Source organism: Bradyrhizobium monzae (genome assembly GCF_021458635.1).
GTDB lineage: Bacteria > Pseudomonadota > Alphaproteobacteria > Rhizobiales > Xanthobacteraceae > Bradyrhizobium.
On the sequence record NZ_JAIRDQ010000001.1, the window covers coordinates 220,361 to 276,016 of the forward strand.

Genomic DNA, 55,656 nt, shown 5'->3' on the forward strand with positions numbered 1-55,656 from the left:
ACCGGATTTGGCCCCCGGCCGCGGCCCGGCTGTCTTCGTGCTGCGCGCCTTGAACGGGCGCGCCTCCTTGCGCTCATCGCGCTCGCGGGGTTTTGGATTCATTCTCTTGATACGGCGGCTCATGCGGTTTTTCCAAGCTTTCGTGTCGACTGCGCGTTGGCGCGACGGGGCAGCGACGCAACCTCCGCGCCTACCTCCTTCTCCGCCAGCCGCAGCTCATATTGCTGTTGCAGGTTCATCCAGAATTGCGGGCTGGTGCCAAACCAGTGACCCAGGCGCAGCGCAGTGTCGGCGGTGATGCCGCGCTGCCCGTTAATGATGCCGGTGATGCGATTGACCGGCACCTCAATCTGGCGCGACAACTCAGCGGCCGTGATGCCGATTTCGCGCAGCTCTTCGGCGAGCTGTTCGCCGGGATGTATGGGTGTATGGGGCATAGGAATTCCTAGGCGGATTAGCAAGATTTACGCGTTACGTAAACCGTAAATACACGTCCTGGGGGCAGGCTTCGATGCCTTATTTCTCGCCCCGCTCCTTGCGCAGCTTGGCCCAGTAGTCCAGCCGTTTGCGGATCTCCCGCTCGAAACCGCGCTCGGGCGGGTCGTAGAAGGTCTGGCGACCCAGGGCTTCCGGGAAGTAGTCCTGGCCGGAGAAGGCGTCGGGAGTATCGTGGTCGTATTCGTAGGCTGCGCCGTAGCCCTCCGACTTCATCAGCTTGGTCGGCGAGTTCAGGATGTGCTTTGGCGGCAGCAGCGAGCCGGCCTGTTTTGCGACCTGCATCGCAGCCTTGAAGGCAGTGTAGACCGCGTTCGATTTCGGCGCGGTGGCGAGATAGACCACGGCCTGCGCGATCGCGAGTTCGCCCTCGGGATGGCCGAGGAAGTCGAAGGCGTCCTTCGCCGCATTGGCGATGACGAGCGCCTGCGGATCGGCAAGGCCGATGTCCTCGACCGCCATGCGCACGACACGGCGGGCGAGGAACAGCGGATCCTCGCCGGCGTCCAACATGCGCGCGAGATAATACAACGCGGCATCGGGATCGGAGCCGCGCACCGATTTATGCAGGGCCGAGATCAGATTGTAATGGCCGTCGGCGGATTTGTCGTAGATCGGCGCGCGGCGTTGCAGGATGTCCTGCAACTGCGCGGCATTGAAAATCTCGTCCGCTCGCGCCGAACGCCAGACCTCTTCAGCGAGCGTCAGCGAGGCGCGGCCGTCACCATCGGCCATCCGCACCAGCACGGCGCGTGCCTCTTCATCGAGCGGCAGCTTGCGGCCCTCGACCTGCTCGGCATGCGCGAATAGCCTTTCGATCGCGGCGGCATCGAGCGAGCGAAACACCAGGACGCGCGCGCGGGACAGAAGCGCCGCGTTGAGCTCGAAGGACGGGTTTTCGGTGGTGGCGCCGACCATCACGACGGTGCCGTCCTCCATCACCGGCAGAAACGAATCCTGCTGGGCGCGGTTGAAGCGATGCACCTCGTCGACGAACAGCAGCGTGCCCTTGCCCATCTCGCGGCGGGCACGCGCGGCGTCGAACGCTTTCTTCAGGTCTGCGACGCCGGAGAACACCGCGGAGATCTGCTCGAAATGCAGATCGGTCGCATCCGCCAACAGCCGCGCCACCGTGGTCTTGCCGGTGCCGGGGGGGCCCCAAAACACCAGCGAGCCGAGCGTGCGCGTCTCCAGCATGCGCGTCAGCGCACCGTCTGGGCCGAGGATGTGATCCTGGCCGACGACCTCCGACAGCGCACGCGGCCGTAAGCGATCCGGCAGCGGATGCGGGGCCTCGTGATCGAGCCCCGCCGCGGCAAAGAGAGTTGGCGTCTCCTGTGGTCGTTTCGGACTCATCCGCCCAGCGTGACGTTGATCTGCTGACCGCCGCGCACCAGCGTGATGCGCCAGAGCCGCTGGCTCACGGCTGCCACCTTCTCGAGGTCGCCGGTCTTGCCGATCTTCTGGTTGTTAACGGCCAGAATGATGTCGCCTTTCTGGAAGCCGACCTGAGCGGCCGGCGAGTCGTCACCGAGCTCGGTGATGACGACACCCTCGGTATCGGCATCGAGATGCAGCTCGTCGGCCACCGCAGGCGTGATGCTCGAGACCTTCGCGCCCTGGAACGGCGAGCGCGCGGTGACAACGAGCTCGTTGCGTCCCGTATCCGGCGCGGTCTCCAGCGCCACGGCCAGCTTCACCGGCTTACCGGCCCGCTGCACGTCGATCTGCGCCGTGCCGCCGAGCGGGCGGGTGGCGAAGCGATAGTCGAACGCGTTCGGATCGTCCACGGCCTGGCCGTCGATGCCGGTGATGAGGTCGGAGGATTTCAACCCCGCCTTCGCGGCGGGCCCGTTGGGGACGACGCTCGCGACCAGCGCGCCAGACGGAGAACGCAGGCCGAGGCTCTCGGCGATCTCGGGTGTCACCGCCTGCAGCTTTGCACCGAGCCATGGCCGCTTCACCGCCTTGCCGCCGCCCTTGGCGGACGCGACGACGACGCGCACCATGTTGGCGGGGATCGCAAAACCGATGCCTTGGGAGCCACCGGAGCGCGAGTAGATCGCGGTGTTGATGCCGGCAAGCCGGCCGTTCATGTCGACCAGCGCGCCGCCGGAATTGCCGGGATTGATCGCCGCGTCAGTCTGGATGAAGAATTGGTAGTCGGTGATGCCGACCTGCGTGCGCGCGAGTGCCGAGATGATGCCGTGGGTCACGGTCTGGCCGACGCCGAAGGGGTTGCCGATCGCCATCACGACGTCGCCGACCATCAGCTCATCCGAATTGGTGAATTCGAGCGCCGGGAATTTCTCCTTGGTGTCCTTCAGGCGCAGCACCGCGAGATCGCTGCGGGAGTCCTTCAGCACGATCTCGGCCTCGAACTCGCGCTTGTCCGACAGCGACACCTTCACCTGGTCGGCGCCCTCGATGACGTGGACGTTGGTGACGACGAGCCCGGAGGAATCGACGATGACACCCGAGCCGAGCGACCTCTGCACCTGCTCCTGCTGCTGGCCACCGCCGAAGAAACGGCGGAAGATCGGGTCGTCCAGCAGAGGATTGCGGTTCTGCACCACCTTGGCCGCATAGACGTTGACGACCGCCGGCTGCACCCGCTGCACGATCGGCGCATAGGACAGCCGCAGTTCGGCCGGCGACGACGGGACACGACGGTCCTGCGCCGCAGCCGGACTGAAGTGGGCCGAAAAGGCTATGCACAATGCCGTGACGACGGCGGTCCAGTTCGCTCGAAACATTCCTACCTCATGGAAAAGACGCCGGAATATAGGCGCGTTCGCGCCCCAATAGAAGGGCGCGAGGGGGCAATATTCGGCCCTCTCCCGGTGTCACCGGCGTGCAAGCCGTGCGTGCAAAATGACGATTTGCGGTCGCCGCACATTGGCATGACAGACATCATCTTGCATGCTGGGCGTTGGCGGATTCGGCTGCGGCGAAATTACATCAGCGGGAACCATCGCAGCCGTGACGCGCCGTCGCGGGACAGTCATCGATCATTCTTAGGCTCTCCTGTTGCGACTTGGGGAAGTTGGTCAAACCAATGGAGTGGTGACGTGAGCAGGACAAGAAATGCAGCCGTGGCGATTGGTCTCGCCGGCGCGCTGGCGGCCTCGCAGGCTCAGGCACAATCGGCAAGCAACAGCGATCAGGAGATCGCGCTTCTGAAGCAACAGTTGAAGATGCTCGAGCAAAAGCTCGACAAGCTCCAGAACCAGACCGCCGCGAACACGGCGGCCGCGGCAAAAACCAGAGCCGAGGCAAAGGCTGAAGCGAAGGCGGAGGCACGCTCGGAGGCGAAGGCCGTCGTCGCCAACGCCAATGCGGCATATCCGGTCAAAGGCGCGCCGGCGTTATCCGGTGTTATCGTGACGATGCCGAACAACCGGCCGACCATCTGCACCGCCGACGGCGCAAACTGCGTCGCGATCACCGGCCGCGTGCATTGGGACGTTGGCGGTTACGACTATCGTCCCAACACGGCCGCCACCGTGCCGCAGAGGCTCGACAGCGGCGAGAACGTCCGCCGCGCGCGCATCGGCCTCGCCGGAAAATTCTTCAACGATTGGAATTTCGCGCTGGTCTACGATTTCGGCGGCTCGTCGGACGGGTTTGGCGGCGCGGCTCCGGGATCGGTGCCCGGCGGCGGCGTATCCGGCGTGGAAAACGCGTATCTGAGCTATACGGGGTTGAAGCCATTCGGCGGAAAGATGGCGGTCGAGGCGGGCATCATGGACGTGCCCTACACCTTGGACGAGGCCACCAGCTCCAACGACATCATGTTCATGGAGCGTGCATCGGCCGACATCATCGCGACCAACATCGCCGCCGGCGATTTCCGCTCGGCAGCCGGCACGCGCTGGTTCAACGATCAGCTCTGGATCGGCGCCTATGTCACCGGACCCGCGACGGGCGCAATCCACTCCGCTTCAGCCGCGGCACCGGCGGGCACAAGCGAGCAATATGGCGCCGTGGCGCGTGTTGCCGGCAATCCCATCAGCGGCAAGGACTACTCGGTGCATATCGGTGCCGACGCGCAATGGCTGATCCAGCCGCCGCGTAACCTCATCGCCAACACGCAGACGGTCACGCTCAGCGATCGTCCGGAATTGCGGCTCGACCCGACCACGCTGGTGTCGACGGGCGCGATCGCCAATGTCTCGGGCGCGCAGGTCTACAGCGTCGAAGCGGCTGCGACCTACGGTTCGTTCATCGTCCAGGGTGAGTACTTCTGGTACAATGTCGACCGCACCGCCAATACCGGCGTGCCGCTGGTCAGCGCGCCGAGCCTGAAATTCCAGGGCGGCTATGCGCAAGCCGGTTATGTGCTGACCGGCGAGGGCCGGACCTACAACGCAGCCAACGCAGCCTATAACGGCGTCAAGCCGGCGCATCCGTTCTCGCTCGATGGCGGCGGCTGGGGAGCGTGGGAAATCGCAGCACGCTTCTCGACGATCGACCTCAATGATCAGCTTGCGAGCGCCAACGGCGTCGCGGGCGGGCGCCAGAACATCTACACGCTTGCGCTCAACTGGTACGTCAATGGTAACGTCCGCTTCATGCTCGATTACCTGCATGGCAACGTCTCCAAACAGACGCTGCCGCCGACTGCATTCGCCAATACGGGTTCGAACTTCGATGCCGTGGCAATGCGCACGCAGTTCGCATTCTGACGCGAACAAATCCGGGGGCGGCATGGCCGCTCCCGGAGGTTAAGCCGCGCGCTGCGGCTTCTTGACGGGCTCGACCTTGGGCGCCGGCGCGCAGGACAGCCGCTGCTGGTGGCTCTCTCCCCAGGTTTTCAGAATGTCGATCACCGGCCGCAGGCTCTCGCCGAGTTCGGACAGCGTATACTCCACCCGCGGCGGCACTTCGGCATAGACCTTGCGGATGACGAGCTTGTCCTCCTCCAGCGCGCGAAGCTGCTTGGTCAGCATACGCTGGGTGATGCCCGGCATCACGCGGCGCAATTCGCCGAAGCGCTGGGTGCCGCCCTGGAGGTGATAGAGGATCACGCCCTTCCATTTGCCGTCGATCAGGTCCAGCGTCGCCTCGACCGAGCAGCCGGGACGACGGGCAAAATTGCGACGTTTCATACGTGCTTTCCCAATAGTATCCAAACAGGGACTATATCCCCGAATTTACAGTACTTGCCAAATGGGAGCTAGGGCGACAGTTAGAGCGGCAGGCGAATACGCCATCTGATGGAGACAAGCCATGAAGGCCGTCGGCTACAAGAAGTCGCTTCCGATCGAGGATCAGGACGCGCTGATCGATTTCGAGACCGCCAAACCCGAGCCCAAGGGACGCGACATCCGCGTCGCGGTGAAGGCGATCTCGGCCAACCCGGTCGATTACAAGGTGCGCAAGCGTGCCGCCCCGCCCGAGGGCGAGACCAAGATTTTGGGCTATGACGCGGCCGGCGTGGTCGATGCCGTCGGCCCCGAGGTCACGCTGTTCAAGCCGGGCGACGAGGTGTTTTACGCGGGCTCGATCCTGCGCCAGGGCACCAATTCCGAATTCCACCTGGTCGACGAACGCATCGTCGGCAACAAGCCGAAGTCGCTGTCGTTCGCGCAAGCAGCCGCCCTCCCCCTCACCTCCATCACCGCCTGGGAATTGTTGTTCGATCGTCTCGGCGCAGTCCCCGGCAAGAGCGTCGATCCGCGGACGCTTCTCATCACCGGCGGCGCCGGAGGTGTCGGCTCGATCCTGATCCAGCTCGCGCGGCGACTCACCGGTCTCACCGTGGTTGCGACGGCGGCGCGGCCGGAATCGCAAAAATGGTGCCTCGACCTCGGCGCGCACGCCGTGATCGATCACGGCAAGCCGATGAAGGAGCAGATCGAGAAACTGAAGCTGCCGCCGGTCGCACTGGTGGCAAGCCTCACCTTCACCGACCAGCACTACAAGAACATCGTCGAATTCATGGCGCCGCAGGGAAGGTTCGGCCTGATCGACGATCCGCCCGAGTTCACCATGAGCACGTTCAAGGGCAAGGCGATATCGGTGCACTGGGAATCGATGTTCACGCGCTCCTCATTCCAGACGCCTGACATGATCGCGCAGAATCACCTGCTCAATGACGTCGCCGACCTCATCGACAAGGGCGTGCTGCGCACCACGCTCGACCAGACCTTTGGCACGATCAACGCAGCCAACCTCAAGCGCGCGCACGCGCTGCTCGAGAGCGGCAAGTCGCGCGGCAAGATCGTGCTGGAGGGGTGGTAGGCGCAGGCCTCGTAGCGACTTCGGTGGGCAAAGGCGCGTTCGCGCCGTGCCCACCAACTTCTCAACCCGCGGGATCAAATTCGTGGGCACGCTACGCTTTGCCCACCCTATGACCGCTGAGCTGGCCGTCGCTATTTCAATATAACGGACAACGCCGACAACAGCCGGTCGATCTGCTCATCGGTGCCCACGGTGACGCGCAGATAGTCCGAGATGCGCGGAGCCGTAAAGTGGCGGACGATCACCGCCTGCTCCCGCAGCGCCGCCGCAAGCACGGCGCCTTCATGCGCGGGATGGCGCGCGAACACGAAGTTGGCCAGGGACGGCAGCACCTCGAAACCAGCAGCCTTCAGTCCGCGGGTCAGCCGCTCCCTGCCCTCGATCACGCGAACGCGGCTCTGCTGGAAGTAGGATTCGTCCTCCAGCGAGGCGATCGCGCCGGCCTGAGCAGGCCGGCCGAGCGGATATGAATTGAAGCTGTCCTTCACGCGCGTCAGCCCATCGATCAGATCGGCATCGCCGATCGCATATCCGACCCGAAGCCCTGCCAGCGCGCGCGACTTGGACATGGTCTGCACGACCAGGAGATTCCGATGCGACGCCACCAGCGGAATCGCGGTCTCGGCGCCGAAATCGACATAGGCCTCGTCAATGACCACGGGCACGTCCGGGTGCTCTTCCAGCAGCGCCGCGATCTCGCCGCGGGACAGTGCGATCCCGGTCGGCGCGTTCGGATTGGGGACGATGATCGCGCCGGCCGGCCGGCGATAGTCGGCGATGCGGATCTGCATGGCCTGATCGAGCGGCACGGCTTCGTAGGCGATGCCGAACAGACCGCAATAGACGGGATAGAAACTGTAGGTGATATCGGGAAACAGCAGCGGCGCATCATGCTTCAGCAGCGCGACGAAGGCATGCGCCAGCACCTCGTCCGAGCCGTTGCCGACGAACACCTGCTCGGGTCTCACGCCGTGATAGGCGGCCAGGGCGGCCCGCAGCGCGGTCGCCTGCGGGTCCGGATAAAGACGCAGCGTATCGGCTGCCGCGCCGCGGATCGCCTCCAGCGCGCGCGGAGACGGACCGAGCGGGTTCTCATTGGTGTTCAGCTTGACCAAATCCGCCATGCGAGGCTGTTCACCCGGCACGTAGGGCTTCAAATCATGCGTCAAGCTGCTCCAGAAACGGCTCATCTTCCTTCCCCCTCACGCGGGCGTCGCGCGCTCGACGAAGCCTTTTGCAAGCGCGTGATAGATACCCTCCTCGCAGATCATCCGCGAGACGAAATGCGCGATCAGCGCTGCTGCCATCAACGGCACGACCATGCCGTGATTGTCGGTCATCTCGGTCACGATCACGAAGGCGGTGATCGGCGCCTGCACGACGCCGGCGAAATACGAGACCATGCCCAGCAGCATGATCGCACCGAGCGGCGCGTCGTGGAACAACGCGGCGATATTGCTGCCGATCCCGGCGCCGACGGCGAGCGACGGCGAAAAGATGCCGCCCGGTATACCGCTGATCGCGGCAAAGGTGGTGGCCAGAAGCTTGAGAACGCCGAAATCTTGCGGCAGCGGCGTGCCGTGATCCAGCGCCTCCTTCACCTGCACATAACCCGTGCCATAGATCGTGTCGCCCGAAACCAGGCCGCAAATCGCAACCGCGAGGCCGCAGGCAAATGCGAACCGGAGCGGATGGGCTTTGATCGCGCGTCCGAGCGGGTTCTTGAAGCCGCGCGCCATGGCGATGACGACGCGGCTGAACAGGCCGCCCGCGAGACCACCGACCACGCCGCAAAGCGGAACGGCCAGCCAATCGGCACCACGCGCCAGCGACATCGCGGTGCTGCCGAAATAGGCGTAATTGCCGGCCAGCGCGAGCGATGTCAGGCCGGCCGCGATGACGGCTGCAATGATGAGGCTGGATGTGCGGGTCTCGAAAGCGCGGCTCATCTCCTCGATGCCGAAGACGATTCCCGCAAGCGGCGTGTTGAAGGCCGCGGCGACGCCGGCTGCGGCGCCTGCCAAAATCAGCCCGGGCTGGCGGCGTGGCGAGACGCGGCCGAGGGCGAACATGATGGAGGCGCCGACCTGAACGGTCGGCCCTTCCCGACCCACGGAGCCGCCGCACAGCAGCCCGAACAGGGTGAGGATCATCTTGCCGATCGCGATCCGCATCGAGACCAGGCTCTCGCGCGCCGCCTGATCGGTCAGATGCCGCGCGGCGATCGCCTGCGGAATGCCGCTGCCCTGCGCGTTCGGGAACAGACGGATGGTCAGATAGGCCGACAGCATGAAGCCGAGTGGCGTCACCGCCAGCACCGCATACCGCGACTTGGCCAACAGGAGCGTAAAGGCGTGCTGCGCGAGATCGGCCAACTGTGCCAGCGCCACCGCTGCGGCGCCGACGGCGATTCCGCCGAGCAGAAAGATCGCCCGGCGCTGCCATCGCGCGGATGTCAGCCTGAACAGGCGCTTGTGACGGGTCGACAGGGGCCAGAGCATGGAACCCCCGTTTTAGCCGGTCGCGCCGCCAATTGAAGTAGCAAGTGGGTAGACCAGCTAGGCTGGAACTATGCCCTCGACGAACACCAGCCGCCGCTCCAGCGCGCCGGCGCGGATCTTCAACGCCTCGGCATGATCTTGTCGGAAAACCGCTTCACACTTTGCGCTAAGGCGGCCCTTCGGGTCCGGATCATGCTCTACGCGATGGTGTTGACGATGCCGCCTTCCGCGCGCAGCGCCGCGCCGTTGGTCGCGGACGCTTCCTTCGAGGCGACGTAGACCACCATATTCGCGATCTCGTCGACGCTGGCAAAGCGCTGGATCAGCGAGCTCGGGCGATGCTGCTTGACGAAATTGGCAGCGGCTTCGTCGACCGACTGACCGTTCTGCTTGGCGAGATCCTTCACAAAGGTCTCGACGCCTTCGGACATGGTCGGGCCGGGGAGCACCGAGTTCACCGTGACCGCGGTGCCCTGGGTGAGCTGCGCGAGGCCACGCGCGACCGCGAGCTGCGCCGTCTTGCTCATGCCGTAGTGGATCATCTCGGCGGGAATGTTCAGCCCTGATTCCGAGGAGATGAAGACGATGCGGCCCCAGTTGCGCTTCAGCATGCCCTTCATATACGCGCGCGACAGCCGCACGCCGCTCATCACGTTGACCTCGAAGAAGCGGCTCCAGTCCTCGTCCGGAATCTCGAAAAAGTCCTTCGGCTCGAAGATGCCGGCATTGTTGATGAGGATGTCGACCTCCGGGAGTGCCGCTACGAGCGCCTTGCAGCCCGAAGCGGTCGAGACGTCGGCGGCAATGCCGCGGACCCTGGCACCCGTTCCTTCCAGCTTGCGTACGGCCGCATCGACCTTGTCCTGGCCACGCCCGTTGATCACCACGCTCGCGCCCGAGCCAGCGAGGCCTTTTGCGATGGCGTGGCCGATGCCGGCGGTCGAGCCGGTCACGAGGGCGGTCTTTCCGGACAAGTCGATCTTCATGAATCATCTCCATTGAGCTGAAGCGGATATCGTGTGCTGCAAGGGCGCGTGCAATCGCCGCTCACCGACGCGTGAGGATCAACCGCGTGAGTTTGGGAATGGCGGGCATGGCGCGCGATGAGCGCGCCGTTGCCTACCCTACGATTTCGGCGGCAGCGTCCGGACGAACGCGACAATGGCATCGAGATCCTGCGGCGACATGGTGGCGTAGCCAGCATAAGCCATCGGCGGCTTGAGCTTGTGACCGTCGCGCGCAATGCCTTGCGTAATCGCACGCTTGATTTCGTCGTCGCTCCACTGCCCGAGGCCAGCCACCGGATCCGCGGTGATGTTGGGCGAAACAGATACGCCCCACGGTCCCCTGAAGGTCCGGCCGCCCTTGCCGCTCGCACCCGTGAAATCGTGCACAACGGATGGGCCTTCCGGCGTGTGGCATTCCAGGCAATGGGCGATGGTCAGGAGATAGCGGCCGCGAGCGAGCTTGTCGGAGAGCTCCACCTCATTCGCTTGCTTGCCGGCATAGGTCGGCATCTCCGGCTGCAGCGCGACCTTGTATTCGGGTGCTGGCGTCTCGTGATGCACAGGCGGCACGGAGCGCAAGTAGGCCGCGAGCGCATCGAGATCGCGCCCCGTAAGCACCGTGTAGAAGACGGTCGGCATGATCGGCGCAACAGCCGATCCATTCGGCCTGATGCCCCTGACGAGGAAGTGCTTCAGCTCGGCATCGCTCCAGCTGCCGATGCCGGTGTCCTTGTCCGGCGTGATGTTGGATGCGGTGACCTTGAAGGCGGGTTCGTCAAAGGTCTGCCCGCCCGAGAGCATACGCGTCATATCCAGGCCTTGTGGCCCGCGCGGCGTATGGCAGTTGTTGCAGACCATCACGCTGTTGACGAGATAAGCGCCGCGCTCGACCAGCGTCTCGGCGGCAGCTGGCGACAACAGCAGCGCCAGCGAAATTCCAAACACAATCCTCATGAGAGCCCCCCGGCCGGAATCGCGTTTCACCACAACGATGCGCGGCATGAGATATCGCCGCCGCATACAAAAAAGCGGCGCCCAGGGGCGCCGCTTTCGAAGATCTCGGTACCGGCCGGCTTACGCCGCCTCGGCTTCCTTCGCCTGCACCGGACCGGAATCCTGGCCCTTGGCATCGACGTCGCGGTCGACGAACTCGATCACGGCCATCGCCGCGTTGTCACCGTAGCGGAACCCCGCCTTGATGATGCGGGTGTAGCCGCCCTGGCGATCCTTGTAACGGGGCGCCAGCACGTCGAACAGCTTCTTGACCTGGTCCTTGTCGCGCATCTCGGAGATCGCCTGGCGGCGCAGCGACAGCCCGCCCTTCTTGCCGAGGGTCACGAGCTTCTCGACGATCGGACGAAGCTCCTTGGCCTTGGGCAGCGTGGTGACGATCTGCTCGTGCTTGATCAGCGCGGCGCACATGTTGGCGAACATCGCGCGGCGATGCTCGGCCGTGCGGTTGAGCTTCCGATGAACCTTGCCGTGACGCATGTGTTTATTCCTTACGTATGAACTGCCGCGACGGTCCGTCGGATCAGTTGCTCAGGTGGGCTTCCTGCGTTCGCCCATAAAAATCGCGGCCGAATTTCTCCGGCCGCGAAGGTGAAATACGGATCAGTAGTGATCCTCGAAGCGCTTGGCGAGCTCGTCGATGTTCTCCGGCGGCCAGCCCGGCACTTCCATGCCGAGGTGCAGACCCATCTGGGCCAGCACTTCCTTGATCTCGTTCAGCGACTTGCGGCCGAAGTTCGGGGTACGGAGCATTTCCGCTTCCGACTTCTGCACGAGGTCGCCGATGTAGACGATGTTGTCGTTCTTCAAGCAATTGGCCGAACGCACCGACAGCTCGAGCTCGTCCACCTTCTTGAGGAAAGCCGGGTTGAAGGCGAGGTCCGGGATGATCTCCTGGGCGACTTCCTTGCGCGGCTCTTCGAAGTTGACGAACACGTTGAGCTGATCCTGCAGGATGCGGGCGGCATAGGCCACCGAGTCATCCGGCGTCAGCGCGCCGTTGGTCTCGATCGTCATGGTCAGCTTGTCGTAGTCGAGGATCTGGCCCTCGCGGGTATTCTCGACCTTGTAGGAGACCTTGCGGACCGGCGAGTACAGGCTGTCGACCGGAATCAGGCCGATCGGCGCGTCCTCGGGACGGTTGCGCTCGGCGGGCACGTAGCCCTTGCCGGTCGAGACCGTGAACTCCATGCGGATCTCGGCACCCTCGTCGAGGGTGCAGATCTGGAGGTCCGGGTTGAGCACGACGACGTCGCCGACGGTCTGGATGTCGCCGGCGGTGACAGTGCCCGGGCCCTGCTTCTTCACGACCATGCGCTTGGGGCCTTCGCCCTGCATCTTGATCGCGATGTCCTTGATGTTCAGCACGATGTCGGTGACGTCCTCACGGACGCCAGCGATCGAGGAGAACTCGTGCAGCACGCCGTCGATGTGCACCGACTGCACCGCCGCGCCCTGGAGCGAGGAGAGCAGGATGCGACGCAGCGCGTTGCCGAGCGTCTGGCCGAAACCACGCTCGAGCGGCTCGGCGACGATGGTCGCAAAGCGGGTCGAATCGCTGCCGGGCTGAATCTGGAGCTTGTTCGGCCGAATCAGTTCTTGCCAATTTTTCTGGATCGTCACTGTTTCACCCATACAGGCCAGTCGATTTGAAAATTCAAACACTGGCGTTGGAGAAAGGCCGCAGATCAAACCCGCGGCTTCTTAAAAAAAGCATCGCGGGCGACGATGCGCCCGCAACTTCGTATCAGACGCGCCGACGCTTGCGCGGACGGCAACCGTTGTGCGGGATCGTGGTCACGTCGCGGATCGAGGTGACGGTGAAGCCCGCAGCCTGCAGCGCGCGGAGCGCCGACTCACGGCCCGAACCGGGACCGGCGACCTCGACTTCCAGCGTGCGCATGCCGTGTTCCTGCGCCTTCTTGGACACGTCTTCGGCGGCGACCTGCGCGGCATACGGGGTCGACTTGCGCGAGCCCTTGAAGCCCATCGTGCCGGCGGAGGACCAGGCAATCGTGTTGCCCTGCGCGTCGGTGATGGTGATGGTCGTGTTGTTGAACGACGAGTTCACGTGCGCGACGCCGGAGGCGATGTTCTTGCGCTCACGACGACGAACGCGGGTGGCTTCCTTGCCCATAGACTACCTTTCCTGGAGATCTCAAACGCCGCCGTAATGCCAGCGGCTACACCTGATGGAACGAAAGGCGTGTGGCGAGCGGGTTGCCCCGTATCGCCACACGCCGCGATTGGATTAGAAAACTTACTTCTTCTTGCCGGCGATGGCCTTGGCCGGGCCCTTGCGCGTACGCGCATTGGTGTGGGTCCGCTGACCACGCACCGGCAGACCGCGACGATGACGCAGGCCGCGATAGCAGCCGAGGTCCATCAGACGCTTGATGTTGATGCCGACTTCGCGACGCAGATCGCCCTCGACGAGATAGTCGCGGTCGATCACTTCGCGGATCTGGAGCACCTCAGCGTCGCTGAGCTGATTGACGCGACGATCCTCGGTGATCTTCACCTTTTCGAGGATCTCACCAGCGATCTTCTGGCCGATGCCATGGATGTACTGGAGCGCGATCAGCACGCGCTTGTTGGTCGGAATGTTCACGCCGGCAATACGGGCCACGGCCTTCTCCTGTTGCCGATCCCTCGTCAGGAATCGGTCTTTAAGTGCTTGTGTTTCTCGGGCAGGTGTTCACAAACGCGAACACGACGCCCACCCCTGGTCTTCCTGGGGCCCGGCATCGTTTGAAACTATCCGACTTGGATGCGGGGCTTATTAAGGGATTCAGGGGGCTTTCGTCAACCGCCGCTAGCGCTTGGCTCGCTTTTTCGTGACCTTTTTTGGACTCTTCTTCGAAGCTTTTTTGACGGCCTTTTTGGCGGTCTTTTTGACCGCTTTCTTGGCCGTCTTCCTGGTCGCCTTTTTGGCGCCCTTCACGGCCTTTTTAGCGGATTTAGCCGGTTTGGCAGCCTTTTTGGCGGCTTTCGCCGGTTTTTTGCTCGTTTTCTTCGGTGCCTTGGCCTTTTTGGCCGGCCCCGCCTTGGCCGCGCTGCGGGCATGGCTCTTGGGCTCGACCGCGCCCAGCGCCAGCAACTGGCGGTGGATGGCACGGGTGACCTCGTCGATGGCCATCATGCCGTCGATGGTCGAGAGCTTCCGCCGCTCGGAATAGTAGTGAATCAGCGGTTCGGTCTGGCTGCGGTAGCTGGCGAGTCGCTTGGTCAGGACCTCCGGGGTGTCGTCGACCCGGACCTCCTCCCCGCGCTCCCGCATCTGGGCGACGCGGGTCTCGACGCGGTCCAGCAGCGCACTCTCGTTGACGCGGAGCTCGATCACGGCATCAAGCTTAAGATGCTTGTGCCGGAGCAGATCATCCAGTGCCTCGGCCTGCGGCACGGTGCGCGGGAAACCATCGAGGATGAAACCGTTCTTCGCGTCCGGCTGGTCGATGCGATCGGAGATGATCCCCACCACGACCTCATCGGGCACGAGCCCGCCGCTGGCCATGATCTCCTTGGCCTTCAGTCCGACCGGCGTTCCCGCCGCGACGGCTGCACGCAACATCTCGCCGGTCGAGAGCTGGACGATGCCATAGCGCTGCACCAGCAGTTGCGCCTGGGTCCCCTTGCCAGATCCCGGCGGCCCCAGAAGAATAATTCTCATCGGCGTACGCCCCCCGATTGGTGAGCGATACGTCGCACACCTGTGTTTGAAGTTTGACAACAGTGCAAACCATAATCGGCGCCGCACCGCTACCCATATCATAGGGGAGCAAATGCCCGGACGCCAAGAAGGCCTTTGAAATCAGTGATTGCGCTGCAGTGTGGGCAGCTCTGCCGATGCGACCGAATGACCGGCTGATCGCTTCGGCGGGCGCCGCGCGTTGCTCGCGCGGCGAATCGGCGGCGCGAGCCGCGCCCCCTCGAGAGGACGCCGCGTCTTAGCGGCGGCGGCCCCGGAGCTTCGACTTGCGGATCAGGCCTTCATACTGATGAGCCAGCAGATAGCCCTGCACCTGCGCCACCGTGTCCATGGTGACGCTGACCACGATCAGCAGCGAGGTGCCGCCGAAGTAGAACGGCACCGAGGCGTAGGAGATCAGGATTTCCGGGATCAAGCAGACGATCGCCAGATAGATCGCGCCGAGCACCGTGATGCGAGACAGCACGTAGTCGATATACTCCGCCGTGCGCTCACCCGGACGGATGCCCGGAATGAAGCCGCCATGCTTCTTCAGATTGTCCGCGGTCTCGGTCGGGTTGAACACGATCGCGGTGTAGAAGAAGGCGAAGAACACGATCAGCGCGAGATAGAGGATCAGGAACAGCGGACGGCCGTGGCCGAGCTGGGTCGTGATCCACTGGAACCATTCAGGCCCCGAGCCCGCGTTGAAATTCGCAACCGTCGTCGGCAAGAGCAGCAGCGAGGACGCGAAGATCGGAGGAATCACACCGGAGGTGTTGAGCTTGAGCGGCAGATGCGAGGACTGGCCCTCGAACATCTTGTTGCCGACCTGGCGCTTCGGATACTGGATCAGCAGCCGGCGCTGGGCGCGCTCCACGAACACGATGAAGGCGATCACGGCGACCGCCATCACGATCACGACCAGGATCAGACCGGTCGACATCGCGCCCTGACGGCCGAGCTCGAGCATGTTGGCGAGTGCCGCCGGCAGCTCGGCGACGATGCCGGAGAGAATGATCAGCGAGATGCCGTTGCCGATGCCGCGCGAGGTGATCTGCTCGCCCAGCCACATCAGGAACATGGTGCCGCCGGTCAGCGTGATCGCGGTGGAGAGACGGAAGAACATGCCGGGGTCGCTGACGACATTGCCGGCGCCTTCGAGGCCGACCGCGATGCCGTAGGACTGGAACGCGGCCAGGATCACCGTGAGGTAGCGGGTGTACTGGTTCAGCGTCTTGCGGCCCGCCTCACCTTCCTTCTTCAGCGCCTCGAGCTGCGGCGAGACGGTGGTCAGGAGCTGGATGATGATCGAGGCCGAGATGTACGGCATGATGTTCAGCGCGAAGATCGCCATGCGGTGGATGCCACCGCCGGCGAACATGTTGAACATGCCGAGAATGCCGCCGGCTTGCGACTTGAACACCTGCTCCCAGATGTTGGGATCGATGCCGGGCAGCGGGATGTAGGTCCCGAGCCGATAAACGAGCAGCGCACCCAGGGTGAACCAGATGCGCTTCTTCAGTTCGTCGGCCTTGGCAAACGCGCCGAAATTGAGGTTGGCTGCCAGTTGTTCCGCTGCTGAGGCCATATTGGACTTTCTCCCGCCGCCTTTTGCGCCGTCATACCCGCGGCCGGGCTAATTTAGCGGACGCCGGACATTATCTGGGGCTTCGGCTTCGATAAGTCCATCGTCCCGCATGCGTAAAGGCCCGCGAGGCGCGGGCCAATGACGCAGTTGTTACGCCGCCTCGCCTTCTTCCTTGGCAGGGGCGAGGATCTTCACCGAACCGCCGGCCTTCTCGACCGCTTCGATCGCGGTCTTCGTGGCGCCGTGCACCTCGATGGTCAGCTTGGCCTTGAGCTCGCCGCGGCCGAGCAGCCGCAGACCGGCCTTGGCGCGGCGCAGCACGCCGGCCTTCACCAGAGCCTCGACGTTCACGACGCTACCGGCCTCGAGCTTCTTGGCATCGACCGCGTCCTGGAGCCGGTCGAGATTGATCTCGGCGTACTCGACGCGGAAGATGTTGTTGAAGCCGCGCTTGGGCAGACGGCGATGCATCGGCATCTGGCCGCCTTCGAAACCCTTGATGCGCACGCCCGAACGCGCGGTCTGGCCCTTGCCGCCGCGGCCGGACTGCTTGCCCTTGCCCGAACCAATGCCACGGCCGACGCGCATACGCTTCTTGCGCGAGCCGGCGTTGTCGGCGATATCGCTGAGCTTCATCGCCCTGCTCCTTGTGTTTTGCGCATGATCTGGTCCGAAAACCGGAATCCACTTTTCGGGATCATGCGCGCAATTTTACTTCTCGTCGACAATGCGAACGAGATGGTGAACCTTTTCGATCATGCCGCGGACGGCCGGGGTGTCCGGCAGTTCGCTGGTGCGGCCGATCTTGTTGAGCTTGAGCCCGATCAGCGTCGAACGCTGCGAGTGATGGCGGCGGATCGCGCTGCCGGTCTGCTCAAGCTTGATCGTCTTTGCGGCCTTGGCCATCGTGGTCTACTCCGAAAAGCGTTCGTTAGTCCGCAGCCGCCTCGGCATCGCCGCCGACGCGACGACCCTGAAGGGTGGACACCTTGATGTTGCGGCGCGCCGCGACCGAACGCGGGCTGTCCTGGTGCTTCAGCGCATCGAAGGTCGCGCGAACCATGTTGTACGGGTTCGACGAGCCGATCGACTTCGCCACCACGTCCTGGACGCCGAGCGTCTCGAACACGGCACGCATCGGACCGCCGGCGATGATGCCGGTACCGGCCGGAGCAGCACGCAGGTAAACACGGCCCGCGCCGTGACGGCCCGCGATGTCGTGATGCAGCGTACGGCCCTCGCGCAGCGAGACGCGGGTCAGATTGCGCTTGGCGGACTCGGTGGCCTTGCGGATCGCCTCCGGCACTTCGCGCGCCTTGCCGTGACCGAAGCCGGCGCGACCCTTCTGATCGCCGATCACGACCAGCGCAGCGAAACCGAAGCGCTTACCGCCCTTGACGACCTTGGCCACGCGATTGATGTGGACGAGCTTGTCGACGAACTCGCTGTCGCGCTCCTCGCGCTCCTTGCGGTCACGCCCGCCGCCGCGTTGATCGCGTCCACCACGTTGTTCGCGTTCTGCCATTTTTCCAATCCTTCAGAGGCTTGCGCCTCAATCCTCAAATTCTGTTAGAAGCTCAGCCCGCTCTCACGCGCAGCGTCGGCCAGTGCCTTGACGCGCCCGTGGTAGAGGTAGCTGCCGCGATCGAACACGACTTCCTTGACACCCTTTTCGGCGGCGCGCTCGGCCAGCAGCTTGCCGACCGCCTTCGCAGCATCGATGTCGGCACCGGTCTTGCCGCCGTCGCGCATCGACTTCTCGAGCGACGAGGCAGAGGCCAGCGTCTCGCCCTTCAGGTCGTCGATGACCTGGGCGTAGATGTGCTTGGACGACCGGAACACCGACAGACGCGGACGACCGCCACCGGAGCGGCGCAGCTTCAGCCGCACACTCCGCTTGCGCCGGGCATTGGTAACCTTGGCTTTGGACATGACCGGCTCCGTTACTTCTTCTTGCCTTCCTTGCGGAAGATGAATTCGCCAACATACTTCACGCCCTTGCCCTTGTAGGGCTCCGGCGGACGATAGGAGCGAATCTCGGCGGCGACCTGGCCGACACGCTGGATGTCGCTGCCCGTCACCGTGATCTCGGTCGGCTTCGGCACGGTGATCGTGATCCCTTCCGGGATCGTGTAGACCACGTCGTGGCTGTAACCGAGCGCGAGCTGCAGGTTCTTGCCCTGCATCGCGGCGCGGTAACCGACGCCGGTGATTTCGAGCTTCTTCTCGAAGCCCTTGGTGACGCCTTCGACCAGATTCGCGACCTGGGCGCGAGCGGTGCCGTACAAGGCACGCGCGCGATTGGTCTCGACCCGCGGGTTCACCTTGACCTGGCCGTTCTCGAGCTTCACCTCGACGTCGTCATGGACGACGAACTGAAGCTGGCCCTTCGGCCCCTTCATCTTGACGGTCTGCCCGTCGACGGTCGCGGTCACACCCGACGGCACCGCAACAGGCCTTTTGCCAACACGTGACATGGATCAAAAATCCTTCTCAGAACACCGTGAAGAGGACTTCACCGCCCACGTTCGCTTCACGCGCACTGTGGTCGGCCATGATCCCCTTCGGCGTCGACAACACCGAAATACCGAGTCCGTTATTGACCCGCGGCAGAGCTTTCACCGAGGCGTAGACACGACGCCCGGGCTTGGAGACTCGTTCGATCTCGCGGATGACGGGCTCGCCGTCGAAATACTTCAGCTCGATCTCGATCTCGCTGCGTCCCGAGGCGTGCTCGACCGTGGCGAAGCCGCGGATGTAGCCCTCGCTCTTCAGCACTTCGAGCACGTTCTCGCGCATCTTCGAACCAGGCGTGGAGACCTTGCTCTTGGAGCGCATCTGCGCGTTGCGGATGCGGGTGATCAGATCGCTGATTGGATCGTGCGTAGACATTTAACGACCCTCCTTACCAGCTCGACTTCACGAGGCCCGGGACCATGCCCTTGGAGCCAAGGTCGCGCAGCGCGATACGGGACAGCTTGTTCTTGCGATAGTTCGAGCGCGGGCGGCCCGACAGCTCGCAACGCAGACGGATGCGGGTGGCCGACGAATTGCGCGGCATTTCCGCCAGCTTCAGGGTCGCGGCGAACCGCTCTTCCATCGGCAGCGTCTTGTCGGCGATGATCGCCTTCAACCGCTCGCGCTTCGGGGCGGCGTTCTTCACCATCCGCTTGCGCCGGTTGTTCTTCTCGACTGAACTCTTCTTTGCCATGCTTGGCTCCTGGGTATCCGCGTTTGAGAGGCTTTAGGTCAGCGTCTCACTGCCGGAACGGGAAATTGAAAGCGGTCAACAAGGCCCTCGCCTCTTCGTCGGTCTTGGCCGTGGTGCAGACGGTGATGTCCATACCGCGGGCTTCCGTGACCTTGTCGAAGTCGATCTCGGGGAAAATGATGTGCTCCTTGATGCCGAGCGAGTAATTGCCGCGACCGTCAAAGCTCTTCGGGTTCAGGCCGCGGAAGTCACGGACGCGCGGCAGCGCGACCGTCACCAGGCGATCGATGAACTCGTACATGCGGGCCTTGCGCAGCGTGACCTTGCAGCCGATCGGCTGATTTTCACGCAGCTTGAAGGTCGCGATCGCGATACGCGAATAGGTCACGATCGCCTTCTGGCCGGCGATCTGGGTCAGTTCGGCAGCGGCGGTCTCGGCCTTCTTGCGGTCATTGACGGAATCGCCAACGCCCATGTTCAGCACGATCTTGTCCAGGCGCGGAACCTGCATCACGTTCTCATAACCGAACTTCTCGGTCATGGCCGTGCGGATCTTCGCGTCGTATTCCGCGCGCAGGCGCGGGGTGTAAGCGGCCTCAGCCATCGATCTCAGCTCCCGAGCGCTTGGCGATGCGGACCTTCTTGCCGTCCGCCAGAATCTTGAATCCGACGCGGGTCGGCTTTCCATCCTTGCCGACATACGCGATGTTGGACAGTTGGACCGGCGCCTCTTTCGAGATGATGCCGCCCTCCTGGGCCTGCGTCTGCTTCTGGTGACGCTTGACCATGTTGATGCCACGCACCAGCGCGGTACCGGCGTCGGGACGCACTTCGAACACTTCGCCGGTGCGACCCTTGTCGCGGCCGGTCAGCATGACGACCTTGTCGCCCTTGCGGATCTTCGCAGCCATCACAGCACCTCCGGCGCGAGCGAGATGATCTTCATGTGGTTCTTGCCACGCAGCTCGCGCGGCACGGGCCCGAAGATGCGGGTGCCGATCGGCTCGGACTGGTTGTTGATCAGAACGGCTGCGTTGCGGTCGAAGCGGATGACCGAACCGTCGGCGCGGCGGATGTCCTTGCGGACCCGCACCACGACGGCCTTCATCACGTCGCCCTTCTTCACCTTGCCACGCGGAATCGCTTCCTTGATCGAGACGACGATGATGTCGCCGATCGTGGCGTAGCGGCGCTTGGAGCCCCCGAGCACCTTGATACACATGACACGGCGTGCGCCAGAATTATCGGCCACGTCGAGGTTGGTCTGCATCTGAATCATTGATGCACCTCGTCCTCTTCTCTTTGCGCCAGCCTAGCCGGCGCTCAACATTTCCCTGAAGTCAGTCGGCCAAGGCCAACAGATCAGGCGCTTTTCTTGTGTTCGCCCCGGATCACGATCCAGGACTTCAACTTCGAGATCGGCTTCGATTCCTCGATCCAAACCATGTCGCCCGGCTTGAACTCGTTGTTCTCGTCGTGCGCGTGGTAGTTCTTGGAACGGCGGATCGTCTTCTTGTAGATCGGGTGCGTGAAGCGGCGATCGACGCGCACCACGACGGTCTTCGCAGTCTTGTCGCTGACGACCACGCCTTGCAAAGTACGTTTCGGCATATCCGTTAGCCCCTTACTTCTTCTTCGCGCGCGCTTGCGCGGCGACGGTCTTGATCCGGGCGATGTCACGACGGGCCTCGCGCAGGCGCGAGGTGTTCTCGAGCTGCCCGGTGGCACGCTGGAAGCGCAGGTTGAAGCGCTCCTTTTTCAGGTTCAGGACGGCGTCGTCCTGCTGGTCGGGGCTCATCGCGCGGATGTCTTCGATCTTCATCTGGGCCATGGCCATTACTCCGCAATGCGCTCGACGAAGCGCGTCTTGATCGGCAGCTTGGCGGCCGCCAGCGTCAGCGCCTCACGCGCCGTCTGGGTGTTGACGCCGTCGATCTCGAACAGCACCCGGCCCGGCTTGACGCGGGCGACCCACAGTTCCGGCGAACCCTTGCCGGAGCCCATGCGGACTTCGGCCGGCTTCTTCGACACCGGAACGTCGGGGAACACGCGGATCCAGACGCGGCCGGCGCGCTTCATGTGGCGGGTCAGCGCGCGACGGGCGGCTTCGATCTGGCGCGCGGTGACGCGCTCCGGCTCGGTCGCCTTCAGGCCGAACTGGCCGAATGCCAACGTCGCGCCCGAAGTCGCAACGCCGTGAATCCGGCCCTTATGCGCCTTCCGGAACTTCGTCTTCTTAGGTTGCATCATGGCTTTAAGCCCTCAAATTCTCAGGTCGATCAGGCTGCAGCATTATCGCGGCGCCCACGGCCACCACGATCACCGCTGCCACCCGTCTCGCCTTCGGCCATTCTCTTGTCCTGGGCCATCGGATCGTGCTCGAGGATCTCGCCCTTGAAGATCCAGACCTTGACGCCGCAGGTGCCGAAGGTCGTGAACGCGGTCGCAACGCCGTAGTCGATGTCGGCGCGCAGCGTGTGCAGCGGCACGCGACCTTCGCGGTACCACTCCATGCGCGCGATTTCCGCACCGCCCAGACGACCCGAGCAGTTGATACGGATGCCCTCCGCGCCGAGACGCATCGCCGACTGAACGGCGCGCTTCATGGCGCGGCGGAACGCAACGCGGCGCTCCAGCTGCTGCGCGATCGATTCGGCCACCAGCGTCGCATCGAGCTCCGGCTTGCGGATTTCGACGATGTTGATGACGACGTCGGACGAGGTGATGTCCGCGACCTTCTTGCGAAGCTTGTCGATGTCGGCGCCCTTCTTGCCGATCACCACGCCCGGACGAGCCGAGTGGATCGTGACGCGGCACTTCTTGTGCGGACGCTCGATCACGATGCGGGCGACGGCCGCCTGCTTGAGCTCCTTGTGCAGGATCTCGCGGATCTTGACGTCCTCGTGCAGCAGCTTGCCGTATTCCTGCTTGCCGGCGAACCAGCGGGAATCCCAGGTCCGGTTGATGCCGAGACGCAGACCGATCGGATTGATCTTTTGACCCATCGTTTTCTCCTGCGACCCTTAAGCCGCTGCTGCTTCGGCTTCGACCTGACGAACAATGATCGTCAGCTGCGAAAATGGTTTGTAGACACGGCCCGAGCGGCCACGGCCGCGAGCGGCGAAGCGCTTCATCACGAGGCCGTTGCCGACGAAGGCCTGCGCCACGACGAGATCGTCGACGTCGAGGTCGTGGTTGTTCTCGGCATTGGCGATAGCCGATTCCAGGCACTTCTTCACGTCAACCGCGATCCGCTTGCGCGAAAACTGCAGGTCGGCGAGCGCAGCGGAAGCCTTCCGGCCGCGAATGAGCTGGGCGACCAGGTTGAGCTTCTGCGGGCTCACCCGCAGCATCCGGGCGACCGCCTTGGCCTCGTTTTCGGCGAGGCTCCGTTCGCGCTTAGGTTTGCTCATCGTTTAATCCTCAAGCCTTCTTGGCTTTCTTGTCGCCCGAGTGACCATGGAAGGTCCGGGTCGGCGAAAACTCACCAAACTTGTGACCGACCATTTCCTCGTTGACGGCCACCGGCACGTGCTTCTGACCGTTGTAGACGCCGAAGGTCAGGCCGACGAACTGTGGCAGGATCGTCGAGCGACGGCTCCAGATCTTGATGACGTCGTGACGGCCGGACGCGCGCGCGGCATCTGCCTTCTTGAGCAGAGAACCCTCGACGAACGGGCCTTTCCAGACTGAACGAACCATGTCCGGCGTTCCTTACTTCTTCCGCTTGTGGCGGCTTAGGAGAATGAATTTATTGGTCGACTTGTTGCTGCGGGTCTTCTTGCCCTTGGTCGGCTTGCCCCACGGGGTGACCGGGTGACGGCCGCCCGAGGTACGACCTTCACCACCGCCGTGCGGATGGTCGATCGGGTTCATCGAAACGCCGCGGTTATGCGGCTTGCGGCCCAGCCAACGGTTACGGCCGGCCTTGCCGATCGAGGTGTTCATGTGGTCCGGGTTCGACACCGCACCGATCGTGCCGCGGCAACGGCCGTGCACCAGGCGCTGCTCACCCGAGTTCAGGCGGATGATCACGTAGTCCTGGTCGCGGCCGACCAACTGCGCGTAGGTGCCGGCGGAACGGGCGAGCTGGCCGCCCTTCCCGATCTTGACCTCGATGTTGTGGATGATCGTGCCGACCGGCATGTTGCCGAGCGGCATGACGTTGCCGGGCTTCACGTCGACATAGTTGCCGGCCACTACGGAATCGCCGACCGCCAGGCGCTGCGGCGCCAGGATATAGGCCTGGGTGCCGTCTTCGTACTTGACCAGCGCGATGAACGCGGTGCGGTTCGGATCGTATTCCAGCCGCTCGACGATCGCGGGCGCATCGACCTTGTCGCGCTTGAAGTCGACGATGCGCAGGGTCTGCTTGTGACCGCCGCCGCGGAAGCGCACGGTGATGCGACCAGTGTTGTTGCGACCGCCCGAGGAGTGCTTGCCTTCGGTGAGCGCCTTGACCGGCTTGCCCTTGTAGAGGGCTGAACGATCGACCATGACCAGCTGGCGCTGGCCCGGTGTCGTGGGATTGAATTTCTTCAGTGCCATCGTCGTGCGACCTTACAGACCGGTGGTCACGTCGATCCGATGACCCTCTTCGAGGGTCACGATCGCGCGCTTGGTGTTCGACTGCGAGCCGAGATTGCCGCGGAAGACCTTGGTCTTGCCCTTGCGGACCAGCGTGTTGACGCTCTTGACCTTGACGTCAAACAGCTTCTCGATCGCTTCCTTGATCTGCGGCTTGGTCGCCTTCGCGGCCACCTTGAACAGAACCTTGTTGTGCTCGGACGCCAGCGTCGCCTTTTCGGTGACGACCGGGGCGACGATCACGTCGTAATGGCGAGCCTCGATGTTCTTCGTCATTTGAAGCGCGCCTCCAGCGCATCGATGGCGGCCTTGGTCAGAACGAGCTTCTGACGGCGCAGGATGTCATAGACGTTGATGCCCTGGATCGGCAGCACGTCCATGTTCGGGATGTTGCGGGCCGCAGCGGCAAAGCCGTTGTTGAGCTCGGCACCGTCGATGATCAGCGCGTTGGTCAGGCCGAGACCCGAGAAGTGACCGAGCAGCGCCTTGGTCTTGGCGGCTTCCAGCGCCGCCTTGTCGATCACGAGCAGATCGCCGTCCTTGGCCTTGGCCGAGAGCGCATGCTTGAGAGCGAGCGCACGGACCTTCTTCGGCAGGTCGGTGGCGTGCGAACGCACGACCGGACCGAAGGCACGACCGCCGCCGCGGAACTGCGGCACGCGCGCCGAGCCGTGACGAGCACCGCCGGTGCCCTTTTGCTTGTACATCTTCTTGCCGGTGCGCCAGATCTCGGCGCGGCCCTTGGCCTTGTGAGTGCCGGCCTGACGTTTGTTGAGCTGCCACTGCACGCAGCGCGCAATGATGTCCTGGCGCGGCTCAAGGCCGAAAATGGCGTCGGAGAGCTGGACCGAACCCGCTTCCTTGCCCTCGAGGGTGGTGACCTTCAATTCCATCTCACGCACCCTCTTGCTGGGCCGCAGCCTCGGCTTCGCCGCCCGCAACCTTGAACTTGCCGGGCTTCGGAGCTTCCTTCGGCAGCGGCTTCTTGACGGCGTCGCGCACGCGGATCCAGCCGCCCTTGGAGCCGGGAACGGCGCCTTCGACGAGGATCAGGCCACGCTCGACGTCGAGCTGAACGACGCGGAGGTTGAGCGTGGTGATGCGATCGACACCCATATGGCCGGGCATCTTCTTGTTCTTCCAGGTCTTGCCGGGGTCCTGACGACCACCGGTCGAACCGATCGAACGATGCGACACCGACACACCGTGCGTGGCACGCAGACCGCCGAAGTTCCAGCGCTTCATGCCGCCGGCAAAACCCTTACCGACCGAGGTGCCGGTGACGTCGACGAACTGGCCGACGACGAAATGGTCGGCGAGGATCTCGGCGCCCACGGGGATCATGGCATCCGCGGAAACGCGGAATTCCTCGACCTGCCGCTTCGGCTCGACCTTGGCGACCGCGAACTGGCCGCGCTCTGCCTTGGGCAGGTACACGGTCTTGCGGCTGCCAGAACCAAGCTGGAGCGCGACATAACCGTTCTTCTCTTCAGTGCGGTGGCCTACGACCTGGCAATTGCCGAGCTTCAGCACGGTCACGGGGATATGTTCGCCGGCCTCTGTAAAGACCCGCGTCATCCCGACCTTTTGTGCGATCACTCCGGAGCGCATCGGCGTGCTTCCTGTTCTTTCTGTCCGCTAGTGGCGAACGTGATCCAAAAATCTTAGAGCTTGATCTCGACGTCGACACCGGCGGCCAGGTCGAGCTTCATCAAAGCATCGACGGTCTGCGGGGTCGGATCGACGATGTCGAGCAGGCGCTTGTGAGTGCGCATCTCGAACTGTTCGCGGCTCTTCTTGTCGACGTGGGGCGAACGGTTGACGGTGAACTTCTCGATGCGGGTGGGCAGCGGAATGGGTCCGCGGACCTGCGCACCGGTGCGCTTCGCCGTGTTCACGATCTCGCGGGTCGACGTATCGAGGATACGATGGTCGAACGCCTTGAGACGGATGCGAATATTTTGGCCGTTCATTGCCGTGGTCTCTCTTCGTTGGGTGGCGAATAGCGAATAGCGAATGTCCCCATTCGCTACTCGCCGATCCCTATTCTCGTAATTACTCGATGATCGAAGCGACGACGCCGGCGCCGACGGTGCGGCCACCTTCGCGGATCGCGAAGCGGAGCTTCTCTTCCATCGCGATCGGCACGATCAGGTGCACTTCCATCGCGATGTTGTCGCCCGGCATCACCATCTCGGTGCCTTCCGGCAGATGCACGACACCGGTCACGTCGGTGGTGCGGAAGTAGAACTGCGGACGGTAGTTGGTGAAGAACGGGGTGTGGCGACCGCCCTCTTCCTTGGTGAGGATGTAAGCCTCAGCCTTGAACTTGGTGTGCGGCTTGACCGAACCCGGCTTGCACAGCACCTGGCCGCGCTCGACGTCTTCGCGCTTGGTGCCGCGGAGCAGCGCACCGATGTTGTCGCCGGCCTGGCCCTGATCGAGCAGCTTGCGGAACATTTCGACGCCGGTGACCGTGGTCTTCTGGGTCGCACGGAGACCAACGATCTCGATTTCCTCGCCGACCTTGACGATGCCGCGCTCGACACGGCCGGTCACGACGGTGCCGCGGCCCGAGATCGAGAACACGTCTTCAACCGGCATCAGGAACGGCTGGTCGATCGGACGCTCCGGCTGCGGAATGTACTCGTCGACGTTCTTCATCAGCTCGAGGATGGCGTCGTGGCCGAGCTTCTTGTCGGAATCTTCGAGAGCGGCGAGTGCCGAGCCCTTGATGATCGGGATCTTGTCGCCCGGGAAGTCGTACTTCGAGAGCAGCTCGCGGACTTCGAGCTCGACCAGCTCGAGCAGCTCCGGATCATCGACCATGTCGCACTTGTTGAGGAACACGACGAGCGCGGGAACGCCGACCTGGCGGGCGAGCAGGATGTGCTCGCGGGTCTGCGGCATCGGGCCGTCAGCGGCCGACACGACCAGGATCGCACCGTCCATCTGGGCGGCGCCGGTGATCATGTTCTTCACGTAGTCGGCGTGGCCGGGGCAGTCGACATGCGCGTAGTGGCGGTTCGGCGTCTCGTACTCGACGTGCGCGGTCGAGATGGTGATGCCGCGCGCCTTCTCTTCCGGCGCCTTGTCGATCTGGTCGTACGCGGTGAACGTCGCACCGCCTGCTTCGGCGAGAACCTTGGTGATCGCCGCGGTCAGCGACGTCTTGCCATGGTCGACGTGACCGATGGTGCCGATGTTGCAGTGCGGCTTGTTACGTTCAAACTTTGCTTTGGCCATTTGACTCTCCGTTCAATCGTCAGCTCTGGACCGACGACAATCAGGCAAACTTCTTCTGGACTTCTGCCGACACATTGGCCGGCGCTTCTGCGTAGTGGTCGAACTGCATGGTGAAGGTCGCGCGACCCTGGCTCATCGAGCGCAGGTTATTCACGTAACCGAACATGTTCATGAGCGGCACCATCGCATTGATGACGTTGGCGTTGCCGCGCATGTCCTGCCCCTGGATCTGACCGCGCCGGGAATTCAGGTCGCCGATGACCGAGCCGGTGTAGTCTTCCGGGGTCACAACTTCGACCTTCATGATCGGCTCGAGCAGGACGGACTTGCCCTTCTGCAGCGCTTCGCGGAAGGCCGCGCGCGACGCGATTTCGAAGGCGAGCGCCGACGAGTCGACGTCGTGGTACTTGCCGTCGACGAGCTGAACCTTGACGTCGACCACGGGGAAGCCCGCGACCACGCCAGAGCTCATCACGCTGTTGAGGCCCTTTTCGACGCCGGGGATGTATTCCTTCGGAACCGCACCGCCGACGATCTTGGACTCGAACTCGTAGCCCTTGCCGGGCTCGTTCGGCTCGACCACGATCGACACTTCAGCGAACTGACCGGTACCGCCGGTCTGCTTCTTGTGGGTGTACTTGACCTCGGCCTTCTTGGTGACGCGCTCACGGAACGCAACCTGCGGCGCGCCGATGTTGGCATCGACCTTGTAGGTGCGGCGGAGGATGTCGACCTTGATGTCGAGATGGAGTTCGCCCATGCCCTTGAGGATGGTCTGGCCGGACTCCTGGTCGGTCGACACGCGGAAGGACGGATCCTCCGCAGCGAGCTTCGCCAGCGCCACGCCCAGCTTTTCCTGGTCGGCCTTGGACTTCGGCTCGATCGCGATCTCGATGACCGGCTCGGGAAATTCCATCTTTTCCAGGATCACCTGCTTGTCGGGATCGCACAGCGTGTCACCGGTGCGCGCTTCCTTCAGGCCTGCCAGCGCGACGATGTCGCCGGCATAGGCTTCCTTGATGTCTTCGCGGTTGTTCGCATGCATCAGCAGCATGCGCCCGATGCGCTCCTTCTTCTCGCGCGTCGAGTTCACGACGCCGGTGCCGCTCTGCAGAACGCCGGAATAGATGCGGCAGAAGGTGATGGTGCCGACGAACGGGTCGTCCATGATCTTGAACGCGAGCAGCGCGAGCGGCTCCTTGTCGTCGGCCTTGCGCACGACCTCGTTGCCGCGATCGTCGGTGCCCTTGATCGCGGGCACGTCGATCGGCGACGGCAGATAGTCGACGACGGCGTCGAGCAGCGGCTGCACGCCCTTGTTCTTGAAGGCCGAGCCGCACAGCACGGGGTAGAACGCGCCGGTCAGCACCGCCTTGCGGATCAGCCGCTTCAGGGTCGCCTCGTCCGGCTCCTTGCCATCGAGGAAAGCTGCAAGCGCGTCGTCGTCGAGCTCGACGGCGGCTTCCACCATCTTCTCGCGGTATTCCTTGGCCTGCTCGACCAGATCTTCGGGAATGTCGACATAGTCGAACTTCGCGCCGAGCGACTCGTCGTTCCAGATGATGCCCTGCATCTTCACGAGGTCGACGAGACCCTTGAAGTTGTTCTCGGCACCGATCGGAAGCTGGATCGCGATCGGCTTGGCACCGAGGCGGTCGACGATATCGGCCAGGCACTTGAAGAAGTCGGCGCCGGTCTTGTCCATCTTGTTGGCGAAGACGATGCGCGGAACCTTGTACTTGTCGCCCTGGCGCCAAACGGTCTCGGTCTGGGGCTCGACGCCCTGGTTCGAGTCGAGCACGCAGACGGCGCCGTCGAGCACGCGCAGCGAACGCTCGACTTCAATGGTGAAGTCGACGTGACCGGGAGTGTCGATGATGTTCAGGCGCTTGCCGGCCCAGAACGCGGTGGTCGCAGCCGAAGTGATCGTGATGCCACGCTCCTGCTCCTGCTCCATCCAGTCCATCGTCGCGGCACCTTCGTGCACTTCGCCGATCTTGTGGCTCTTGCCGGTGTAATAGAGGATGCGCTCGGTGGTCGTGGTCTTGCCGGCATCGATATGCGCCATGATACCGAAGTTGCGGTAATTCTCTATGGCATGAACGCGAGGCATGGGCTGTTCCTTAGATTCCGTGTTTCGCCGTTACCAGCGATAGTGCGAGAAGGCGCGGTTGGCTTCCGCCATCCGGTGCACGTCTTCGCGCTTCTTGACGGCGTTGCCACGGTTGTTCGACGCGTCCAGGAGCTCGGCAGAGAGCCGCTCGGTCATCGTCTTCTCGTTGCGCTCGCGCGCAGCCGAGATCAGCCAGCGAATGCCCAGCGCCTGACGGCGCACCGAGCGAACTTCGACCGGAACCTGGTAGGTCGCGCCGCCGACGCGGCGGGAGCGCACTTCGATCGTCGGCATGACGTTCTCGAGCGCCTGCTCGAACACGCCGAGCGGGTTCTGCTTGGTCTTGGATTCGATGAGACCGAACGCACCGTAGACGATGCCTTCGGCGACCGACTTCTTGCCGGCGTACATCACCGAGTTCATGAACTTCGTCACGATGATGTTCCCGAACTTCGGATCGGGAAGAACTTCGCGCTTTTCCGCTGAGTGGCGACGAGACATTGAGCTGGTTCCCGCTTACTTCGGACGCTTGGCGCCGTACTTCGAACGACGCTGCTTACGGTTCTTGACGCCCTGGGTATCCAGAACGCCGCGGAGGATGTGGTAGCGCACGCCGGGCAAGTCCTTGACGCGACCGCCGCGGATCATGACCACCGAGTGCTCCTGAAGGTTATGGCCCTCACCCGGGATGTAGCCGATCACCTCGAAGCCGTTGGTCAGGCGCACCTTGGCAACCTTACGAAGCGCCGAGTTCGGCTTCTTCGGGGTCGTGGTGTAGACGCGGGTGCAAACACCACGCTTCTGCGGCGACTGCTGCAGCGCCGGCACCTTCTTGCGCGACTTCTGCACTTCACGCGGTTGAGCGATCAGCTGGTTGATCGTCGGCATCCTGGCCTTACCCTTTGTTATCGCAGACCCTTGCGGGCCCGCTGTCTTGCCGCGGCCCGTTGCCGGAACCGCAAATTCTTTCGAGCCACCCGCCCGACGGGGCCGCCCCGCACGGAACAATCCGCACAAAGCGAAATTGCGCCAACCGCATCATCACTGAGCGGAAAGCGTTACGACGCCACAGAGGACCGCAGTATCAAGGCCGATCAGCGTAAAGCCGCGGCCCGCGCACCGAGGTCATGCATCCGAATTCGACCTCAAGAGAACTTGCTCAAGAGACCTAAAATCGCACTGGCATTGCCTAGCTATGATCGACAGCGTTTGAGCGGCATTCGTCGAGGTTGGTGCCTGCCAAGCGACCCCAACGGGATCAGGCAGGTGCTCCGTACCGACGTTGGCGATGCTCACCGCCTGTCGTAAGTGAGGCGCTTTCTATAAGTGAGAATCGATCAAGTCAAGGCGAAATGACCGTCAGAAAGCTCTTATCGCGCCTGTAGAAAAAGCCGTTCGCCCTCTCCCCGCGCCTTGTCAATATGGGATCGAAGTGCCGGTTCCGCCAGCCCCGACGGCATATTATACCCGGGTGAAATATACTTTTATAACCCGCGCTAAGGCTTTTTTTCCTCTTGATGCGTCAATCTGCCCGCTTCGGCAGAGACAAGCGTCATGCGGTACATCGATATTGCCATCATCGGCGGAGGCCTCGCCGGCTCGACCGCTGCCGCGATGCTCGGGCATGCCGGCATTTCGGCGGTGCTGATCGACCCGCATGAGACCTATCCGGCCGATTTTCGCGTCGAAAAACTCAGCGGTCGCGGGCAGGTCGAGCGATTCCAGCGGACGGGAATCGCCGACTCAGTGCTGCGCCGCGCGACCTTCTCCGGCGAGAACTGGATCGCGCGGTTCGGGCATCTCCTCGACAGGGCGCCGAGCCGGCAGTTCAACATCCTCTACGATTCGCTGGTCAACGCGATCCGCGACGAGATTCCCGAGACCGTCGAGCGAATCTGGACCAAGGCGGTCTCGGTCGAAACCAGCCCGGAGCGGCAGCGAATCGCACTCGCCAATGACGAGACGATCTCAGCCCGCCTGGTCGTGCTGGCCAACGGCCTGAATGTCGGCCTGCGCCACCAGCTCGGCATCCGGCGAAATGTCATCAGCGCCTGTCATTCGATCTCGATCGGCTTCGACGTGGTCCCGGCCGGGCGGAATTCGTTCGACTTCCCGGCCCTGACCTATTTCTCGGAGCGGCCGAGCGACCGCGTCCCCTACTTCTCGCTGTTTCCGATCGGCACACGGATGCGGGCCAATCTGTTCGTCTACCGCGGCTTCGACGATCCCTGGCTGCGCGAGTTGCGTCGCGCTCCGGCCGAGACGCTGAACGCCGCCCTGCCCCGTCTCAAGCGCATCACCGGCGCCTTCGACATCGCCGGCGAGCTGAAGATCCGCCCGGTCGATCTCTATGTGAACGATGCCAGCCATCAGCCGGGCGTGGTGCTGGCAGGCGATGCCTTCGCGACCTCCTGCCCGGTCGCGGGTACCGGTTGCGACAAGGTGTTCACCGACGTCGAACGGCTCTGCAACGTCCACATCCCGCAATGGCTGGCGTCCGACGGGATGGATGCGGACAAAATCGCCGCCTTCTACGCCGACCCGGTCAAGCGCGCCTGCGACGAATGGTCGGCGGCGAAAGCCTTCGACTTCCGCTCGGTGTCGATTGCGACGAGCCCTTACTGGACCGCGCAGCGCTGGGCGCGCTTCATGGGGTGGTCGAGCCAGGGACTATTGCGGCGACTGGGAGGGGCGTTCCATCTGGAGCCGAATTTCCTCGGTCACTCCTCCTCGTCGTCCTCGTCCTCGTCGAGGTCGTCCTCATCCTCGTCGTCTTCGTCATCATCGCTGTCGCCGTCGGCCTGAGCGGCCGCGCCGTGCGGCTGGTGGATCTGGTCGTTCCACAGCTTGCGATAGGTCCCGTTCTTGGCAAGCAGCTCGGCATGCGAGCCGCGCTCGATCGCCCTGCCCCCTGAAATCACGATGATCTCGTCCATCTCGACCACCGAGGTCAGGCGGTGGGTCGACCAGATCATGGTGCGGCCCTTGGCGACCTTCAGCAACGTGCGGTTGATCGCAGCCTCCGTGGTCTGGTCTAGCGCCGAGGTGGCTTCGTCGAGCAGCAGCACCGAGGGATTGCGGATGATAGCGCGCGCGATCGCGATGCGCTGGCGCTGGCCGCCCGACAGCGTGTCGCCGCGCTCGCCGACCGGGGTGTCGTAGCGCTGCGGCAGGCTCATGATGTAGCGATGGATTTCGGCCTTCTTGGCGGCCTCCTCGACCTCCGCGTCGGTCGCCCCTTCCTTGCCGAGCCGGATGTTCTCGCGGATCGACATGTTGAACAGCATGTTCTCCTGGAACACCACGGCCATGCTCCGGCGTAGCGAATCCAGCGTCACCTTGCGCACGTCAACACCGTCGATGGTGACCCGCCCCTCGTCAGGCACGTAGAGCCGCAGGATCAGATTGAGCAGCGTGCTCTTGCCGGAGCCGGAGGGGCCGACGATGGCGATGCTCTTGCCGACGTTGAGCTTGAGGCTGAGATTGTCCAGCACCGGCGTCTGACCGCCTTCGTACTGGAACGTGACGTGGTCGAAGGTGATGTCGTGGGTGACGCGCGGCAGATCGGGCGCGCCGGGACGATCGGCGCCCCGTGTCGGCTCGTCCAGCAACTCCTGGATGTGACGGATCGCGGCGGCCGAGGAGATCGACACCGGGATGAAATGCATCACGTGGGCGATGTTGTAGGAGACCTCCCAGAACGCGCTCTCGAAGGTGACGAAGGTGCCGATGGTGATCTGGCCCTTGGTCGCCAGATAAGCACCGATCGCGAGCACGACGAGGTGCAGCAGCAGCACGGAGATTGTGACCGTCCGCTCCACCATCGTCGACAGGAACCCGGCCGCTGCGATCCGGTTGCGGGTCTCGTCGTTGCGGAAATTGAAGAAGCCGAACATCCTGCGTTGCAGGCTGAACGCCTTGATCACGGCCTGCGCCGCGACGTTCTCCTGCACCATGCCGAGCAGCGCGCTTTCGTTGAGCTTCTGCTCGTAATTGGCCTGCACCGCCTTCGGCGTCAGGATGCGCGGGCCGATCAGCGTGATCGGAAACACCAAGAGCGCGACCACGGCGAGCTGCCAGTTCAGGAACAGCATCAGGATGATGCCGGCGATCAACTCCAGGAACGGCAGCGCGGCGCTGTTGGCAAAGGTCTTGACCGAGCCTTCGAAGGCCGAGAGGTCGACCGAGAAACGCGACAGGATCTCGCCGCGCTTGGTGCGGCCGAAATAGGCCGCCGGCAGGTCCTGGACATGCTCGAACAGGCGCTTGCGGACGTCGGAGATGATGCAGGCGGCCAGCCGCGCGTCCCAGCGCTCGTACCAGACCGCGACGATCGAGGTGAAGATGCCGGCGATCGCGAGCACGCCGAGGATCTTGTAGAGCGCCTGGAAATCCTCCTCGCCGAGCGCGTCGTCGATCAGGAACTTCAGACTGAGCGGCATGATGACGTTGAACAGCGTCTCGATCAGAACGCCGAACGCGACATAGCCCAGGATGCGCTTGTAGTTGGACAGGAACGGCTTGACGAAGCCCAGGATGGTCGCGAGCGCGCCGGCAGCTTCACGGGCGGTAAAGACGACGAGGTCCTCGTCATCATCGTCGTCGAGCTCAAGCTCGTCGTCGTCCTCGCCTTCGTCGTCCTCGTCGTCTTCCAGCTCAGGCTCGACGCCGGTGGCGAGCTTGTCCTCGAGCTCGGCCGCCTCTTGCGCGGCGAGCTTCTGTTTGTCGGGAGAGAGAGGCATGGACGCCATGAAACCAACCGATGCTGACGGCCGGCATGACCGCAGAGAAAGCAGGGAGATAGCGGAACGCCGCTACGTCCACCGATTCTATGCGATCAGGATGAATTCGGCAAAACAATTGGCGAATTCATTCGTCCTGTGATGCTAGTCGTCGTCGTCTTCGTCCTCGACCTTGTCGAAGAAGGAATAACGCAAGCTATCGGCGTCGGCATACCACTGCCCCGGTCCCTTGTTGGCGGCGAGCGTCGCCGTCCAGAGCGCGTCGGTGCAGTCCTTGCGGTGCATCGACAGATCGAAGCCGTTGCCGAAGAACAGTTCGGACCATTCCCACCAGGTGCCGAGCTTCTTGACCCCGCGCAGCAGGTCGTAGCGGTCGATCACGGCTGAGGCCATGTCCGAGGTGATCGAGCCGAACACGAGGCCGGTCTTGACCACCCGGTTCAACTCGCGGATCGCGCGGACCACCTGCTTCGGGGCAATGTGGCAGAGGCTGGTCTCGAACACGTAGTCGAAGGAGCCGTCCTTGAACGGCATGTCCAGGATCGATCCCAGCTTGTTGTACTTCTTCAGCGCCTTCGGCGTCTTGGCGTGGATCGCGCGGTTGTTCTCGATGCCCCAGGCATCGATGCCAAGATCGCGCAACGCGCCGACCAGCTCGCCGCTGGCGGAGCCGGCGACCAGGAGTTTTGCGCCCTTCGCCTTCCCCCAGACGATGCCGATCAGCTTTGCAAGGTAATCGGGATCGGTGAACTGCCGCCACGCTTCGCTATATGGGCCGACGCCGCGATAGTTCTCGAAATAATCGCGGTCGATCTTGTCCGAGACTGGCTTGTTGTCCTGGGCGTGCTCGCGGCGCAGTCGCATCATCTCGGTCAGGATGATGTCGGTCGCGGCGTCCGAGGAGTCGAGCAGGCCGTTCAGCGTGGAGTCGAACAGATAATCGCCGACCACGACGATGCCGGGATGTTGTTTCGGCTCGGGCCGGTGATTGGTCATGACGTCGCGCACGGGCAGACCGCCCGGTATCGCGTTCACCGACGACAGCCAGCGGTGGATTTTGCCTTCGGCGAAATGCGCACGCGCATCACCGAGCGACGCCGGCAGCGATTTCAGCGCGGCGTCGATCAGCTCCTGATCCGACAGATTGGCGAACGCCAGCGCATCGGAGCCGGGAATCAGCCAGTTCAGGACGCCGTGCTTGCCGACGTCGTGGCGCGCGCCCTCATTGTAGACGCAGCAGCCGCCGAAGGCTTCCGACATGAACCAGGCGCCGGAAATCTTGTCTCCCCAGAACGGGGAATCAAACAGGATCGAGACGCGCAGGTAATGCGCGGGACGATCGAAATACGAGACGTGCTTGACCATCGACTTGCGCAGCTGCTCGCCTTCCCAGCCGACGGTGGAGAGCCACGAATGCGGCAGACAGACCAGCACGAGATCGAAGTCGCGCGTCTCCGGTCCCCTGCCGTTCATCATCTTGAGCTGATAGCGGCCGGTCGGCGCCTTGCCGACGGCGAGCACGCGGTGATTGAGCTGGATGTCGGCGTTGACCTCCGACTGCAGGCATTCGATCAGCTGCTCGTTGCCGTTCTGGATGGAATAGAGACCGATATAGCCGTCGACATCCATCAGATAGTTCTTGAGCGCGTTGAGACCGTTGGTGTTGTGGCTCTCGGTCGCGAGATCGGAGCGCGCCATCACCTTGAAGAAGCGCTTTGCGGTCTCGTCCTCGACCTCCTCGTCGAGCACCTGCTCGGCGGTCTTGTAGGCCCAGGGATTCTCGTTGTCGTGAGCGCCGACGCCCTCGTAATACTCGATCGGCGACATCTCGTCGGCGCAGCGCTTGCGGAACTGCTCGATCGCAGCCGCAGTCTTGGCGCCGTATTTGCGGCGCATGCCGGCGACATCGTTGAGCAGCTCTCCGCCGAACTGCACCTGCTCGGCGTCCATCGGAATGGTCTGCAGGCCGAAATGCTGGATCAGTTCGCGCAGCGGATCGGGACCCGTCATCGAGTAGTCGTAGATCTCGGCGACGCCGGCCTCGTACATCGCCGGCGCGGAATCGAATTTGCGCGTGACGATCTTGCCGCCGAGGCGGTCGGAGGCTTCGTAGATGGTGATGCGGCAGAGGTCGCCAAGCTTACGCTTCAGGTACCAGGCGCTCATCAGCCCGCCGGGGCCGCCGCCTACGATTGCGAGATCAAGCATTTCAGTCCCGTGGTCTCCGGCCCTGCCCCCGTCACGGGACCACCGGTCTAAGTTCCCTAGCAGAAGCGCTTTTCTGACTGAAGGGAAGATGAACAAAGGTTGATCCCGCATCGCAACAGGCAAACAAAGCAGCAAAAAGGCCGGCTTTCGCCGGCCTTTTCGTTGTCCTCGGTATTCCTACGGATGAACCATCATTCCGCGGGCGGCAGCGCAGGAAGCTCCGCTTCCGGCGCCGGCGACACGACGGCCGCCTGCTTCTCACGCTCGTCGAGGATCATCTTGTCACGCTTCACCGCGACTTCGCGGATCTTGGCCATGGAGGCGCCGGTGCCTGCCGGGATCAACCGGCCGACGATGACGTTCTCCTTGAGACCCTCGAGCGGATCGACCTTGCCGTTGACCGCCGCTTCCGTGAGGACGCGGGTGGTCTCCTGGAACGAGGCCGCCGAGAAGAAGGAGCGGGTCTGGAGGCTCGCCTTGGTGATGCCGAGCAGAACCGGCGTCCCCGTAGCGATCTTCTTGCCCTCTTCCTTGGCCTTCTCGTTGAGCGCGTCGAACTCGATCTTGTCGACCTGTTCGCCGGAGATCATGTCCGTGTCGCCCTGGTCGGTGACTTCCACCTTCTGGAGCATCTGACGGACAATCACCTCGATGTGCTTGTCGTTGATGAGCACGCCCTGCAGCCGGTAGACCTCCTGGATCTCGTTGACCAGATAGGCCGCGAGTTCCTCGATGCCCTTGACCGCAAGAATGTCGTGCGGCGCCGGATTTCCTTCCACGATGAAGTCGCCCTTTTCGACGATGTCACCGTCCTGAAGGTGGATGTGCTTGCCCTTCGGGATCAGGTACTCGCGCGCCTCGTCGGTCTTGTCCATCGGCTCGATCGAGATGCGACGCTTGTTCTTGTAGTCGCGCCCGAACCGGATGGTGCCCGCGATTTCGGCGATGATCGCCGCATCCTTCGGACGCCGTGCCTCGAACAGTTCCGCCACCCGCGGCAGACCGCCGGTGATGTCACGCGTCTTGGCGCTTTCGGTCGAGACACGGGCGAGGATGTCGCCCGCCTGGACCTTGGCTCCGACGTCGACCGACAGAATGCCGTCGACCGACAGCATGTAGCGGGCATCGCCGCCACGGGCGAGCTTGAGCACCTTGCCGTCCTTGCCCTTGACCACGATGGCCGGACGCAGGTCTCCGCCGCCGCGGGTCGAGCGCCAGTCGATGACCACGCGCTTGGCGATACCGGTGGCCTCGTCCAGCGTTTCCGAGATCGACTGCCCTTCGACCAGATCCTCGAAGCCGATGGTTCCTTCGACCTCGGTGAGCAGCGGACGGGTGTAGGGATCCCACTCGACGATGCGCTGGCCACGTTTGACCATGTCGCCCTCGTCGACGTGCAGCCGCGCGCCGTACTGGATACGATGCGTCGCACGCTCGGTGCCGTCGGCATCGACGATCGCTATCACCATGTTGCGCACCATCGCGACCAGGTGACCTTCGCTGTTGCGAGCGATGGCCTTGTTCCTGATCACGATCTTGCCGTCGAAGTTGGCTTCGACAAACGACTGCTCGTTGAGCTGCGCCGCACCACCGATGTGGAAGGTACGCATGGTGAGCTGGGTTCCCGGCTCGCCGATCGATTGCGCCGCGATGACGCCGACCGCTTCGCCGTGGTTGACCGGCGTGCCGCGAGCGAGGTCGCGGCCATAGCACATGCCGCAGATGCCGTTGACGAGTTCGCAGGTCAGTGCCGAGCGGATCTTCACCTCCTGCACACCACCCTGCTGGATGGCGTCCAGATGGCTCTCTTCCATCAGCGTATCGCGCTTGATGATCACCTTGCCGGAGCTGTCACGGATGTCGTCGCAGGCCGTGCGTCCGAGGATGCGCGAACCGAGCGAAGCGACCACGGTGCCGGCATCGACGATCGCCCGCATCTTGATGCCGAGCTTGGTGCCGCAGTCGGACTGCGTGATGATGCAGTCCTGCGCGACGTCGACCAGACGACGGGTCAGGTAGCCCGAGTTCGCGGTCTTCAACGCCGTGTCCGCGAGGCCCTTGCGGGCGCCGTGGGTCGAGTTGAAGTACTCGAGAACCGAGAGGCCTTCCTTGAAGTTCGAGATGATCGGCGTCTCGATGATCTCACCCGACGGTTTGGCCATCAGGCCGCGCATGCCGGCGAGCTGGCGCATCTGGGCCGGCGAACCGCGGGCACCGGAGTGAGCCATCATGTAGATCGAGTTGATGTCGGCATCGGCTCCACTCGCCGTCTTCTTGGTGGAGGAGATCTCCTTCATCATCGCCTTGGCGATTTCCTCGGTCGCCTTCGACCAGGCGTCGACGACCTTGTTGTACTTCTCGCCGTGCGTGATCAGGCCGTCGTTGTACTGCTGCTCGAAATCCTTCGCCAGCGTACGGGTGGTATCGACGATCTTCCACTTGGAGTGCGGCACGACCATGTCGTCCTTGCCGAACGAGATGCCGGCCTTGAACGCATTGTAGAAGCCGAGCGCCATGATGCGGTCGCAGAAGATCACCGTCTCCTTCTGACCGCAGTGGCGGTAGACCTGGTCGATGACGCCCGAGATCTCGCGCTTGGTCATCAGCTTGTTGATGATCTCGTACGAAATCCGCGGGTTCTTCGGCAGCAGGTTGCCGAGCATGACGCGACCCGCGGTGGTCTCGATCCAGCGCGTCGAGACCTTGCCGGTCTCATCCATGCCCTGCCACCGATACTTGATCTTGGTGTGGAGGTGGATGACCTTCGCATGCAGGGCGTGCTCGAGCTCGGCCATGTCGCCGAACAGCTTGCCCTCGCCGGGCAGGCCTTCGCGCATGATCGAGACGTAGTAGAGACCGAGCACGATGTCCTGCGACGGCACGATGATCGGCTGGCCGTTTGCCGGATGCAGGATGTTGTTGGTCGACATCATCAGCACGCGCGCTTCCAGCTGCGCTTCGAGCGACAGCGGAACGTGCACGGCCATCTGGTCGCCGTCGAAGTCGGCGTTGAACGCGGAGCAGACCAGCGGGTGAAGCTGGATCGCCTTGCCCTCGATCAGCACCGGCTCGAACGCCTGGATGCCCAGGCGATGCAGCGTCGGCGCGCGGTTGAGCAGCACGGGATGCTCGCGGATCACCTCGTCCAGGATGTCCCAGACCTCGGGCCGCTCCTTCTCGACCAGCTTCTTCGCCTGCTTCACGGTGGTGGACAGGCCCTTGGCGTCAAGCCGCGAATAGATGAACGGCTTGAACAGCTCGAGCGCCATCTTCTTCGGCAGACCGCACTGATGCAGGCGCAGCTCGGGACCGACCACGATCACCGAACGGCCCGAATAGTCGACGCGCTTGCCGAGCAGGTTCTGGCGGAAACGGCCCTGCTTGCCCTTCAGCATGTCGGCGAGCGACTTCAACGGGCGCTTGTTGGCACCCGTGATGACGCGGCCGCGGCGGCCGTTGTCGAACAGCGCATCGACCGCTTCCTGAAGCATGCGCTTCTCGTTACGGATGATGATGTCCGGCGCGCGCAGCTCCATCAGCCGCTTCAAGCGGTTGTTGCGGTTGATGACGCGGCGGTAGAGGTCGTTGAGGTCCGAGGTCGCGAAGCGGCCGCCGTCCAGCGGCACCAGCGGACGCAGGTCCGGCGGGATCACGGGAACGACAGTCAGGATCATCCATTCCGGCTTGTTGCCGGAGTGGCGGAAGGCCTCGACGATCTTCAGGCGCTTGGCGAGCTTCTTGTGCTTGATGTCGGAGTCGGTCTCCTGCATCTCCGCGCGCAAGGTCAGCTCGAGCTTCTCGAGGTCCATGCCCTTGAGCAGCTCGCGGATCGCCTCGGCGCCGATCATGGCGGTGAAGGAATCCTGGCCGTACTCGTCCTGCGCCTTCAGATACTCGTCTTCCGACAGCAGCTGACGGTCCTTCAGCGCGGTAAGACCCGGCTCAAGCACGACATAATATTCGAAGTAGAGGATCCGCTCGAGATCCTTCAGCGTCATGTCGAGCAGCAGGCCGATGCGCGACGGCAGCGACTTCAGGAACCAGATGTGGGCGACGGGAGCCGCGAGCTCGATATGGCCCATGCGCTCGCGCCGGACGCGCGACAGCGTGACCTCGACCGAGCACTTCTCGCAGATGATGCCCTTGTACTTCATGCGCTTGTACTTGCCGCACAAGCACTCGTAGTCCTTGATCGGCCCGAAAATGCGGGCGCAGAACAGGCCGTCGCGCTCGGGCTTGAAGGTACGGTAGTTGATGGTCTCCGGCTTCTTGATCTCGCCGTAGGACCAGGACAGAATCTTCTCCGGGGACGCGATCGAGATCCGGATCTGGTCGAAGACCTGAGCCGGAGTCGTCGGGTTAAAGAGATTCATAATTTCTTGGTTCATCGTCTTCTCCTCGCGTGCCGGTCGCCTCCGGCCGCAAATTCGAAAATCACTCAAGCGGGGCGCCCTGCCCTCAAGGCATCGGGAGGGGCGCCAATGCCCGGCCGCGAAGGCCGGGCATGAAAGGTCGTATTACTCGGCTGCTTCCGACGTCGACGCCGGTCCCACCTTGGAATTGTGCAGGTCGACGTTGAGGCCGAGCGAGCGCATTTCCTTGACCAGCACGTTGAACGATTCCGGAATACCGGCCTCGAAGGTGTCGTCGCCACGCACGATCGCCTCGTACACCTTGGTACGGCCGGCGACGTCGTCCGACTTCACGGTCAGCATTTCCTGGAGCGTGTACGCCGCGCCGTAAGCTTCGAGCGCCCACACCTCCATTTCGCCGAAGCGCTGGCCGCCGAACTGCGCCTTGCCGCCCAGCGGCTGCTGGGTGACGAGCGAGTACGGACCGATCGAACGGGCATGGATCTTGTCGTCGACGAGATGGTGCAGCTTGAGCATATAGATGTAGCCCACCGTCACCTTGCGATCGAAGGCATCGCCAGTGCGGCCGTCATAGACGGTCGACTGACCCGAAGCGTCGAGACCGGCAAGTTTCAGCATCTCCTCGATGTCGGCTTCCTTGGCACCGTCGAACACCGGCGTCGCGATCGGCACGCCGCGGCTGAGGTTATGGCCGAGTTCAATCAGCTCGTTGTCGTTGAGCGTCTTGATCGTCTCGTCCTCGCCGTAGACCTTCTTCAAGGTTTCCTTCAGCGGCTTGATGTCCTGCTTCGACAGGTATGCATCGACCGTCTGGCCGATACGCTTGCCGAGGCCGGCGCAAGCCCAGCCGAGATGGGTCTCGAGGATCTGTCCGACGTTCATGCGCGAGGGCACGCCGAGCGGATTGAGCACGATGTCGGCATGCGTACCGTCCTCGAGGAACGGCATGTCCTCGATCGGCACGATTTTCGACACCACGCCCTTGTTGCCGTGGCGGCCGGCCATCTTGTCGCCGGGCTGGATCTTGCGCTTCACCGCGACGAAGACCTTGACCATCTTCATCACGCCAGGCGGCAATTCGTCACCGCGCTGAAGCTTCTCGACCTTGTCGAGGAAGCGCTGCTCGAGCCCCTTCTTCGACTCGTCGTACTGCTTCCGCATGGCCTCGATCTCGGCCATCAGCTTGTCGTTCGGCGAGGCGAACAGCCACCACTGCGACTTCGGGTACTCCTCGAGCACCGCACGGGTGATCTTGGTGTCCTTCTTGAAGCCCTTCGGGCCCGCAATGCCCTGCCGTCCCTCGAGGAGCTCGGCAAGACGGTTGTAGACGTTGCGGTCCAGGATCGCCTGCTCGTCGTCGCGGTCCTTGGCCAGACGCTCGATCTCTTCCCGCTCGATCGCCAGCGCACGCTCGTCCTTGTCGACGCCGTGACGGTTGAACACGCGGACTTCCACGATCGTGCCCTGCACGCCCGGAGGAACGCGCAGCGAGGTGTCGCGAACGTCGGAAGCCTTTTCGCCGAAGATGGCGCGCAGAAGCTTTTCTTCCGGCGTCATCGGGCTTTCGCCCTTCGGCGTGATCTTGCCGACCAGGATGTCGCCGGCGCGCACTTCCGCACCGATGTAGACGATACCGGCTTCGTCGAGGTTCTTCAGCGCTTCTTCCGAAACGTTCGGAATGTCGCGGGTGATTTCCTCGGGCCCGAGCTTGGTGTCGCGGGCCATCACTTCGAACTCCTCGATGTGGATCGAGGTGAAGACGTCTTCCTTCACGATCCGCTCGGAGAGCAGGATCGAGTCTTCGAAGTTGTAGCCGTTCCACGGCATGAACGCGACGAGCACGTTGCGGCCGAGCGCGAGTTCGCCGAGATCGGTCGACGGACCGTCAGCGATGATGTCGCCCTTCTTGACGATGTCACCGACCTTCACCAGCGGACGCTGGTTGATGCAGGTCGACTGGTTGGAGCGCTGGTACTTCATCAGACGATAGATATCGACGCCCGACTTGGTCGGATCGAGATCTTCGGTGGCGCGGATGACGACGCGGGTCGCGTCGATCTGGTCGATCACGCCCGAACGGCGCGCCGCGATCGCGGCACCCGAGTCACGCGCAACCACGCCTTCCATGCCTGTACCGACGAACGGCGCTTCGGCGCGAACCAGCGGCACCGCCTGGCGCTGCATGTTCGAGCCCATCAGCGCGCGGTTGGCGTCGTCGTTCTCGAGGAACGGGATCAGCGCCGCGGCAACCGAAACGAGCTGCTTCGGCGACACGTCCATGTAGTCGACCTTGTCCGGCGTCATCGGCACGACGTCGCGGGTGCCGCTCGCGCGGCAGACCACCAGGTCTTCGGTGAAGCGGCCCTTGGCGTCGATCGGCACGTTAGCCTGCGCGACGGAATAGCGGCCTTCCTCCATCGCCGAGAGGTACACGACCTCGTCGGTGACCCGACCGTCCTTGACCTTGCGGTACGGCGTCTCGACGAAGCCGTACTTGTTCACGCGCGCGAAGGTCGCGAGCGAGTTGATCAGGCCGATGTTCGGACCTTCCGGCGTCTCGATCGGGCAGATGCGGCCGTAATGCGTCGGATGCACGTCGCGCACCTCGAAGCCGGCGCGCTCGCGGGTCAGACCGCCCGGTCCAAGCGCCGAGAGACGGCGCTTGTGGGTGATCTCCGACAGCGGGTTGGTCTGGTCCATGAACTGCGAGAGCTGCGAGGAGCCGAAGAACTCGCGCACGGCGGCAGCCGCCGGCTTCGCGTTGATCAGGTCCTGCGGCATGACCGTGTCGATGTCGACCGAGGACATGCGCTCCTTGATCGCGCGCTCCATGCGCAGGAGGCCGATGCGGTACTGGTTCTCCATCAGCTCGCCGACCGAACGCACACGGCGGTTGCCGAGATGGTCGATGTCGTCGATCTCGCCCTTGCCGTCGCGCAAATCCACCAGCGTCTTGATGACGCAGAGGATGTCTTCCTTGCGCAGCGTGCGCTGGGTGTCGGGCGCATCGAGGTCGAGGCGCATGTTCATCTTGACGCGGCCGACCGCGGAGAGGTCGTAGCGCTCGGCGTCGAAGAACAGCGACTGGAACATCGCCTGTGCCGAATCCAGCGTCGGCGGCTCGCCGGGGCGCATCACGCGGTAGATGTCGAACAGCGCGTCCTCACGCGTCATGTTCTTGTCGGCCGAGAGGGTGTTGCGGATGTAGGCGCCGACATTGACGTGGTCGATGTCGAGCAGCGGCAGTTCCTTGTAGCCGTGCTCGTTGAGGACCTTCATCGACTTGTCGGTGATTTCCTCACCGGCTTCGGCGTGGATCTCGCCCGTCTTCGGGTTGACGAGGTCCTCGGCGAGGTAGTTGCCGACGAGCTCCTCATCCGACAGGCGCAGCGCCTTCAGCCCCTTCTCCTGCATCTGACGCGCACCGCGCACGGTGAGCTTCTTGCCGGCCTCGAGCACGACCTTGCCGGTATCGGCGTCGATCAGGTCGTTGATGGTCGAGTAACCGCGGAAACGGTTGGCGTCGAACGGAACGCGCCAGCCTTCCTTGGTCCGCTTGTAGAGGATCTTCTTGTAGAACGTGGACAGGATCGCCTCGCCGTCGAGGCCGAGGGCGAACATCAGCGACGTCACCGGAATCTTGCGGCGACGGTCGATACGCGCATAGACGATGTCCTTGGCGTCGAACTCGATGTCGAGCCAGGAGCCGCGATACGGAATGACGCGGGCGGCGAACAGCAGCTTGCCCGAGGAGTGGGTCTTGCCCTTGTCGTGGTCGAAGAACACGCCCGGCGAACGGTGCATCTGCGAGACGATGACGCGCTCGGTGCCGTTGACGATGAAGGTGCCGTTCATCGTCATGAGCGGAATGTCGCCCATGTAGACGTCCTGCTCCTTGATGTCCTTGACCGACTTCGCACCGGTTTCCTCGTCGATATCGAACACGATGAGGCGCAGCGTCACCTTGAGGGGAGCCGCGAAGGTCATGCCGCGCTGGCGGCACTCGTCGACGTCATATTTGGGCTGCTCGAACTCGTAGCGGACGAATTCCAGCATCGAGGTGCCCGAGAAGTCCGAGATCGGGAACACCGAGCGGAACACGGCCTGCAGGCCCTCGTCGAGACGCCCGCCGACGGGTTCGTCGACCATCAGGAACTGGTCATAGGACGCCTTCTGAACCTCGATGAGGTTCGGCATCTCGGCGACTTCCTTGATGTGTCCGAAGAACTTGCGAACGCGTTTGCGACCGGTGAATGTCTGCTGCGCCATCGTGGCCTCTCATTTCGTCGCCCGCTCTGGGCGCGCCGTCCAGGACTCGGCTGCCGCCGCTCCCCGGGTTGAATTTTTCGAACCCGCTTTGGGGACCGAAAATCCAGTTTCAGGCCGTCATGTCCTGAATCTGTTCTTCAGACCTTCAAAACGCAAAACGACGCGCGGGGCGCATAGGCACGCCCGCCCGTCACAACGATCGTCTTCACGGACTGCAAAAGCCCGAAATAGCCTGCTCTCCCAACGGCTTACAGGGAAAATCTCGCATCCCTGCCCACCGCGCTTTCGTGCTGCCGACCCGATATGGGGCGACAATAGTGGAGATTCGAGGGGTATACCCTCAAATCCCCACACATTTTCGTGTTCGACCTGCGTCGGGACGATCCGTCGCACGCCTTTTGCATCTGGACCATCCTTTTGAAGGACGGACCAAAGCCCCGAGCCTTGGCCCGGGGCCTCGCCAGCAAGCGTTGCTTACTTGAGCTCGACCTTCGCGCCAGCCTTCTCGAGCTGGACCTTGAGCTTCTCGGCTTCGTCCTTGTTCACGCCTTCCTTGACAGGCTTCGGCGCGCCCTCGACGAGGTCCTTTGCTTCCTTCAGGCCCAGGCCGGTGATGGCGCGGACTTCCTTGATGACCTCGATCTTCTTCTCGCCGGCGGAGGCGAGAACGACCGTGAACTCGGTCTTCTCTTCTGCCGGAGCGGCGGCAGCGCCACCACCAGCCGGGCCGGCCACGGCGACAGCCGCGGCAGCCGAAACGCCCCACTTCTCTTCGAGGAGCTTCGCGAGTTCGGCAGCCTCGAGCACGGTGAGGCTCGAGAGGTCGTCAACGATCTTCTGCAAGTCAGCCATTGTTCAGTTTCCTTGAGTGTAAGTCTGGTTCGGGTTTGAGTTTTGCGAAGGGCGTCAGGCCGCTTCGCCCTTTGAGGCATGAGCCTGGATGACGCGCGCGAGCTTGCCCGCGGGCGCGTTGGCGAGCTGAGCGATCTTGGTCGCCGGGGCCACAAGCAAGCCGACGATCTTTGCGCGCAGTTCGTCAAGCGACGGCAGCGAGGCAAGCGCCTTCACGCCGTCGACATTCAGGACGGTCTTTCCCATCGAGCCGCCGACGATGATGAACTTTTCGTTCGTCTTGGCGAATTCGATGGCGACCTTTGGCGCCGCTACCGGATCGTCCGAAGTGGCGATCACGGTCGGTCCCTTCAGCATGGGGCCGATGGCAACGACGTCAGTGCCTTCAAGAGCAATTTTGGCGAGACGGTTCTTCGAGACCTTCACCGAGGCACCAGCCTGCTTCATCTGCATGCGCAGCTTCTGCATCTGGGCAACGGTCAGGCCGGAATATTGGGCAACGACCGCGACGCTCGTGGTCTTGAAGACCCCATTGAGCTGTTCGACCGCTTCCTTTTTTGCCGCTCGTTCCACAGCAAGCTCTTTCCGGTTGGCGGTCATCGCGAAAAGCGGGACCGCCGGGTTGCACCCATCGTCCCACCCAAAACCTGAACCTCAGGGTCAAAACCCATCGGACACGCGCCGGGCGAGACGACAATTCAAAGCCTGCCCTCCGGGAGCTCGTTGGAGCCCACGGCGTGTCGAGGTCCGAACCAAACTCCTTCCGCGACCACCTTGAGGTGGGATGCGAAGTGAAATCCGGTCTTCACCCGTCTATGCAGGCCATGCGATTAAGCCGTTGAGAAATCGAAACTTCCCGCGGGCGCCTGCAGTCTTGGACAGGACAAGGCCAGTCGGCGAACCGTCTGACCTCTGCCCGCATCCGACCAACCGATGGATTTTCCTTCCTTTTCGGGCAAATCCTTGCGGACGTCCTGAAAAGGAATGATCTCCTGCGTGTCGGGTTTTCGGAATGCGTGCACGGACGCGCCAGCCAAGGCCGGCACGTCCGGAAGCGGTTCTTTAACCGCTCTCGGCCTGCTTGCCAAGAGCAAAATTCACACCAGTTCCAATCCGTTGCCCGCCGGGCTTGAGGCGGCCTGACAAGGGCCGATTCAGGCCGATTTGACCGCATGGGGCAGCGCCTTGCCCTCGAAGAACGCGGTCAGGTTGGCCAGCACGCAGGTCTGCATGGCGACGTGCGATTCGAGCGTGTGGCCACCGATATGGGGGGCGAACACGACGTTCGGCAGCGCCGTCAGCGCGTCGGGAGCGTGCGGTTCCTTCTCGAAGACGTCGAGGCCGGCGCCGGCGATGGTCTTGTCGGAGAGCGCCGCGACCAGGGCCTTCTCGTCGATGACCGAGCCCCGCGAAATGTTGACGACGTAGCCGTCCGCGCCGAGGCGCTTGAGGATGTCGGCGTTGACCACACCCTGGGTCTCGGCCCCTGCCCGGACCGCGATCATCAGCACGCTGCACCAGTCGGCCAGCGCCTCGAGCGACGAGAAATATTGATAGGGCAGCTCGTATTTGCTGCGGCTGAAATAGCCGACCTCGCTCTCGAACGCGGCGCAGCGCGCGGCGATCTTGCGGCCGATCTCGCCCATGCCGTAGACGCCGATCCGGCGGCCGGGCATCCCCGCCTGCGGGCGCATCATCGGTGATTGCTTCGATGCCGCCCAATCGCCGCTGCGGACATACTGGTCTGCAACCAGGATCCGCCGGGTCGTCGCCAGCATCAGGGTCATCGCGATATCGGCGACAGAGGCGGCATTGGCGCCCGGACTGTGGCCAACCGCGATCTTGCGAGCAGCAGCCGCCTTCAGGTCGACGCCGTCATAGCCGGTGCCGTAGCAGACGATCGCGCCGAGTTTTGGAAACAGGTCCATCGCCTCGGCGCCGAGCGGCGAGCCGCCGGCCGTCAGCATCGCGCGGATACCACCGAGCTCGTCGGCCGAAAACACCTCGCGCGCTGGCTTGCCACCGGTGTCGAGCAGCTCGAACCGCTCGGCGAAGCGCGCCATCATCGTCTTGGGAAAGCGCGAGTAGATCAGGACCTTGTCAGCCATTGTTCTTGTTTCCGGTGAGTGCCGCCGAAAATGGAAGGGGCGGAATCGGTCACCCGATTCCGCCCCTCGCCTCATGCAATTTCCAAACCTCAGCCGAGCAAGCCTTAGCCTAAAATGGTGCCCGGCTCGACCTTCACGCCCGGGCCCATCGTCGAGGACACCGCAACGCGCTGGATGTAGGTGCCCTTGGAGCCAGCCGGCTTCGCCTTCGAGACAGCATCCGCGAGAGCCTTGATGTTCTCGACCAGCTTCTCCTCGGAGAACGAGGCCTTGCCGACGCCGGCCTGCAGGATGCCGGCCTTCTCGACGCGGAACTCGACCGAGCCGCCCTTGGCACCCTTCACCGCACCGGTGACGTCCATGGTCACGGTGCCGATCTTCGGGTTCGGCATCAGGCCGCGCGGGCCGAGCACCTTACCGAGACGGCCGACCAGCGGCATCATGTCGGGGGTCGCAATACAACGATCGAAATCGATCGAACCGTTCTGCACCTTCTCGACCAGGTCTTCGGCGCCGACGACGTCGGCACCAGCAGCCTTGGCCTCGTCAGCCTTGGCACCACGGGCGAACACACCGACGCGGAGCGTACGGCCGGTGCCGTTCGGCAGGGTCACGACGCCGCGGACCATCTGGTCGGCGTGACGCGGATCGACGCCGAGATTGATCGCGACCTCGATGGTCTCGTCGAACTTCGCCTTGGCGCGTTCCTTGACCATCTTGATGGCGTCCGCGAGCGGGTAAAGCTTTTCGCGGTCAACACCTTCGCGGGCTTTGTTCAAACGCTTTCCGATTGCCATGAGCCCTTACCCCGCCACTTCCAGACCCATCGAACGGGCAGAGCCCTCGACCATCTTCATGGCCGATTCGATGGTGTCGCAATTGAGATCCTTCATCTTCTTCTCGGCGATCTCGCGCACTTGCGCCTTGGTCACCTTGCCGGCCTTGTCACGGCCCGGCGCCTTCGAGCCGGACTGGATCTTGGCAGCCTGCTTGAGGAAGAAGGACATCGGGGGGGTCTTCATCTCGAACGTGAACGAACGATCGGCGTAGATCGTAATCACGACGGGAATCGGGGTGTTCTTCTCTTCCTTCTGGGTCTGGGCGTTGAACGCCTTGCAGAACTCCATAATGTTGAGACCGCGCTGACCAAGCGCGGGACCGATCGGGGGCGAGGGGTTCGCCGCACCGGCCGGGACCTGAAGCTTCAGGTATCCGGTCACTTTCTTTGCCATGTATCACTCCTGTTGTGCCGGCTTAAGCCGGCGGTTTCAGGTTCGTGGTCTGGGTCGGATGCGGCTGGCAACCGCCCTCTCCCTCCCACGGCCTCTCTTTGCGCGACGCCTTACGGCCTCCCGCGTGACCCGATCAGACCTTCTCGACCTGACCGAATTCCAGTTCCACCGGCGTGGCGCGGCCGAAGATCGACACCGCGACCTTCACGCGCGAGCGCGCCTCGTCGATTTCCTCGACGACACCCGAGAACGAGGCGAACGGGCCATCGGCCACGCGCACGTTCTCGCCAATCTCGAATGACACCGACGCCTTCGGCCGTTCCACGCCCTCCTGCACCTGGTGCAGGATGCGCATGGCCTCGTTTTCCGAGATCGGCATCGGCTTGTTCTCGGCGCCGAGGAAGCCCGTGACCTTCGGCGTGTTCTTGATCAGATGAAACGCCTCGTCGGTCAGCTTCATCTTCACCAGCACGTAGCCCGGGAAGAACTTGCGCTCGGCGTCGATCTTGCGACCGCGGCGCACTTCCGTGACCTTCTCGGTCGGAACCAGCACCAGCTCGAACAGCTCCTCGAGCCCGCGCTGCTTGGCCTGCTCGCGGATCGATTCGGCGACCTTCTTCTCGAAGTTCGAATAGGCGTGGACGATGTACCAGCGCTTGTCGGACGATTGGGGTGCGGCGGCTGTTGCCATCAGTGAATGCCCAAAAGGAAGGTGATGAGGTAACGGATGATCTGGTCGGCGGCGAAGAAGAAGATCGAGGCCACGGCGACCATCACGAACACCATGATGGTGGTGATCGTGGTCTCACGACGGGTCGGCCAAGTGACCTTGGCGGTCTCCGAGCGCACTTCCTGCAAGAACTTGAACGGGCTGACTGCCATCGTTTGAGGTCCAACGTCCGTCGCCAGACGCGATTAAAGATTTCAGGGATCCGAACAGCCGCCTGTGGCCCAGCCCTCTGTCTCGAAGGATGAGCCGGAAAACCGGGCTCGATTGTTCGGGGGATTTCAAAGCCGCGCCGGAGATCCGCTTCTCAACGGGCCGGCTGCGAGTGCCGGGTATCTACTGCGGATGGGGCCAAAGGTCAAGGTGTGGGCGGCGCCCAATGCGCGCGAGCCCGTCTAACGGACGCGATGCGGATCAAGGGCTTATAGGCCCCGAATGATCCACGGTCCGAGCCTTTCCGCCCGCCGCCGTCCTGCCTGTCGATCCTGATTGTCGGGATTAGCTGGCAGGAGTGGCAGGGCTCGAACCTGCGACCCCCGGTTTTGGAGACCGGTGCTCTACCAATTGAGCTACACTCCTACGGACCCTCGCGTCGCCACGTGGATCAGGCCGCTTTCAAGCACAGGGGGCGGCTGGTTTGCAAGGACGGATTGCAAGGGTGAAGCGCGCTGGCTTCGCTTGTTTGTGCAACGGCTTCTGGGCCAGTCTCCGTTCCCGATAATCAAGAACAACCGGGAGTGCCCATGACTACCCAAGCGTCGACCACAGCCGCCGCCCGCCCCTCGACCGCGCCGAAAACCCCGCCTTTGCCCGAAGCCAAGCCGGAAACGCTGGGCCTCTCGCGGCCCCGCCTCCAGGCGATGTCGGACGCGTTCAAGCGCGAGATCGACAAGGGAACCATCCCCGGTGCGACCGTGCTGGTGGCCCGGCGCGGCCAGGTCGGCTGGTTCGAGGCGCTCGGCAAGCAGAGCCCGGCGGGCCCGGCGATGACGCTTGATTCGATCTTCCGGATCTTCTCGATGACCAAGCCGATCGTGTCGGTCGGCATCATGGCGCTGATCGAGGACGGCCACCTCCTCCTCGGCGATCCCGTCGCAAAATTCATCCCCGAATTTGCCGACCAGAAGGTCGGCGTTGTCAGCGGTGGCAGATTGGAACTGGTTCCACCGAAGCGGCCGATGACGGTGCAGGACCTGCTCCGCCACACCTCGGGGCTCACCTATGAGCATCAGGGCGATGGCCCCGTGCACAAGCTCTACCAGGAGTCCCGCGTCCGCAGCCGCAAGATCACCAATGCCGAGCACGCAGCACTGGTGGCGAGCTTCCCGCTGGTCTGCCACCCCGGCGACGAGTTCAACTACAGTCGCTCCACCGACATCCTCGGCCGCATCATCGAGGTCGTGAGCGCCAAGTCGCTCGGCACGTACCTCGCCGAGCGCATCCTCGCGCCGCTGCAGATGACCGAGACCGGATTCTCCACCTCTGAGGCTAACGCCGGCCGCCTCGCCCAGCCGTTCGAAGCCGATCCCTGGACCGGCGACAAGGTCGCGCTGTTCAACATGCTGGAGCAGCCGATCATGGAGTCCGGCGGCGGCGGTCTCGTCTCCACCACGATGGACTATGCCCGCTTCGCGCTGATGCTGCGCAATGGCGGTACGCTCGACGGCACCAGGATCATCGGCCGCAAGACGTTGGAGCTGATGGCGTCAGATCACCTTGGGCCGCACGTTGTGACCAACGGCACGCTGCTGTCGCCCGGCCACGGTTTCGGTCTCGGCTTCGCCGTGCGCCGCGAGGCCGGCATCGCCCCCTTCCCCGGCAGCGTTGGCCAGTATTTCTGGAGCGGCATTGCCGGCACGTTCTTCTGGATCGATCCAAAGGAGGATCTCTTCACGGTGTTCATGAGCCAGGGCCCGGGCCAGCGCGATTTTACGCGGACCCTGGTGCGGGATCTGGTTTACGCGGCGGTGGATTAGTCTCGTGCCCCGGACGCGACGCAGTGCGCAGCGGTGCATCGCAGAGCCGAGGCCCATGCCTCTGCGATCTCGAACGCCTCGGCCTTCCGGGTCCCGGCTCAGCAGTGCGGTACTGCGCACCGCACTGCTGAGCCGGGACACGAGACACTGAGCTAATCTTCGACCTCAGCTAATCGTCGCGCCACCGTCGATGACCATGGTCTGGCCGGTCATGAAGTCGCCGGCCGCCGATCCCAGGAACACGGCTGCGCCCGCGATCTCGTCGGGGATGCCGATACGCAAGAGCGGCGAGCGCGCGGTCGAGGCCTTCAGGTTCTCCGGATTGTCCCACAGCGCTTTCGCAAAGTCGGTCTTGATCAGGCCGGGCGCGATGCAGTTCACGCGGATGTTGTGCTTGCCGTATTCGCAAGCGAGATTGCGCGCGAGCTGCATGTCGGCGGCCTTGGAGATCGCGTAGGCGCCGAGGATGGTCGAGCCCTTGAGGCCGCCGATCGAGGAGACGATGATGACCGAGCCGTCCCTGCGCTCGATCATCTGCGGCACCACCATCGAGATCAGCCAGTTGTTGGCGACGATGTTGTTGTCGAGAATTTTGCGGAACTGATCGTCGGAGATGCCGGCGAGCGGACCGTAATACGGGTTCGATGCGGCGTTGCAGACCAGCACGTCGATCTTGCCGAAAGCGCGGTTGCTCTCGTCGACGAGGTTTTGCAGATTCTCCTTCGACGAAATGTTCGCCGCGACCGCGACCGCAGTACCCTTGCCGAACTTGTCGTTGATGCCCTTGGCGACCGCATCGCAGACATCGGCCTTGCGCGAGGAAATCACGACCTTGGCGCCGTGCTCGGCCATGCGCTCGGCGATCGCAAGCCCGATGCCGCGCGTCGAGCCGGTGATGACGGCAACTTTGCCCTTCATGTCGAACAAGGTCATGTTTCTCTCCCAGAGTATGATTTGATTAGCGTGAGGCTTACGCCGCGTCCCGCGCGAACGGACAACAGCCTCAGGCGAGCTTCTTGACTTCCGGTCCCGCCGGCTGATGCATCTCGGCATGCGCATCGTCGGCGATCCATGGCTGCTGGTTCACCATCGGCAGCCGCCAGACGCTGCGCTCGGGACTTGCGAAATAATCGAGCCGCGTGATCGAGACGTTGTCGATGTCGAACGACAGCGCCCGCTCCACCTGGCCGTCGAGCGCAAGGCCGATCGCCGCCTTGATGGTGCCGCCATGTGCGACCGCGATGATGTCCTGCCCGCCGGCCTCATCGAGGATCCGCTCGACGGTGCGGCGCGTGCGGTTGTAGAGATCCATGAAGCTTTCGCCGCCGGGCGCAGGCTCGTTGATGTCGGCGAACCAGCTCGAGCCGACGGGACGGCTGGCAATGAACTCGGCGCGGTTCATGCCCTGCCAGCGACCGAGATTCTGCTCGGCGAGATCCGCTTCCCATTTCATCGACGCCGGCCGCGGATAGCCCGCCTCCCAGATCGCTTCGGCCGTTTGATGCGTGCGCATCAGATTGCTCGAATACCAGACCGCCTTGCGTGGCAGCACCTTGGCAACAGCATTGAACACGTAGGTGTCGCTGGTGTCGCAGGCGAGATCGCTCTGTCCGTAGATGTTGCCGCCGTCATTGCGCACCGGCGCATGACGAACCCACCACCAGCGTGTCGTGACCACATTCGGCTTGTCTGCGGTTGCCATTGAAGCCCTTCCATCCCGTGTGATGTCGCTGTACGTCAGGTGTGAACGTGTCTCAAGACACTTTACCGTTTGAAATTCTGTTTGAAATTCCGTCGCGCGGCAAGCGTCGCACGACATACCAAAGGGAGAAAGCGCATGGGCCGTCTGCAAGGCAAATCCGTCATCATCACCGGCGCCGGCAGCGGCATCGGCCGCGCGGCTGCGCTGCTGTTCACCAAGGAAGGCGCCAAGCTGATCGCAGTCGATCGCACCGAGGCGGTGAAGGAGACCGTCGACGAGGTGAAGAAGGCCGGCGGTGTTGCGGAGGCGATGATCGCCGATGCCGGCTCCGAGCAGGACGTCATCGCCGTCATCGACAAGGCGGTGAAGACGCACGGAAGGCTCGACGTGATCTGGGCCAATGCCGGCGTCTCCGGCGGCCTCGTTCCACTCGGCGAGCAGACCGTTGAACAGTGGCAAGAGGTGCTGCGCGTCAATCTGATCGGACCATTCCTCGCGGTGAAGCATGCGATGCCGCACATGGTGAAGCAGCAATCCGGCGCAATCGTGCTCACCGCATCGGTCGCAGGCCTCAAGGCCGGCGCGAGCGGACATCCCTATGCCGCGAGCAAGGCCGGCGTGATCTCGCTGGTGCAGACCACCGCGTATTCGCTCACCGGCACCGGCGTGCGCATCAACGCGGTGTGCCCGGGCCTGATCGAGACCGGCATGACCAAGCCGATCTTCGACCGCGCCAAGGAGCGCGGCACCGCCGACAAGATCGGCCAGCTCAACCCCCTGAAGCGCCCCGGCCAGCCGCACGAACTCGCCGCGATGGGACTGTTTCTGGCCAGCGACGAAGCGTCGTATGTGAACGGCCAGGCGTTCCCGGTGGACGGCGGCCTGACGGCATCGATGCCGTATACGGGGAAGCCGGTTTAGCAACGGCCTCGTGTCCCGGACGCGCTGCAACGCGCAAGAGTTGCTGCGCAGAGCCGGGACCCAGCAGGCCGCGCACTCGCCGCCGCATGGGCCCCGGCTCTGCAGCGCACCGTCGAAGAGACGCTGCGCTGCGTTCGGGGCGCGAGAGCGGAGTCTAGGCGCATAGCTGCGTCATCCGCGTCATGGCGAGCGCAGCGAAGCAATCCAGAGCCGTTCAGCGGATACTTTTCGGCGAAAGTACCGTTGGCGATCGGGTTTGCCCGAACCGCCACTCCATTGGTATGTTTCGTGCAAGCGGCGACGCTGTCCACCATCACATGAACGAGACAATGCCCAACCCGATTTTCCCGAGCTCACGTTCTGATCGCATCCGCCACCTCCTTGCCGACCTCGTTGACTTCGACACCATCAGCGATCGCACCAACCTGCCCTTGATCGCTCATATCGAAAGCTATCTCGCTTTCCTCGGGGTCAAGGGCGAACGCATCACCGACGAGACCGGGCAGAAGGCTTCGCTCTGGGTCACGATCGGACCGGAGGACAAGCCCGGCCTCGTGCTCTCAGGGCACACCGACGTCGTGCCGGTCGTCGGCCAGGACTGGAGCCACGATCCGTTCAAGCTGGTCGAACGCGACGGCAAGCTCTACGGCCGCGGCACCACCGACATGAAGGGCTTTGTCGCGGTGTGTCTCGCCATGGTGCCGGAGATGCTGGAGGCGAAGCTGACGACCCCGATTCATCTTGCGATCTCCTATGACGAGGAGATCGGTTGCGTCGGCGTGCGGCCGATGCTTGCCGAGGTCGCCAAGAAGAAGATCAGGCCGCTCGGCGCCTTCATCGGCGAACCGAC

Annotated in this window: 59 protein-coding genes and 1 tRNA gene (2 of these 60 only partly in view); 6 read left to right on the forward strand and 54 right to left on the reverse strand. The window is 63.4% G+C overall.

The window, feature by feature from the left end; genetic code table 11:
* From K3F49_RS01175 to K3F49_RS01190, 4 genes are all read right to left on the reverse strand, one after another.
* A protein-coding gene (locus tag K3F49_RS01175) for an RluA family pseudouridine synthase (protein ID WP_234678959.1) crosses the window boundary here: on the reverse strand, positions 1-123 show its 5' end (the start). The gene continues 1,107 nt to the left of window position 1, outside the view; only the first 123 of its 1,230 coding nucleotides appear in the window; it begins with the start codon at positions 121-123; the stop codon falls past the left edge of the window.
* Complete coding sequence (locus tag K3F49_RS01180; protein WP_234678960.1) at positions 120-437, reverse strand: HigA family addiction module antitoxin; 318 nt, start codon at positions 435-437, stop codon at positions 120-122. Before K3F49_RS01180 ends, K3F49_RS01175 begins: the two co-directional genes overlap by 4 nt.
* Positions 438-516: 79 nt before the next feature.
* Positions 517-1,851 (reverse strand): replication-associated recombination protein A, encoded by a 1,335-nt coding sequence (locus tag K3F49_RS01185; protein WP_234678961.1) that lies wholly within the window; start codon positions 1,849-1,851, stop codon positions 517-519.
* Positions 1,848-3,251 (reverse strand): DegQ family serine endoprotease, encoded by a 1,404-nt coding sequence (locus tag K3F49_RS01190; RefSeq protein ID WP_234678962.1) that lies wholly within the window; start codon positions 3,249-3,251, stop codon positions 1,848-1,850. The genes K3F49_RS01185 and K3F49_RS01190 overlap by 4 nt, the downstream gene beginning before the upstream one ends.
* A gap of 315 nt (positions 3,252-3,566) precedes the next feature.
* Here K3F49_RS01190 and K3F49_RS01195 point away from each other — a divergent pair, with 315 nt between their 5' ends.
* Complete coding sequence (locus K3F49_RS01195) at positions 3,567-5,183, forward strand: OprO/OprP family phosphate-selective porin (protein ID WP_234678963.1); 1,617 nt, start codon at positions 3,567-3,569, stop codon at positions 5,181-5,183.
* A gap of 39 nt (positions 5,184-5,222) precedes the next feature.
* On the opposite strand, the gene K3F49_RS01200 is transcribed toward K3F49_RS01195, so the two are convergent.
* Positions 5,223-5,606: a winged helix-turn-helix transcriptional regulator gene (locus K3F49_RS01200; RefSeq protein WP_234678964.1), complete on the reverse strand. Its 384-nt coding sequence runs from the start codon at positions 5,604-5,606 to the stop codon at positions 5,223-5,225.
* A gap of 121 nt (positions 5,607-5,727) precedes the next feature.
* Here K3F49_RS01200 and K3F49_RS01205 point away from each other — a divergent pair, with 121 nt between their 5' ends.
* Complete coding sequence (locus K3F49_RS01205) at positions 5,728-6,741, forward strand: zinc-binding alcohol dehydrogenase family protein (RefSeq protein ID WP_234678965.1); 1,014 nt, start codon at positions 5,728-5,730, stop codon at positions 6,739-6,741.
* 131 nt (positions 6,742-6,872) lie between these two features.
* Here the strand turns inward: K3F49_RS01205 and hisC are convergent, their stop codons facing one another.
* From hisC to rpsL, 35 genes are all read right to left on the reverse strand, one after another.
* A complete protein-coding gene (hisC, locus tag K3F49_RS01210; protein WP_234678966.1) occupies positions 6,873-7,931 on the reverse strand; it encodes a histidinol-phosphate transaminase in 1,059 nt (352 codons plus the stop codon).
* A gap of 12 nt (positions 7,932-7,943) precedes the next feature.
* Positions 7,944-9,242, reverse strand: coding sequence for a chloride channel protein (locus tag K3F49_RS01215; protein ID WP_234678967.1), 1,299 nt, complete (start codon positions 9,240-9,242; stop codon positions 7,944-7,946).
* Between the two features lie 197 nt (positions 9,243-9,439).
* Positions 9,440-10,228, reverse strand: coding sequence for an SDR family NAD(P)-dependent oxidoreductase (locus K3F49_RS01220; RefSeq protein ID WP_234678968.1), 789 nt, complete (start codon positions 10,226-10,228; stop codon positions 9,440-9,442).
* 138 nt (positions 10,229-10,366) lie between these two features.
* On the reverse strand, positions 10,367-11,203 hold the full coding sequence (locus tag K3F49_RS01225) for a c-type cytochrome (protein WP_234678969.1): 837 nt from the start codon (positions 11,201-11,203) through the stop codon (positions 10,367-10,369).
* A gap of 120 nt (positions 11,204-11,323) precedes the next feature.
* Positions 11,324-11,740, reverse strand: a complete 417-nt coding sequence (rplQ, locus tag K3F49_RS01230; RefSeq protein ID WP_212324938.1) for a 50S ribosomal protein L17 — start codon at positions 11,738-11,740, stop codon at positions 11,324-11,326.
* Between the two features lie 123 nt (positions 11,741-11,863).
* On the reverse strand, positions 11,864-12,895 hold the full coding sequence (locus K3F49_RS01235; RefSeq protein ID WP_200473589.1) for a DNA-directed RNA polymerase subunit alpha: 1,032 nt from the start codon (positions 12,893-12,895) through the stop codon (positions 11,864-11,866).
* 112 nt (positions 12,896-13,007) lie between these two features.
* The gene (gene rpsK, locus K3F49_RS01240; RefSeq protein WP_007603045.1) at positions 13,008-13,397 is read right to left on the reverse strand and encodes a 30S ribosomal protein S11; all 390 of its coding nucleotides are present in this window, start codon (positions 13,395-13,397) and stop codon (positions 13,008-13,010) included.
* A 123-nt stretch (positions 13,398-13,520) separates the two neighbouring features.
* Positions 13,521-13,889: a 30S ribosomal protein S13 gene (gene rpsM, locus K3F49_RS01245; RefSeq protein ID WP_129268084.1), complete on the reverse strand. Its 369-nt coding sequence runs from the start codon at positions 13,887-13,889 to the stop codon at positions 13,521-13,523.
* Positions 13,890-14,075: 186 nt separating this feature from the next.
* A complete protein-coding gene (locus K3F49_RS01250) occupies positions 14,076-14,930 on the reverse strand; it encodes an adenylate kinase (RefSeq protein ID WP_234680551.1) in 855 nt (284 codons plus the stop codon).
* Between the two features lie 277 nt (positions 14,931-15,207).
* Positions 15,208-16,539: a preprotein translocase subunit SecY gene (gene secY / locus K3F49_RS01255; RefSeq protein ID WP_234678970.1), complete on the reverse strand. Its 1,332-nt coding sequence runs from the start codon at positions 16,537-16,539 to the stop codon at positions 15,208-15,210.
* A gap of 150 nt (positions 16,540-16,689) precedes the next feature.
* The gene (gene rplO / locus K3F49_RS01260; RefSeq protein WP_234678971.1) at positions 16,690-17,175 is read right to left on the reverse strand and encodes a 50S ribosomal protein L15; all 486 of its coding nucleotides are present in this window, start codon (positions 17,173-17,175) and stop codon (positions 16,690-16,692) included.
* Positions 17,176-17,250: 75 nt separating this feature from the next.
* Positions 17,251-17,445: a 50S ribosomal protein L30 gene (gene rpmD / locus K3F49_RS01265; RefSeq protein WP_011088137.1), complete on the reverse strand. Its 195-nt coding sequence runs from the start codon at positions 17,443-17,445 to the stop codon at positions 17,251-17,253.
* 25 nt (positions 17,446-17,470) lie between these two features.
* Positions 17,471-18,064, reverse strand: a complete 594-nt coding sequence (rpsE, locus tag K3F49_RS01270) for a 30S ribosomal protein S5 (protein ID WP_200293120.1) — start codon at positions 18,062-18,064, stop codon at positions 17,471-17,473.
* Positions 18,065-18,108: 44 nt separating this feature from the next.
* On the reverse strand, positions 18,109-18,471 hold the full coding sequence (rplR, locus tag K3F49_RS01275) for a 50S ribosomal protein L18 (RefSeq protein ID WP_007603036.1): 363 nt from the start codon (positions 18,469-18,471) through the stop codon (positions 18,109-18,111).
* A gap of 11 nt (positions 18,472-18,482) precedes the next feature.
* Positions 18,483-19,016, reverse strand: a complete 534-nt coding sequence (rplF, locus tag K3F49_RS01280; protein ID WP_027535304.1) for a 50S ribosomal protein L6 — start codon at positions 19,014-19,016, stop codon at positions 18,483-18,485.
* 16 nt (positions 19,017-19,032) lie between these two features.
* Positions 19,033-19,431 carry a 30S ribosomal protein S8 gene (gene rpsH, locus K3F49_RS01285; protein ID WP_234678972.1) on the reverse strand — a complete coding sequence of 133 codons (399 nt, stop codon included), beginning with the start codon at positions 19,429-19,431 and terminating at the stop codon, positions 19,033-19,035.
* A 13-nt stretch (positions 19,432-19,444) separates the two neighbouring features.
* Positions 19,445-19,750, reverse strand: a complete 306-nt coding sequence (gene rpsN, locus K3F49_RS01290) for a 30S ribosomal protein S14 (protein ID WP_057745473.1) — start codon at positions 19,748-19,750, stop codon at positions 19,445-19,447.
* A 46-nt stretch (positions 19,751-19,796) separates the two neighbouring features.
* Positions 19,797-20,354: a 50S ribosomal protein L5 gene (rplE, locus tag K3F49_RS01295; protein WP_234678973.1), complete on the reverse strand. Its 558-nt coding sequence runs from the start codon at positions 20,352-20,354 to the stop codon at positions 19,797-19,799.
* On the reverse strand, positions 20,347-20,661 hold the full coding sequence (gene rplX, locus K3F49_RS01300) for a 50S ribosomal protein L24 (protein WP_027535300.1): 315 nt from the start codon (positions 20,659-20,661) through the stop codon (positions 20,347-20,349). The genes rplE and rplX overlap by 8 nt, the downstream gene beginning before the upstream one ends.
* Positions 20,661-21,029 (reverse strand): 50S ribosomal protein L14, encoded by a 369-nt coding sequence (rplN, locus tag K3F49_RS01305; RefSeq protein WP_027535299.1) that lies wholly within the window; start codon positions 21,027-21,029, stop codon positions 20,661-20,663. Before rplN ends, rplX begins: the two co-directional genes overlap by 1 nt.
* Before the next feature lie 83 nt (positions 21,030-21,112).
* A complete protein-coding gene (gene rpsQ / locus K3F49_RS01310; RefSeq protein ID WP_027535298.1) occupies positions 21,113-21,361 on the reverse strand; it encodes a 30S ribosomal protein S17 in 249 nt (82 codons plus the stop codon).
* A 13-nt stretch (positions 21,362-21,374) separates the two neighbouring features.
* Positions 21,375-21,581, reverse strand: a complete 207-nt coding sequence (rpmC, locus tag K3F49_RS01315) for a 50S ribosomal protein L29 (protein ID WP_027535297.1) — start codon at positions 21,579-21,581, stop codon at positions 21,375-21,377.
* Between the two features lie 5 nt (positions 21,582-21,586).
* A complete protein-coding gene (gene rplP, locus K3F49_RS01320) occupies positions 21,587-22,000 on the reverse strand; it encodes a 50S ribosomal protein L16 (protein ID WP_027535296.1) in 414 nt (137 codons plus the stop codon).
* Positions 22,001-22,029: 29 nt separating this feature from the next.
* Positions 22,030-22,755 carry a 30S ribosomal protein S3 gene (gene rpsC / locus K3F49_RS01325; protein WP_128951223.1) on the reverse strand — a complete coding sequence of 242 codons (726 nt, stop codon included), beginning with the start codon at positions 22,753-22,755 and terminating at the stop codon, positions 22,030-22,032.
* 18 nt (positions 22,756-22,773) lie between these two features.
* Positions 22,774-23,163 carry a 50S ribosomal protein L22 gene (rplV, locus tag K3F49_RS01330; RefSeq protein WP_057745488.1) on the reverse strand — a complete coding sequence of 130 codons (390 nt, stop codon included), beginning with the start codon at positions 23,161-23,163 and terminating at the stop codon, positions 22,774-22,776.
* A gap of 10 nt (positions 23,164-23,173) precedes the next feature.
* On the reverse strand, positions 23,174-23,452 hold the full coding sequence (gene rpsS / locus K3F49_RS01335; RefSeq protein WP_008136357.1) for a 30S ribosomal protein S19: 279 nt from the start codon (positions 23,450-23,452) through the stop codon (positions 23,174-23,176).
* A gap of 12 nt (positions 23,453-23,464) precedes the next feature.
* On the reverse strand, positions 23,465-24,298 hold the full coding sequence (gene rplB / locus K3F49_RS01340; RefSeq protein WP_234678974.1) for a 50S ribosomal protein L2: 834 nt from the start codon (positions 24,296-24,298) through the stop codon (positions 23,465-23,467).
* A gap of 12 nt (positions 24,299-24,310) precedes the next feature.
* On the reverse strand, positions 24,311-24,613 hold the full coding sequence (locus K3F49_RS01345) for a 50S ribosomal protein L23 (RefSeq protein WP_027535292.1): 303 nt from the start codon (positions 24,611-24,613) through the stop codon (positions 24,311-24,313).
* Positions 24,610-25,230, reverse strand: a complete 621-nt coding sequence (gene rplD, locus K3F49_RS01350) for a 50S ribosomal protein L4 (RefSeq protein WP_011088150.1) — start codon at positions 25,228-25,230, stop codon at positions 24,610-24,612. The genes K3F49_RS01345 and rplD overlap by 4 nt, the downstream gene beginning before the upstream one ends.
* Position 25,231: 1 nt before the next feature.
* Positions 25,232-25,948, reverse strand: coding sequence for a 50S ribosomal protein L3 (rplC, locus tag K3F49_RS01355; protein ID WP_234678975.1), 717 nt, complete (start codon positions 25,946-25,948; stop codon positions 25,232-25,234).
* A 53-nt stretch (positions 25,949-26,001) separates the two neighbouring features.
* The gene (gene rpsJ / locus K3F49_RS01360) at positions 26,002-26,310 is read right to left on the reverse strand and encodes a 30S ribosomal protein S10 (RefSeq protein WP_002712302.1); all 309 of its coding nucleotides are present in this window, start codon (positions 26,308-26,310) and stop codon (positions 26,002-26,004) included.
* Between the two features lie 82 nt (positions 26,311-26,392).
* On the reverse strand, positions 26,393-27,583 hold the full coding sequence (gene tuf / locus K3F49_RS01365; protein WP_008136415.1) for an elongation factor Tu: 1,191 nt from the start codon (positions 27,581-27,583) through the stop codon (positions 26,393-26,395).
* Between the two features lie 40 nt (positions 27,584-27,623).
* Positions 27,624-29,696, reverse strand: coding sequence for an elongation factor G (gene fusA, locus K3F49_RS01370; RefSeq protein WP_234678976.1), 2,073 nt, complete (start codon positions 29,694-29,696; stop codon positions 27,624-27,626).
* Between the two features lie 30 nt (positions 29,697-29,726).
* Positions 29,727-30,197 carry a 30S ribosomal protein S7 gene (gene rpsG, locus K3F49_RS01375; RefSeq protein ID WP_148750332.1) on the reverse strand — a complete coding sequence of 157 codons (471 nt, stop codon included), beginning with the start codon at positions 30,195-30,197 and terminating at the stop codon, positions 29,727-29,729.
* 15 nt (positions 30,198-30,212) lie between these two features.
* Positions 30,213-30,584, reverse strand: a complete 372-nt coding sequence (gene rpsL / locus K3F49_RS01380; protein ID WP_007603006.1) for a 30S ribosomal protein S12 — start codon at positions 30,582-30,584, stop codon at positions 30,213-30,215.
* 666 nt (positions 30,585-31,250) lie between these two features.
* Here rpsL and K3F49_RS01385 point away from each other — a divergent pair.
* Positions 31,251-32,501: an FAD-dependent oxidoreductase gene (locus K3F49_RS01385; RefSeq protein WP_234678977.1), complete on the forward strand. Its 1,251-nt coding sequence runs from the start codon at positions 31,251-31,253 to the stop codon at positions 32,499-32,501.
* On the opposite strand, the gene K3F49_RS01390 is transcribed toward K3F49_RS01385, so the two are convergent.
* The 12 genes from K3F49_RS01390 to K3F49_RS01445 form a co-directional block, all read right to left on the reverse strand.
* The gene (locus K3F49_RS01390) at positions 32,417-34,447 is read right to left on the reverse strand and encodes an ABC transporter ATP-binding protein (protein WP_234678978.1); all 2,031 of its coding nucleotides are present in this window, start codon (positions 34,445-34,447) and stop codon (positions 32,417-32,419) included. The two genes, K3F49_RS01385 and K3F49_RS01390, sit on opposite strands and share 85 nt — an antisense overlap.
* 135 nt (positions 34,448-34,582) lie before the next feature.
* Entirely contained in the window at positions 34,583-36,646 is a 2,064-nt protein-coding gene (locus K3F49_RS01395) for an FAD-dependent oxidoreductase (protein WP_234678979.1), read from the reverse strand.
* Between the two features lie 191 nt (positions 36,647-36,837).
* Positions 36,838-41,034 carry a DNA-directed RNA polymerase subunit beta' gene (gene rpoC / locus K3F49_RS01400; RefSeq protein WP_234678980.1) on the reverse strand — a complete coding sequence of 1,399 codons (4,197 nt, stop codon included), beginning with the start codon at positions 41,032-41,034 and terminating at the stop codon, positions 36,838-36,840.
* 129 nt (positions 41,035-41,163) lie between these two features.
* Positions 41,164-45,288 (reverse strand): DNA-directed RNA polymerase subunit beta, encoded by a 4,125-nt coding sequence (gene rpoB, locus K3F49_RS01405; protein WP_234678981.1) that lies wholly within the window; start codon positions 45,286-45,288, stop codon positions 41,164-41,166.
* A gap of 474 nt (positions 45,289-45,762) precedes the next feature.
* Positions 45,763-46,140 (reverse strand): 50S ribosomal protein L7/L12, encoded by a 378-nt coding sequence (gene rplL / locus K3F49_RS01410; protein ID WP_234678982.1) that lies wholly within the window; start codon positions 46,138-46,140, stop codon positions 45,763-45,765.
* Between the two features lie 54 nt (positions 46,141-46,194).
* Positions 46,195-46,713 (reverse strand): 50S ribosomal protein L10, encoded by a 519-nt coding sequence (gene rplJ, locus K3F49_RS01415; RefSeq protein WP_234678983.1) that lies wholly within the window; start codon positions 46,711-46,713, stop codon positions 46,195-46,197.
* Between the two features lie 581 nt (positions 46,714-47,294).
* Positions 47,295-48,248, reverse strand: a complete 954-nt coding sequence (locus K3F49_RS01420) for a 2-hydroxyacid dehydrogenase (protein WP_234678984.1) — start codon at positions 48,246-48,248, stop codon at positions 47,295-47,297.
* Between the two features lie 104 nt (positions 48,249-48,352).
* A complete protein-coding gene (rplA, locus tag K3F49_RS01425) occupies positions 48,353-49,045 on the reverse strand; it encodes a 50S ribosomal protein L1 (protein ID WP_014494487.1) in 693 nt (230 codons plus the stop codon).
* 6 nt (positions 49,046-49,051) lie between these two features.
* Entirely contained in the window at positions 49,052-49,480 is a 429-nt protein-coding gene (gene rplK, locus K3F49_RS01430) for a 50S ribosomal protein L11 (protein WP_008136439.1), read from the reverse strand.
* Between the two features lie 133 nt (positions 49,481-49,613).
* Positions 49,614-50,171 carry a transcription termination/antitermination protein NusG gene (gene nusG, locus K3F49_RS01435; RefSeq protein ID WP_234678985.1) on the reverse strand — a complete coding sequence of 186 codons (558 nt, stop codon included), beginning with the start codon at positions 50,169-50,171 and terminating at the stop codon, positions 49,614-49,616.
* Positions 50,171-50,362, reverse strand: coding sequence for a preprotein translocase subunit SecE (secE, locus tag K3F49_RS01440; protein WP_007611620.1), 192 nt, complete (start codon positions 50,360-50,362; stop codon positions 50,171-50,173). Before secE ends, nusG begins: the two co-directional genes overlap by 1 nt.
* A 348-nt stretch (positions 50,363-50,710) precedes the next feature.
* Positions 50,711-50,786 (reverse strand) — tRNA-Trp (locus K3F49_RS01445).
* Between the two features lie 164 nt (positions 50,787-50,950).
* On the opposite strand from K3F49_RS01445, the gene K3F49_RS01450 reads away from it, so the two are divergent.
* The gene (locus K3F49_RS01450; protein ID WP_234678986.1) at positions 50,951-52,183 is read left to right on the forward strand and encodes a serine hydrolase domain-containing protein; all 1,233 of its coding nucleotides are present in this window, start codon (positions 50,951-50,953) and stop codon (positions 52,181-52,183) included.
* A 165-nt stretch (positions 52,184-52,348) separates the two neighbouring features.
* Here the strand turns inward: K3F49_RS01450 and K3F49_RS01455 are convergent, their stop codons facing one another.
* Both K3F49_RS01455 and K3F49_RS01460 read right to left on the reverse strand, forming a co-directional pair.
* Entirely contained in the window at positions 52,349-53,116 is a 768-nt protein-coding gene (locus tag K3F49_RS01455) for an SDR family NAD(P)-dependent oxidoreductase (protein ID WP_234678987.1), read from the reverse strand.
* Between the two features lie 70 nt (positions 53,117-53,186).
* Complete coding sequence (locus K3F49_RS01460) at positions 53,187-53,885, reverse strand: histidine phosphatase family protein (RefSeq protein ID WP_234678988.1); 699 nt, start codon at positions 53,883-53,885, stop codon at positions 53,187-53,189.
* Between the two features lie 135 nt (positions 53,886-54,020).
* Here K3F49_RS01460 and K3F49_RS01465 point away from each other — a divergent pair, with 135 nt between their 5' ends.
* On the forward strand, positions 54,021-54,806 hold the full coding sequence (locus K3F49_RS01465; RefSeq protein WP_234678989.1) for an SDR family NAD(P)-dependent oxidoreductase: 786 nt from the start codon (positions 54,021-54,023) through the stop codon (positions 54,804-54,806).
* Between the two features lie 329 nt (positions 54,807-55,135).
* Positions 55,136-55,656: the 5' portion of an acetylornithine deacetylase gene (gene argE, locus K3F49_RS01470; protein ID WP_234678990.1), read on the forward strand. It continues 667 nt past the right edge of the window; 521 of the gene's 1,188 nt are visible here — the first part of the coding sequence; its start codon is at positions 55,136-55,138; the stop codon falls past the right edge of the window.

Excerpts from the sequence above, each read along its gene's own strand:
- K3F49_RS01205 (WP_234678965.1), top strand. The coding sequence starts at position 5,728 with ATGAAGGCCGTCGGCTACAAGAAGTCGCTTCCGATCGAGGATCAGGAC.
- K3F49_RS01185 (WP_234678961.1), bottom strand. The coding sequence starts at position 1,851 with ATGAGTCCGAAACGACCACAGGAGACGCCAACTCTCTTTGCCGCGGCG.
- rplX (WP_027535300.1), bottom strand. The coding sequence starts at position 20,661 with ATGGCTGCGAAGATCCGCAAGGGCGACAAGGTCGTCATGCTGACCGGC.
- nusG (WP_234678985.1), bottom strand. The coding sequence starts at position 50,171 with ATGGCAACAGCCGCCGCACCCCAATCGTCCGACAAGCGCTGGTACATC.
- rplP (WP_027535296.1), bottom strand. The coding sequence starts at position 22,000 with ATGATGCAACCTAAGAAGACGAAGTTCCGGAAGGCGCATAAGGGCCGG.
- fusA (WP_234678976.1), bottom strand. The coding sequence starts at position 29,696 with ATGCCTCGCGTTCATGCCATAGAGAATTACCGCAACTTCGGTATCATG.
- rpoB (WP_234678981.1), bottom strand. The coding sequence starts at position 45,288 with ATGGCGCAGCAGACATTCACCGGTCGCAAACGCGTTCGCAAGTTCTTC.
- rpsK (WP_007603045.1), bottom strand. The coding sequence starts at position 13,397 with ATGGGCAAGGAAGCCACCCGCGTTCGTCGTCGTGAGCGCAAGAACATC.
- rplD (WP_011088150.1), bottom strand. The coding sequence starts at position 25,230 with ATGGAATTGAAGGTCACCACCCTCGAGGGCAAGGAAGCGGGTTCGGTC.
- rpmD (WP_011088137.1), bottom strand. The coding sequence starts at position 17,445 with ATGGCCAAGGCCGCAAAGACGATCAAGCTTGAGCAGACCGGCAGCGCG.
- K3F49_RS01420 (WP_234678984.1), bottom strand. The coding sequence starts at position 48,248 with ATGGCTGACAAGGTCCTGATCTACTCGCGCTTTCCCAAGACGATGATG.
- rpmC (WP_027535297.1), bottom strand. The coding sequence starts at position 21,581 with ATGGCCCAGATGAAGATCGAAGACATCCGCGCGATGAGCCCCGACCAG.
- K3F49_RS01220 (WP_234678968.1), bottom strand. The coding sequence starts at position 10,228 with ATGAAGATCGACTTGTCCGGAAAGACCGCCCTCGTGACCGGCTCGACC.
- rplN (WP_027535299.1), bottom strand. The coding sequence starts at position 21,029 with ATGATTCAGATGCAGACCAACCTCGACGTGGCCGATAATTCTGGCGCA.
- rplC (WP_234678975.1), bottom strand. The coding sequence starts at position 25,948 with ATGCGCTCCGGAGTGATCGCACAAAAGGTCGGGATGACGCGGGTCTTT.
- K3F49_RS01200 (WP_234678964.1), bottom strand. The coding sequence starts at position 5,606 with ATGAAACGTCGCAATTTTGCCCGTCGTCCCGGCTGCTCGGTCGAGGCG.
- K3F49_RS01225 (WP_234678969.1), bottom strand. The coding sequence starts at position 11,203 with ATGAGGATTGTGTTTGGAATTTCGCTGGCGCTGCTGTTGTCGCCAGCT.
- rplB (WP_234678974.1), bottom strand. The coding sequence starts at position 24,298 with ATGGCACTGAAGAAATTCAATCCCACGACACCGGGCCAGCGCCAGCTG.
- secE (WP_007611620.1), bottom strand. The coding sequence starts at position 50,362 with ATGGCAGTCAGCCCGTTCAAGTTCTTGCAGGAAGTGCGCTCGGAGACC.
- K3F49_RS01215 (WP_234678967.1), bottom strand. The coding sequence starts at position 9,242 with ATGCTCTGGCCCCTGTCGACCCGTCACAAGCGCCTGTTCAGGCTGACA.
- K3F49_RS01190 (WP_234678962.1), bottom strand. The coding sequence starts at position 3,251 with ATGTTTCGAGCGAACTGGACCGCCGTCGTCACGGCATTGTGCATAGCC.
- rplR (WP_007603036.1), bottom strand. The coding sequence starts at position 18,471 with ATGTCCAAAGCCAAGGTTACCAATGCCCGGCGCAAGCGGAGTGTGCGG.
- K3F49_RS01385 (WP_234678977.1), top strand. The coding sequence starts at position 31,251 with ATGCGGTACATCGATATTGCCATCATCGGCGGAGGCCTCGCCGGCTCG.
- rpoC (WP_234678980.1), bottom strand. The coding sequence starts at position 41,034 with ATGAACCAAGAAATTATGAATCTCTTTAACCCGACGACTCCGGCTCAG.
- secY (WP_234678970.1), bottom strand. The coding sequence starts at position 16,539 with ATGGCCTCAGCAGCGGAACAACTGGCAGCCAACCTCAATTTCGGCGCG.
- rplE (WP_234678973.1), bottom strand. The coding sequence starts at position 20,354 with ATGGCTGAGGCCGCTTACACCCCGCGCCTGCGCGCGGAATACGACGCG.
- K3F49_RS01390 (WP_234678978.1), bottom strand. The coding sequence starts at position 34,447 with ATGGCGTCCATGCCTCTCTCTCCCGACAAACAGAAGCTCGCCGCGCAA.
- rpsC (WP_128951223.1), bottom strand. The coding sequence starts at position 22,755 with ATGGGTCAAAAGATCAATCCGATCGGTCTGCGTCTCGGCATCAACCGG.
- K3F49_RS01250 (WP_234680551.1), bottom strand. The coding sequence starts at position 14,930 with ATGAGAATTATTCTTCTGGGGCCGCCGGGATCTGGCAAGGGGACCCAG.
- K3F49_RS01450 (WP_234678986.1), top strand. The coding sequence starts at position 50,951 with ATGACTACCCAAGCGTCGACCACAGCCGCCGCCCGCCCCTCGACCGCG.
- K3F49_RS01345 (WP_027535292.1), bottom strand. The coding sequence starts at position 24,613 with ATGACGAAGAACATCGAGGCTCGCCATTACGACGTGATCGTCGCCCCG.
- rpsH (WP_234678972.1), bottom strand. The coding sequence starts at position 19,431 with ATGTCTACGCACGATCCAATCAGCGATCTGATCACCCGCATCCGCAAC.
- rpsJ (WP_002712302.1), bottom strand. The coding sequence starts at position 26,310 with ATGAACGGCCAAAATATTCGCATCCGTCTCAAGGCGTTCGACCATCGT.
- K3F49_RS01395 (WP_234678979.1), bottom strand. The coding sequence starts at position 36,646 with ATGCTTGATCTCGCAATCGTAGGCGGCGGCCCCGGCGGGCTGATGAGC.
- rplV (WP_057745488.1), bottom strand. The coding sequence starts at position 23,163 with ATGAGCAAACCTAAGCGCGAACGGAGCCTCGCCGAAAACGAGGCCAAG.
- rpsN (WP_057745473.1), bottom strand. The coding sequence starts at position 19,750 with ATGGCAAAGAAGAGTTCAGTCGAGAAGAACAACCGGCGCAAGCGGATG.
- K3F49_RS01235 (WP_200473589.1), bottom strand. The coding sequence starts at position 12,895 with ATGGGTGAAACAGTGACGATCCAGAAAAATTGGCAAGAACTGATTCGG.
- rplF (WP_027535304.1), bottom strand. The coding sequence starts at position 19,016 with ATGTCACGTGTTGGCAAAAGGCCTGTTGCGGTGCCGTCGGGTGTGACC.
- rplL (WP_234678982.1), bottom strand. The coding sequence starts at position 46,140 with ATGGCTGACTTGCAGAAGATCGTTGACGACCTCTCGAGCCTCACCGTG.
- K3F49_RS01460 (WP_234678988.1), bottom strand. The coding sequence starts at position 53,885 with ATGGCAACCGCAGACAAGCCGAATGTGGTCACGACACGCTGGTGGTGG.
- K3F49_RS01180 (WP_234678960.1), bottom strand. The coding sequence starts at position 437 with ATGCCCCATACACCCATACATCCCGGCGAACAGCTCGCCGAAGAGCTG.
- rpsG (WP_148750332.1), bottom strand. The coding sequence starts at position 30,197 with ATGTCTCGTCGCCACTCAGCGGAAAAGCGCGAAGTTCTTCCCGATCCG.
- K3F49_RS01455 (WP_234678987.1), bottom strand. The coding sequence starts at position 53,116 with ATGACCTTGTTCGACATGAAGGGCAAAGTTGCCGTCATCACCGGCTCG.
- tuf (WP_008136415.1), bottom strand. The coding sequence starts at position 27,583 with ATGGCCAAAGCAAAGTTTGAACGTAACAAGCCGCACTGCAACATCGGC.
- rpsS (WP_008136357.1), bottom strand. The coding sequence starts at position 23,452 with ATGGTTCGTTCAGTCTGGAAAGGCCCGTTCGTCGAGGGTTCTCTGCTC.
- rpsQ (WP_027535298.1), bottom strand. The coding sequence starts at position 21,361 with ATGCCGAAACGTACTTTGCAAGGCGTGGTCGTCAGCGACAAGACTGCG.
- rplK (WP_008136439.1), bottom strand. The coding sequence starts at position 49,480 with ATGGCAAAGAAAGTGACCGGATACCTGAAGCTTCAGGTCCCGGCCGGT.
- rplA (WP_014494487.1), bottom strand. The coding sequence starts at position 49,045 with ATGGCAATCGGAAAGCGTTTGAACAAAGCCCGCGAAGGTGTTGACCGC.
- rpsE (WP_200293120.1), bottom strand. The coding sequence starts at position 18,064 with ATGGCAGAACGCGAACAACGTGGTGGACGCGATCAACGCGGCGGCGGG.
- hisC (WP_234678966.1), bottom strand. The coding sequence starts at position 7,931 with ATGAGCCGTTTCTGGAGCAGCTTGACGCATGATTTGAAGCCCTACGTG.
- rplO (WP_234678971.1), bottom strand. The coding sequence starts at position 17,175 with ATGAAGCTCAGCGATATCGCCGACAACGCCGGCTCGCGCAAGAAGCGT.
- K3F49_RS01465 (WP_234678989.1), top strand. The coding sequence starts at position 54,021 with ATGGGCCGTCTGCAAGGCAAATCCGTCATCATCACCGGCGCCGGCAGC.
- rpsL (WP_007603006.1), bottom strand. The coding sequence starts at position 30,584 with ATGCCGACGATCAACCAGCTGATCGCTCAACCGCGTGAAGTGCAGAAG.
- rplQ (WP_212324938.1), bottom strand. The coding sequence starts at position 11,740 with ATGCGTCACGGCAAGGTTCATCGGAAGCTCAACCGCACGGCCGAGCAT.